Annotated in this window: 56 protein-coding genes (2 of these 56 cut by a window edge); 39 read left to right on the top strand and 17 right to left on the bottom strand. The window is 59.1% G+C overall.

Annotation, left to right across the window (positions count from 1 at the left end):
• On the bottom strand, positions 1-1,129 hold the 5' portion of the coding sequence (locus KXD86_RS15435; protein ID WP_218637049.1) for an HDOD domain-containing protein. It extends 854 nt beyond the left edge of the window; the window shows 1,129 of its 1,983 coding nt (coding positions 1-1,129); it begins with the start codon at positions 1,127-1,129; the stop codon falls past the left edge of the window.
• Positions 1,130-1,352: 223 nt separating this feature from the next.
• On the opposite strand from KXD86_RS15435, the gene KXD86_RS15440 reads away from it, so the two are divergent.
• The 5 genes from KXD86_RS15440 to KXD86_RS15460 all read left to right on the top strand — a co-directional run bounded on the left by KXD86_RS15440 (position 1,353) and on the right by KXD86_RS15460 (position 8,794).
• The gene (locus tag KXD86_RS15440; protein ID WP_218637050.1) at positions 1,353-2,651 is read left to right on the top strand and encodes an AAA family ATPase; all 1,299 of its coding nucleotides are present in this window, start codon (positions 1,353-1,355) and stop codon (positions 2,649-2,651) included.
• A 239-nt stretch (positions 2,652-2,890) separates the two neighbouring features.
• Positions 2,891-4,429, top strand: coding sequence for a fatty acyl-CoA reductase (locus tag KXD86_RS15445; RefSeq protein ID WP_218637051.1), 1,539 nt, complete (start codon positions 2,891-2,893; stop codon positions 4,427-4,429).
• 366 nt (positions 4,430-4,795) lie between these two features.
• On the top strand, positions 4,796-6,745 hold the full coding sequence (acs, locus tag KXD86_RS15450) for an acetate--CoA ligase (protein ID WP_218637052.1): 1,950 nt from the start codon (positions 4,796-4,798) through the stop codon (positions 6,743-6,745).
• Between the two features lie 40 nt (positions 6,746-6,785).
• Entirely contained in the window at positions 6,786-7,451 is a 666-nt protein-coding gene (locus KXD86_RS15455; protein ID WP_218637053.1) for a LuxR C-terminal-related transcriptional regulator, read from the top strand.
• A 257-nt stretch (positions 7,452-7,708) separates the two neighbouring features.
• Positions 7,709-8,794, top strand: a complete 1,086-nt coding sequence (locus KXD86_RS15460; RefSeq protein ID WP_218637054.1) for a fatty acid desaturase family protein — start codon at positions 7,709-7,711, stop codon at positions 8,792-8,794.
• Between the two features lie 57 nt (positions 8,795-8,851).
• Here the strand turns inward: KXD86_RS15460 and KXD86_RS15465 are convergent, their stop codons facing one another.
• Positions 8,852-9,835: a D-2-hydroxyacid dehydrogenase gene (locus tag KXD86_RS15465; RefSeq protein ID WP_218637055.1), complete on the bottom strand. Its 984-nt coding sequence runs from the start codon at positions 9,833-9,835 to the stop codon at positions 8,852-8,854.
• Between the two features lie 227 nt (positions 9,836-10,062).
• Between KXD86_RS15465 and KXD86_RS15470 the strand changes: the two genes are divergently transcribed.
• From KXD86_RS15470 to KXD86_RS15480, 3 genes are all read left to right on the top strand, one after another.
• On the top strand, positions 10,063-11,289 hold the full coding sequence (locus KXD86_RS15470; protein WP_218637056.1) for a pyridoxal phosphate-dependent aminotransferase: 1,227 nt from the start codon (positions 10,063-10,065) through the stop codon (positions 11,287-11,289).
• A gap of 9 nt (positions 11,290-11,298) precedes the next feature.
• Entirely contained in the window at positions 11,299-11,490 is a 192-nt protein-coding gene (locus KXD86_RS15475) for a CPXCG motif-containing cysteine-rich protein (RefSeq protein ID WP_218637057.1), read from the top strand.
• Between the two features lie 97 nt (positions 11,491-11,587).
• Complete coding sequence (locus KXD86_RS15480) at positions 11,588-12,160, top strand: YceB family lipoprotein (protein WP_218637058.1); 573 nt, start codon at positions 11,588-11,590, stop codon at positions 12,158-12,160.
• A 74-nt stretch (positions 12,161-12,234) separates the two neighbouring features.
• Here the strand turns inward: KXD86_RS15480 and KXD86_RS15485 are convergent, their stop codons facing one another.
• Complete coding sequence (locus tag KXD86_RS15485; RefSeq protein WP_218637059.1) at positions 12,235-13,389, bottom strand: isocitrate/isopropylmalate dehydrogenase family protein; 1,155 nt, start codon at positions 13,387-13,389, stop codon at positions 12,235-12,237.
• Positions 13,390-13,585: 196 nt separating this feature from the next.
• Here KXD86_RS15485 and KXD86_RS15490 point away from each other — a divergent pair, with 196 nt between their 5' ends.
• Positions 13,586-14,350 (top strand): EAL domain-containing protein, encoded by a 765-nt coding sequence (locus tag KXD86_RS15490; protein ID WP_218637060.1) that lies wholly within the window; start codon positions 13,586-13,588, stop codon positions 14,348-14,350.
• A gap of 28 nt (positions 14,351-14,378) precedes the next feature.
• Positions 14,379-14,735, top strand: coding sequence for a hypothetical protein (locus KXD86_RS15495; RefSeq protein ID WP_218637061.1), 357 nt, complete (start codon positions 14,379-14,381; stop codon positions 14,733-14,735).
• A gap of 8 nt (positions 14,736-14,743) precedes the next feature.
• Here KXD86_RS15495 and KXD86_RS15500 read toward each other — a convergent pair whose 3' ends face one another.
• Positions 14,744-15,637 (bottom strand): LysR family transcriptional regulator, encoded by an 894-nt coding sequence (locus KXD86_RS15500; protein WP_218637062.1) that lies wholly within the window; start codon positions 15,635-15,637, stop codon positions 14,744-14,746.
• A gap of 123 nt (positions 15,638-15,760) precedes the next feature.
• Here KXD86_RS15500 and KXD86_RS15505 point away from each other — a divergent pair, with 123 nt between their 5' ends.
• From KXD86_RS15505 to KXD86_RS15525, 5 genes are all read left to right on the top strand, one after another.
• Positions 15,761-16,981 carry an acyl-CoA dehydrogenase family protein gene (locus KXD86_RS15505; RefSeq protein ID WP_218637063.1) on the top strand — a complete coding sequence of 407 codons (1,221 nt, stop codon included), beginning with the start codon at positions 15,761-15,763 and terminating at the stop codon, positions 16,979-16,981.
• A 74-nt stretch (positions 16,982-17,055) separates the two neighbouring features.
• Entirely contained in the window at positions 17,056-17,871 is an 816-nt protein-coding gene (locus tag KXD86_RS15510) for an SDR family oxidoreductase (RefSeq protein WP_218637064.1), read from the top strand.
• Positions 17,872-17,907: 36 nt separating this feature from the next.
• Complete coding sequence (locus KXD86_RS15515; RefSeq protein WP_218637065.1) at positions 17,908-18,972, top strand: phosphotransferase family protein; 1,065 nt, start codon at positions 17,908-17,910, stop codon at positions 18,970-18,972.
• Positions 18,972-19,661 carry a histidine phosphatase family protein gene (locus tag KXD86_RS15520; protein ID WP_218637066.1) on the top strand — a complete coding sequence of 230 codons (690 nt, stop codon included), beginning with the start codon at positions 18,972-18,974 and terminating at the stop codon, positions 19,659-19,661. Before KXD86_RS15515 ends, KXD86_RS15520 begins: the two co-directional genes overlap by 1 nt.
• Positions 19,662-19,677: 16 nt before the next feature.
• A complete protein-coding gene (locus tag KXD86_RS15525) occupies positions 19,678-20,448 on the top strand; it encodes an SDR family oxidoreductase (protein ID WP_218637067.1) in 771 nt (256 codons plus the stop codon).
• On the opposite strand, the gene KXD86_RS15530 is transcribed toward KXD86_RS15525, so the two are convergent.
• Complete coding sequence (locus tag KXD86_RS15530) at positions 20,445-21,350, bottom strand: DUF6279 family lipoprotein (protein WP_218637068.1); 906 nt, start codon at positions 21,348-21,350, stop codon at positions 20,445-20,447. The genes KXD86_RS15525 and KXD86_RS15530 overlap by 4 nt on opposite strands.
• 142 nt (positions 21,351-21,492) lie before the next feature.
• Here KXD86_RS15530 and KXD86_RS15535 point away from each other — a divergent pair, with 142 nt between their 5' ends.
• Positions 21,493-21,735, top strand: a complete 243-nt coding sequence (locus KXD86_RS15535; RefSeq protein WP_218637069.1) for a DUF2798 domain-containing protein — start codon at positions 21,493-21,495, stop codon at positions 21,733-21,735.
• A gap of 157 nt (positions 21,736-21,892) precedes the next feature.
• Positions 21,893-23,293 (top strand): DUF4397 domain-containing protein, encoded by a 1,401-nt coding sequence (locus KXD86_RS15540; protein ID WP_218637070.1) that lies wholly within the window; start codon positions 21,893-21,895, stop codon positions 23,291-23,293.
• 49 nt (positions 23,294-23,342) lie between these two features.
• Here the strand turns inward: KXD86_RS15540 and dacB are convergent, their stop codons facing one another.
• Positions 23,343-24,902 (bottom strand): D-alanyl-D-alanine carboxypeptidase/D-alanyl-D-alanine endopeptidase, encoded by a 1,560-nt coding sequence (gene dacB / locus KXD86_RS15545; RefSeq protein ID WP_218637071.1) that lies wholly within the window; start codon positions 24,900-24,902, stop codon positions 23,343-23,345.
• A 328-nt stretch (positions 24,903-25,230) separates the two neighbouring features.
• On the opposite strand from dacB, the gene KXD86_RS15550 reads away from it, so the two are divergent.
• The 4 genes from KXD86_RS15550 (at position 25,231) to KXD86_RS15565 (ending at position 28,219) form a co-directional block, all read left to right on the top strand.
• Positions 25,231-25,704, top strand: coding sequence for a hypothetical protein (locus KXD86_RS15550; protein WP_218637072.1), 474 nt, complete (start codon positions 25,231-25,233; stop codon positions 25,702-25,704).
• Positions 25,705-25,736: 32 nt separating this feature from the next.
• On the top strand, positions 25,737-26,507 hold the full coding sequence (locus tag KXD86_RS15555) for a glutathione S-transferase N-terminal domain-containing protein (protein WP_218637073.1): 771 nt from the start codon (positions 25,737-25,739) through the stop codon (positions 26,505-26,507).
• A gap of 72 nt (positions 26,508-26,579) precedes the next feature.
• A complete protein-coding gene (locus KXD86_RS15560) occupies positions 26,580-27,509 on the top strand; it encodes an aldo/keto reductase (RefSeq protein WP_228739629.1) in 930 nt (309 codons plus the stop codon).
• Positions 27,506-28,219 carry a DUF6064 family protein gene (locus KXD86_RS15565; RefSeq protein ID WP_218637075.1) on the top strand — a complete coding sequence of 238 codons (714 nt, stop codon included), beginning with the start codon at positions 27,506-27,508 and terminating at the stop codon, positions 28,217-28,219. The genes KXD86_RS15560 and KXD86_RS15565 overlap by 4 nt, the downstream gene beginning before the upstream one ends.
• Here the strand turns inward: KXD86_RS15565 and dkgB are convergent.
• A complete protein-coding gene (gene dkgB / locus KXD86_RS15570) occupies positions 28,155-28,964 on the bottom strand; it encodes a 2,5-didehydrogluconate reductase DkgB (RefSeq protein WP_218637076.1) in 810 nt (269 codons plus the stop codon). The two genes, KXD86_RS15565 and dkgB, sit on opposite strands and share 65 nt — an antisense overlap.
• Before the next feature lie 121 nt (positions 28,965-29,085).
• Between dkgB and KXD86_RS15575 the strand changes: the two genes are divergently transcribed.
• The gene (locus KXD86_RS15575) at positions 29,086-29,499 is read left to right on the top strand and encodes a GFA family protein (protein ID WP_218637077.1); all 414 of its coding nucleotides are present in this window, start codon (positions 29,086-29,088) and stop codon (positions 29,497-29,499) included.
• Here the strand turns inward: KXD86_RS15575 and KXD86_RS15580 are convergent.
• The gene (locus tag KXD86_RS15580; RefSeq protein WP_218637175.1) at positions 29,493-30,614 is read right to left on the bottom strand and encodes a PQQ-dependent sugar dehydrogenase; all 1,122 of its coding nucleotides are present in this window, start codon (positions 30,612-30,614) and stop codon (positions 29,493-29,495) included. The two genes, KXD86_RS15575 and KXD86_RS15580, sit on opposite strands and share 7 nt — an antisense overlap.
• A 211-nt stretch (positions 30,615-30,825) precedes the next feature.
• Here KXD86_RS15580 and KXD86_RS15585 point away from each other — a divergent pair, with 211 nt between their 5' ends.
• Positions 30,826-33,003: a TonB-dependent siderophore receptor gene (locus tag KXD86_RS15585; RefSeq protein ID WP_218637078.1), complete on the top strand. Its 2,178-nt coding sequence runs from the start codon at positions 30,826-30,828 to the stop codon at positions 33,001-33,003.
• 129 nt (positions 33,004-33,132) lie between these two features.
• Here KXD86_RS15585 and KXD86_RS15590 read toward each other — a convergent pair whose 3' ends face one another.
• The 6 genes from KXD86_RS15590 to KXD86_RS15615 all read right to left on the bottom strand — a co-directional run bounded on the left by KXD86_RS15590 (position 33,133) and on the right by KXD86_RS15615 (position 40,076).
• Complete coding sequence (locus KXD86_RS15590) at positions 33,133-33,945, bottom strand: (2Fe-2S)-binding protein (protein WP_218637079.1); 813 nt, start codon at positions 33,943-33,945, stop codon at positions 33,133-33,135.
• Positions 33,932-35,959, bottom strand: coding sequence for a Fe(3+)-hydroxamate ABC transporter permease FhuB (gene fhuB, locus KXD86_RS15595; protein WP_218637080.1), 2,028 nt, complete (start codon positions 35,957-35,959; stop codon positions 33,932-33,934). The genes KXD86_RS15590 and fhuB overlap by 14 nt, the downstream gene beginning before the upstream one ends.
• Complete coding sequence (locus KXD86_RS15600; protein WP_218637081.1) at positions 35,949-36,878, bottom strand: ABC transporter substrate-binding protein; 930 nt, start codon at positions 36,876-36,878, stop codon at positions 35,949-35,951. Before KXD86_RS15600 ends, fhuB begins: the two co-directional genes overlap by 11 nt.
• Positions 36,868-37,641, bottom strand: a complete 774-nt coding sequence (locus KXD86_RS15605) for an ABC transporter ATP-binding protein (protein ID WP_218637082.1) — start codon at positions 37,639-37,641, stop codon at positions 36,868-36,870. Before KXD86_RS15605 ends, KXD86_RS15600 begins: the two co-directional genes overlap by 11 nt.
• Before the next feature lie 82 nt (positions 37,642-37,723).
• Positions 37,724-39,514: an ABC transporter ATP-binding protein gene (locus KXD86_RS15610; RefSeq protein ID WP_218637083.1), complete on the bottom strand. Its 1,791-nt coding sequence runs from the start codon at positions 39,512-39,514 to the stop codon at positions 37,724-37,726.
• A gap of 109 nt (positions 39,515-39,623) precedes the next feature.
• Positions 39,624-40,076, bottom strand: coding sequence for a YaiI/YqxD family protein (locus tag KXD86_RS15615; protein WP_218637084.1), 453 nt, complete (start codon positions 40,074-40,076; stop codon positions 39,624-39,626).
• A 121-nt stretch (positions 40,077-40,197) separates the two neighbouring features.
• Between KXD86_RS15615 and KXD86_RS15620 the strand changes: the two genes are divergently transcribed.
• From KXD86_RS15620 to KXD86_RS15655, 8 genes are all read left to right on the top strand, one after another.
• Positions 40,198-40,770, top strand: a complete 573-nt coding sequence (locus tag KXD86_RS15620) for a histidine phosphatase family protein (protein ID WP_218637085.1) — start codon at positions 40,198-40,200, stop codon at positions 40,768-40,770.
• A 69-nt stretch (positions 40,771-40,839) separates the two neighbouring features.
• On the top strand, positions 40,840-41,178 hold the full coding sequence (locus tag KXD86_RS15625) for a zinc ribbon domain-containing protein YjdM (RefSeq protein WP_218637086.1): 339 nt from the start codon (positions 40,840-40,842) through the stop codon (positions 41,176-41,178).
• Between the two features lie 138 nt (positions 41,179-41,316).
• Positions 41,317-43,590 carry a putative bifunctional diguanylate cyclase/phosphodiesterase gene (locus KXD86_RS15630; protein WP_218637087.1) on the top strand — a complete coding sequence of 758 codons (2,274 nt, stop codon included), beginning with the start codon at positions 41,317-41,319 and terminating at the stop codon, positions 43,588-43,590.
• Positions 43,591-43,685: 95 nt separating this feature from the next.
• The gene (locus tag KXD86_RS15635) at positions 43,686-44,180 is read left to right on the top strand and encodes a copper chaperone PCu(A)C (protein ID WP_312846313.1); all 495 of its coding nucleotides are present in this window, start codon (positions 43,686-43,688) and stop codon (positions 44,178-44,180) included.
• A 190-nt stretch (positions 44,181-44,370) separates the two neighbouring features.
• The gene (locus KXD86_RS15640) at positions 44,371-44,769 is read left to right on the top strand and encodes a GFA family protein (protein WP_218637088.1); all 399 of its coding nucleotides are present in this window, start codon (positions 44,371-44,373) and stop codon (positions 44,767-44,769) included.
• Between the two features lie 163 nt (positions 44,770-44,932).
• Entirely contained in the window at positions 44,933-45,217 is a 285-nt protein-coding gene (locus KXD86_RS15645) for a DUF2834 domain-containing protein (RefSeq protein WP_218637177.1), read from the top strand.
• Positions 45,218-45,254: 37 nt separating this feature from the next.
• Complete coding sequence (locus KXD86_RS15650; RefSeq protein WP_218637089.1) at positions 45,255-45,752, top strand: DUF3291 domain-containing protein; 498 nt, start codon at positions 45,255-45,257, stop codon at positions 45,750-45,752.
• A gap of 115 nt (positions 45,753-45,867) precedes the next feature.
• On the top strand, positions 45,868-46,245 hold the full coding sequence (locus tag KXD86_RS15655) for a nuclear transport factor 2 family protein (RefSeq protein WP_218637090.1): 378 nt from the start codon (positions 45,868-45,870) through the stop codon (positions 46,243-46,245).
• Here KXD86_RS15655 and KXD86_RS15660 read toward each other — a convergent pair.
• Entirely contained in the window at positions 46,234-48,117 is a 1,884-nt protein-coding gene (locus KXD86_RS15660; protein WP_218637091.1) for a sensor domain-containing diguanylate cyclase, read from the bottom strand. The two genes, KXD86_RS15655 and KXD86_RS15660, sit on opposite strands and share 12 nt — an antisense overlap.
• Before the next feature lie 415 nt (positions 48,118-48,532).
• On the opposite strand from KXD86_RS15660, the gene KXD86_RS15665 reads away from it, so the two are divergent.
• The 3 genes from KXD86_RS15665 to KXD86_RS15675 all read left to right on the top strand — a co-directional run bounded on the left by KXD86_RS15665 (position 48,533) and on the right by KXD86_RS15675 (position 49,852).
• Positions 48,533-48,901, top strand: coding sequence for a SpoIIAA family protein (locus KXD86_RS15665; RefSeq protein ID WP_218637092.1), 369 nt, complete (start codon positions 48,533-48,535; stop codon positions 48,899-48,901).
• A 212-nt stretch (positions 48,902-49,113) separates the two neighbouring features.
• On the top strand, positions 49,114-49,416 hold the full coding sequence (locus tag KXD86_RS15670; RefSeq protein WP_218637093.1) for a hypothetical protein: 303 nt from the start codon (positions 49,114-49,116) through the stop codon (positions 49,414-49,416).
• A 43-nt stretch (positions 49,417-49,459) separates the two neighbouring features.
• Positions 49,460-49,852 carry a DUF2784 domain-containing protein gene (locus KXD86_RS15675; protein ID WP_218637094.1) on the top strand — a complete coding sequence of 131 codons (393 nt, stop codon included), beginning with the start codon at positions 49,460-49,462 and terminating at the stop codon, positions 49,850-49,852.
• A gap of 12 nt (positions 49,853-49,864) precedes the next feature.
• Here the strand turns inward: KXD86_RS15675 and KXD86_RS15680 are convergent, their stop codons facing one another.
• Positions 49,865-51,625 (bottom strand): diguanylate cyclase, encoded by a 1,761-nt coding sequence (locus tag KXD86_RS15680; protein ID WP_218637095.1) that lies wholly within the window; start codon positions 51,623-51,625, stop codon positions 49,865-49,867.
• Between the two features lie 52 nt (positions 51,626-51,677).
• Positions 51,678-52,517 carry a M90 family metallopeptidase gene (locus KXD86_RS15685; protein ID WP_218637096.1) on the bottom strand — a complete coding sequence of 280 codons (840 nt, stop codon included), beginning with the start codon at positions 52,515-52,517 and terminating at the stop codon, positions 51,678-51,680.
• Positions 52,518-52,582: 65 nt separating this feature from the next.
• Here KXD86_RS15685 and KXD86_RS15690 point away from each other — a divergent pair, with 65 nt between their 5' ends.
• The 5 genes from KXD86_RS15690 to KXD86_RS15710 all read left to right on the top strand — a co-directional run.
• Positions 52,583-53,254, top strand: a complete 672-nt coding sequence (locus KXD86_RS15690) for an SDR family oxidoreductase (RefSeq protein WP_218637097.1) — start codon at positions 52,583-52,585, stop codon at positions 53,252-53,254.
• Between the two features lie 99 nt (positions 53,255-53,353).
• On the top strand, positions 53,354-53,809 hold the full coding sequence (locus KXD86_RS15695) for a CopD family protein (RefSeq protein ID WP_218637098.1): 456 nt from the start codon (positions 53,354-53,356) through the stop codon (positions 53,807-53,809).
• Positions 53,810-53,844: 35 nt separating this feature from the next.
• Positions 53,845-54,297 (top strand): MaoC family dehydratase, encoded by a 453-nt coding sequence (locus tag KXD86_RS15700; protein WP_218637099.1) that lies wholly within the window; start codon positions 53,845-53,847, stop codon positions 54,295-54,297.
• A gap of 21 nt (positions 54,298-54,318) precedes the next feature.
• Positions 54,319-54,993 carry a spermine/spermidine synthase domain-containing protein gene (locus tag KXD86_RS15705; RefSeq protein WP_218637100.1) on the top strand — a complete coding sequence of 225 codons (675 nt, stop codon included), beginning with the start codon at positions 54,319-54,321 and terminating at the stop codon, positions 54,991-54,993.
• A gap of 124 nt (positions 54,994-55,117) precedes the next feature.
• Positions 55,118-55,283, top strand: the start of a protein-coding gene (locus tag KXD86_RS15710) for a DUF6544 family protein (RefSeq protein WP_218637101.1). Its footprint extends 674 nt past the window's final position; 166 of the gene's 840 nt are visible here — the first part of the coding sequence; the start codon lies at positions 55,118-55,120; the stop codon falls past the right edge of the window.

Below are 55,283 nucleotides of genomic sequence, written 5' to 3' on the forward strand. Positions count from 1 at the left end.
CCGGCACCGCAAGCATTGACGGGGTGCGGAGCAGATTCAGGAGTTGGCGATCGAGGACCGTGGGCGAACGGTCGGCCAGACAGACCGGCTTGCCGGAGCTGAACGCATCGGTCAGCACGCTGCCCCCGGGCTTGGCCGAAACGGCGAGCTCGGGAACTGTGCCGGTGGTGCCGGACAGGAGTACGAGGTTGTCTTCGCTGTGGGCGAAGCACAGTGCCGGCAGCCCCGTCACCAGCGTCAGACTGTTTACGGTTTCGGAGAGAATGTCATCGATCGGGCCGTTGAGATTGGCGAGGCCGAGCGCCTGGTTTGCCATTGCCTGTCGCAGGATGGTTTGTTTCAGCTTCCGGGTGGCGACTTCACCGTGGTATTCATCGTCCAGCGGAATACCGAGGGATGCGGCCATGCCAGATACTTCGTGGGAAATCCGGCGATTTATCTCCCTGGTCAGTTCTTCGCTCAGACCAAAGACGGTGGCCGCCGCCGCAATACCGGCTGCATCGGACAGCGCCAGTCGTGTGGCCAGGCTGATCAGCTTGACCAGGTGACCGGCATCGCGGAGTTCGTTTGGCAGTGCCTGCTGGTAGCGCATCGCGTCAGCAGCCATGGGCCCAAGCCCCCAGGCCGTGACCAGCTCAGCGGCTATGTCCGACTGGTGGTTGAAAAAGTACTGCTTCGCGTCAGTCGCCGTCGTCTTGATCGCAATCAGTTCGCCGATGTTGTGAAGCATGCCCAGCATGAAGGCTTCATCGGGCTCCCGGTAACGGGTCAGCGTGGCAAGCGCGCGAGCGGTCAGGGCCGTGGTCAGTGAATGTCGCCAGAAATCCCTGAGGTGTTGCCACTCGTCGCCCCCCAGTTCAAACAGCAACTGGCGCAGGGCCGCAGTCAAGACCAGGGTATGGAAACGACGGGTGCCGAGCCTCAAGAGGGCCTGATCCACGGAGGTAATGCGTGTTGCCGGACGGTAGAGTGCGGAATTGGCGAGGGCGAGGATTCGGGCGACGAGGGCTGTGTCTACCGACACGATCTCGCTGATGGTCCGGTAGCTCTCGTCCTGATGACAGGCCTCAAGTGCCCGTAGGGTAACCTCCGGGAGACTTGGTAACTGTAGATCAGGAGCTAAATCCATAGAGCTTACCTGTCGCGCCTAATTCGGTGTCATGTCGTTGTAGGGTCGGGCATGACCGAGTGTTTGTTGTTGTTGTTACAGTCGAGCTTAGACAATAATCCGTCGTTATTAAATACTTATTGGTGTATTTTTAAGCAGTATATTATCTGTCTTGTGATATGTGTAGAATTTTTACAGGTTAGTGTAACTGAATCCTTACAATCAGGGACCTGGAACTCCGGTCATGACCGTCAAAGCGTCTGACAATCACAAGTTGAACCAGCCTCGAACGATCGCCATTACCGGCGGTAAAGGGGGGGTGGGCAAAACGTCGGTCGCCCTTAACCTGGCGCTTACGTTGTCGCGCCAGGATAACCGGGTTCTGTTGCTGGACGGAGACACCGATCTTGCCAATGTCAGCATCATGGTTGGTCTCTATCCCGAGAAAACCCTGGCCAATGTGATTGCCGGTCACTGCCGGTTGCAGGACACCCTGCTCAAGACCGACTACGGCCTGCATATTGTGCCTGGCGCTTCTGGCGTTCAGGAGTGCATGGACATGAGTCCCTCTGACAGCCTGCGAATTCTGCGCGCACTCTCCCAACTGGAAAGCCAGTACGACTACGTCATCATCGACACCGCTGCCGGGCTGCAGGCGCCGAGCCTTCATATGATCGCGGCGGCGGAACTGGCCTGTATCGTCGTGACTCCGGACCCGGCGTCGCTGACCGATGCATTCTCACTCATCAAGGTCATCCGTCGTCGGGGCTACAAGCGGGTTCCCAGTGTTCTGGTCAACATGGCCCAGGGGGCCAGTCAGGCCCGGTCCGTGTTCCAGCGCCTGGATTCGGCCGCCCGACGTCATCTCGACCTGACCCTCCATTACATGGGCGGTATCTGGAGAGACGAAACCCTGCGTCAGTCGGTGCTCAACCAGAAGCCGGTGGCGCTACTGCCGGTTGGCGACCCGTCCTGCCGTCAGTTTCACACCCTGGCGGACATGCTCAATGTTCGCCTCTCCCAGCTGCCATCGAGAAAGGCGGGAATCGCGGCGTACTGGCACCGGGTCTCGCGCCAACAACCAGAAACCAAACCGACGCCGGCGCCTGCGGCCGGGCCGGCGAATCCGCGTGAGCGATGCCTGAATGCGGTTCAGGATCTGGAGATCACGCTGGCGCAAACCCCGGACAATGGCATGCTGCGTTATGAGGCATTTACCCGGCTTTTTGCACTTCTGGGGAGCACGCCAGACGGTGACACCATTGAGATTATTCAAACCGGGCTTGGCTCACTCGAGTGGGAAAAACTGAGCGGCGAGGAGAGGCGTCATCTGGCCACGCATCTCAGGCATCTGGCTGACCAGATTGCCCCGGAGCTTGGCCCGGAAACATCGCCGGTCTCGACGGCCGGGCCTTCAGAGCCTGTCTACGATCGCGTCAGCTTTGGCGAGCAGGACCGCCTGGTGAGGGCGTTAAGGGAGCAGCCCGCAGAAATCTCGCTGGACCAATTGCTCCGCTCCCTGGCCGGCAACGACCGTAAGTGACCCCGAATTTCCCCTGATAACCTGACCTCTTTTCCGTCATTTCATTAGCACTTTTTGTGGCGTAACTTTGCTGTGTGTCACCGCTCTGTCACGAATAGTGTGCAAATATTAATCATGACGGTCGGTGATGGCCCGTATAATGCACTGGCTTTTCTGTGAATGATTCACAAGCCCGTTTTTCCCCGCCGGCAAGGTGTTCGACCGGCTATAGAATTGAATGTTGAGAAGGAGTTCCACCCATGGCAGCACAGCAGTTGAAATCCGGAGAGTCGTCGTCGAAAGTTCTCGAACAGCTCCGAGGCAAGCACGTCCTGATTACCGGCACGACCGGGTTTCTGGGCAAAGTTGTTCTTGAAAAACTGATCCGGGCCGTTCCGGACATTGGCGGCATTCACCTGTTGATCCGGGGTAATAAACGACACCCGGACGCCCGTGGCCGCTTTCTCGATGAAATCGCGACGTCTTCGGTCTTCGAGCGTTTGCGTCATGATGACAATGAAGCCTTCGAAACCTTCGTGGAGGAACGGGTTCACTGTGTCACCGGCGAAGTGACCGAGCCCATGTTTGGCCTGTCCCCCAGTCAGTTCCGCCAGTTAGCCAACGGTATCGACGCCATTATCAACTCCGCTGCCAGCGTGAATTTCCGCGAGGAACTGGACAAGGCCCTGGCCATCAACACCCGCTGCCTCGACAACGTGGCCGAGCTGGCTCGCCAGAACAGCAATCTCTCGGTCCTTCAGGTATCCACCTGTTACGTCAACGGGATGAACGCCGGGCAGGTTACCGAATCGGTCATCAAACCCGCCGGAGAGCCTCTTCCCAGGAATCCTGAGGGCTACTACGAGATTGACGAGCTGGTGCGCCTGCTCGAAGACAAGATTGCCGATGTCCGCTCCCGTTACTCCGGCAAGATGCTGGAGAAAAAACTGGTGGATCTGGGCATCCGGGAAGCCAACCGCTACGGCTGGAGCGACACCTACACCTTTACCAAGTGGCTCGGCGAACAGTTGCTGATGAAGGCCCTGTCAGGCCGCTCCCTGACGATTGTACGCCCCTCGATTATTGAGAGTGCGCTGGAAGAGCCGGCGCCGGGCTGGATTGAAGGCGTGAAGGTCGCGGATGCCATCATCCTCGCCTACGCCCGTGAGAAAGTGACGCTGTTTCCGGGCAAACGCTCCGGCGTCATTGATGTCATTCCGGTGGATCTGGTGGCCAATGCCATCATCCTGTCCCTGGCCGAGGCACTTTCCGAGCCGGCAGGGCAGCGCATTTACCAGTGTTGCAGTGGCAGTTCCAATCCGATCTCCCTTGGCGAATTCATCGATCATCTGATGGTGGAGGCCAAAACCAGTTACGCCGAATACGATCAGCTGTTTTACCGTCAGCCCTCCAAACCCTTTGTTGCGGTCAACCGGAAACTGTTCGATGCGGTGGTCGGTGGTGTCCGTGTTCCGCTCAGCATTACCGGCCGGGTCCTGAAAATGCTGGGGCACAGTCGTGAACTGAAGGCCCTCAAGAACCTGGATACGACCCGATCGTTGGCCACCATCTTTGGTTTCTACACGGCACCAAACTACATCTTCCGGAACGACGAGCTGTTGTCCCTGTCTTCCCGTATGGGCGATGTCGACCGTGTCCTGTTTCCGGTGGATGCCCGCCAGATCGACTGGAGCGTGTACCTGCGCAAGATTCACCTGGCTGGCCTGAACCGCTACGCCCTCAAGGAACGCAAGCTCTACAGCCTGCGCTCGGTGAAGGCTCGCAAGAAAGCGGCGTAAGCCGCCATAATCGCCAGACCTGCAAGGCCCGGTCCAGTCGGATCGGGCCCCTTTTATGGTTCCTGCCCCGACGTTGCCCGACCTGAGGCGCCGTTCCCCGTTTTCCGAACGGCCAGTTGCGAACAGGCCCTTTACGGCTATCCTTAAAAAAGCTTCTCGTTAGACGCAATTAGTGATTGATTGTTGGCAGATTGCCGAATGTTTTCGGCTAAAAGTTCAGCCACATTAGGACGTTAGTCTAATTCATTGTTCAGTCGCTCACATGTTGAACTACGGCTATCCGTCTTATAAGGCCGGCACAGGCCTCTTCGTTCTGTATTCCAATAACCGACAATGACAACAGACTCTGACTAAAGGGGGAGCACAATGACCGATAAACAGGTTTATCCGGTAAGCCCGGACGTGGCCAAACGGGCCTTGCTGAATCGGGAACAATACGAAGACATGTATCGTCAGTCCGTCGAGGACCCGGATGCGTTCTGGGGGGAGCACGGCAAGCGCCTGGAATGGATCAAGCCCTACAGCAAGGTAAAAAACACCACCTACGACTACGACAACCTCTCCATCAAGTGGTTTGAAGACGGTGAGTTGAATGCGTCTGCCAACTGCCTTGATCGGCACCTGGCCGACAAGGGCGATCAGACCGCCATTATTTTCGAAGGCGACGATCCGGCCGATTCCCGCCATGTGACCTATCGGGAGCTGCACGAGGAAACCAGCAAGTTCGCCAACGTGCTGAAGGGGTTGGGTGTCAAGAAAGGCGATGTGGTTACCATCTACATGCCGATGATCGTGGAGACCGCCGTCGCCATGCTGGCCTGCGCCCGCATTGGTGCCATTCACTCGGTGGTATTTGGCGGTTTCTCTCCAGAGGCTCTGGGTGCGCGGATCGTCAATGGTAAGTCCCGGTTTGTGATCACCGCCGATGAAGGCGTTCGTGGCGGCCGCAAGATCCCGCTCAAGAAAAACGTGGATGCGGCGCTGAAAAACGAAGACGCTGCCGGCGTTTCGAAAGTGGTTGTGGTCACCCGGACCGGTAACAAGGATGTGCCCTGGAACGATGCCCGGGACGAGCGCTACGAAGATCTGATGAAGTCAGCCTCCGCGGATTGCCCGCCGGAACCGATGAACGCCGAAGATCCCCTGTTCATGCTGTACACGTCAGGCTCGACCGGCGCCCCGAAAGGCGTGCTGCACACCACCGGGGGGTACATGGTGTACGCCTCCATGACCCACGAGTACGTGTTCGATTACCACGATGGCGATGTGTACTGGTGCACGGCTGACTTCGGCTGGGTGACCGGGCACAGCTACATCCTTTACGGACCGCTGTGCAACGGCGCGATTACTGTGTTGTTCGAGGGCGTGCCCAACTACCCGGACAGCTCCCGCATGGGGCAGGTGGTCGACAAGCATAAGGTCAATATTCTCTACACCGCCCCGACCGCGATCCGCGCCCTGATGGCGGAAGGTGCCTCTTGCATGGATGGCACTACCCGAGACAGCCTGAGGCTGCTCGGTTCGGTGGGCGAGCCCATCAACCCGGAGGCCTGGGAGTGGTATCACCGGGTCATCGGTAACAGCAAGTGTCCAATCGTGGACACCTGGTGGCAGACCGAAACCGGCGGCATCCTGATTTCCCCGTTGCCGGGTGCGATTGATCTCAAGCCGGGCTCCGCCACGGTGCCGTTCTTCGGTGTCAAACCGGCGCTGGTTGATAACGATGGCAACATCCTGGAAGGCAAAACCGAGGGTAACCTCGTTATCCTGGACAGCTGGCCCGGTCAGATGCGCACCATCTATGGCGATCACGAGCGCTTCAAACAGACCTACTTCAGTACCTACAAGGGGCGTTACTTCACGGGTGACGGCGCCCGCCGTGATGAAGACGGGTACTACTGGATTACCGGTCGTGTCGATGACGTTCTGAACGTCTCCGGTCACCGCCTTGGCACCGCCGAGGTCGAGAGCGCGCTGGTTGCCCACGACAAGGTTGCCGAAGCGGCGGTTGTCGGTTATCCCCACGACATCAAGGGCCAGGGCATTTATGTTTACGTGACCCTGGTGCAGGGTGAAGAGCCGTCTGACGACCTGAAGAAAGAGCTGGTACAGTGGGTGCGCAAGGAGATCGGACCGATTGCCTCGCCGGATGTGATCCAGTGGGCACCGGGACTGCCAAAAACGCGTTCGGGCAAGATTATGCGCCGGATTTTGCGTAAGATTGCGGCCAACGAACACGATCAGCTGGGCGATACGTCCACGCTTGCAGATCCGGGTGTGGTTGATGAGCTGATCAGCAGTCGTGAATTCAAGTAAGATCTCAGTACCCAACGTCAACCTGTGAGGAAACTGTTGAATGGCACAAACAATTATCGTCGCCGATGATCACCCGCTGTTTCGTGCAGCATTGAAGCAGGCGGTCAGTCAGGCGGTGCCCGATGCCGAGACGGTCGAAGTCGACAGCATCAAGGCGCTGCAGGCGGCGGTAGAGTCGCACCCGGACGCGGATCTGGTCCTTCTGGACCTGAACATGCCGGGTGCCCACGGCTTCTCCGGGCTCGTGTTCATGCGCGGGCAGTATCCGGGGCTTCCCGTGGTGGTTGTGTCTGGCTCGGAAGAATTGCAGGTCATGCGTCGTTCAATCGACTACGGGGCGTCCGGCTTCATCCCGAAGTCTGCGCCGCTGCCCACCATCACCGAGGCGATCCAGGCGGTCCTGGAAGGGGATGTCTGGTTGCCCGATGGTGTGGCCGACAAGATTGAGCGAATGCATTCGGACGCCACCGATTTCTCGGAAAAGCTGGCCTCATTGACGCCGCAGCAGTTCCGGGTGCTGGGTATGTTGGCCGAAGGTCTCCTGAACAAGCAGATCGCCTACGATCTGGACGTGTCGGAGGCCACCATCAAGGCGCATATCACGGCCGTGTTCCGAAAGCTTGGCGTTAGAAATCGCACCCAGGCGGTCATTGCGATTCAGCAGATGGAGATTGATCCGTCGGATCAGTCCCTGTCAGGAAGCTGATCGCCAGACCTGCAGGGTCAATGAAAAACGGGAGCCTTCGGGCTCCCGTTTTTTTTGCGCTCCCGATCTCTCCGTCGTGCACTTGTGTCAGTTATTATTCGGTACATGTGTACGCTTAGGTTTGTTCTGTCATCGAAAAATCATAGAAATGCCATTGTCTTTAGGTTTTTAATTGGGTAAATTCGGCTAACACATGTACTCTCAAAAGTAGATTGCGACATGGGCGAGCTTATTTCCCAGGAAAGCGAAGGTGACAAATGAACGCAGCCGTGAAACCCGACACCGTGGGTGACGCCGTGTTTGGAAGGCCCGATGAGCGGGAGCTCAGGGACAGGATGAAGAAGGAATTGCCACCGGATACCTTCAAGCCGCAGACCTGGCGGGTGATCTGGTTCCTGCCGTTACAGATCCTCATCTGGGGCGGCCTTGCCACCATTCTGCTGGCGGGTCTGCCCTGGTATGGAAACCTGGCGCTGGGGCTGTTGGTAGGCCATAGCATTGGTTGTCAGGCGCTGCTGGCGCACGAGGTGTTGCACGGTGCGCTGGGCATGAGCCGGCGCTGGCAGAATGTCTTTGGCTGGCTCGGGTTTGGTCCGTTTGTGGTGCCGCCGGAGTTCTGGCGCAAGTGGCACAACGTGGTTCACCACGGCAATACCAATGCCGGCGATGCCGACCCGGACAGTTTTGGCGCAATGCGCCGGTACCGGACAGACCCGAAGCAGAAGAAGTTCACCCGCCTGGCGCCGGGATCGGGCACCTGGTACAGCTACCTGTTCCTGACCTACTCATTCACCTTCCACGCCCAGTTGGTGTTGTGGTTTCAGGCCAGAAAGCGAAAACAGTTTCGGGGGTTCGATCGCCGCAAGGCCATCCGGCAATCCTTGTTCTGTGTGGCGGCCTGGCTGGTGCTCGGGGTAGTGTCCGGCCCACTGGCGGTCTTTACCGTTCTGGTACCGTTCATGGTGGCGAATGCGCTGGGACAGGGCTACATCCTGACCAATCATTTCCTTCGGCCCCAGACGGCGACCAACAATCCGCTGGATAATTCCATGAGCCTGCGCAGCCACCCGATACTGGATCGGCTGCACTTCCGGTTCAGTCACCACGTGGAGCATCACTTCTTCCCGAAGATGTCGTCCAACAAGGCGCCCCGGGTACGGGCATGGCTGGAGCAGCACCATGGTGAGCGTTACATGGCAATGCCGCATTCCACGGCCCTGAAGTTGCTATATAGCACGCCGCGGGTTTATCGCTCCCCCACGGAGCTGGTCGACCCGAACAATCCCGAGCGGGTGTTCGATCTGCTGCCGTTGCAGCAACAGTACGCGGCGAGCAACCGGTAGATCGGCAGCTTAGAAAAAAGAGGCGGGCTCCTGGCCCGCCTTTTTTTCGGCCCGGTGTTACTTGCTGCCGGCGTAGCCGAGTTCCTTGTCCACGAAGTTGAACAGGTCGTCGCCCTTGTGCCAGCGATCAAAGTTCTCGAGAAACTGGTCGGTGAGGGCGCGTTTCCACCCAATGAAGTCACCCGCCATGTGGGCGGTCATGGTGACATTTTCCATATCCCAGAGCGGGTGGTTTTCCGGCAGGGGCTCTTCCTCGAAGACATCAAGGCCGGCGCCGGCAATGTCGCCATTCCGGAGCGCGGCGACGAGATCGTCGGTTTTCACAATCGGGCCGCGGCCGATGTTGATCAGGCGTGCCGTTGTCTTCATGGCCTTGAACGCCTTCTCATCAAACAGGCCTTCGGTTTGCGGTGTCAGCGGTGCAGCAATGACGACAAAGTCGGCGTGCCCCAACTGCTCGAACAGCTCGTCGTTGCCGTGGACTTTCACGAAGTCCGGGTCATCATGACGGGGCGTACGCGCAACGCCATGGGGTTTCAGGCCGGCGGCGGCAACCAGCCGGCCGATCTGGCGACCGATGGAGCCAGCGCCGACCACCAGCACCTGCTTGCCTTCGGCCCTTTCGGTGTCCCGGTGTTTCCACTGATGTTTCAACTGGAGCCGGATCGACCCCGGGAAATCCTTGGCGAACATCAGGATGGTGCACAGCACATACTCGGCAATCGTGCGGTCAAAAATGCCGCGTGCGTTGGTTACCACCACATCGCTCTTGATCAGTGCGGGGAACATCAGGGCATCGACGCCGGCGCTGGTGGCGTGAATCCATTGCAATTTGTCCGCCGATGGCCAGGCGGCTTCCAGAGCTTCGGTCCGAAAGTCGGTCACCATCATGATGTCGGTGCCGGGCAGGGTGTCCCTCAGTGTCTGTTCGTCACACGCGAACCGTACTTCCGCGCGTGTCCTGAGAGCATCCATTCCCGGCGGCTCTGCCTCCCCCGGAGCAGTGAGAATGGTTACAACGGGCTTGCTTGGCTGTGTCATTGAACCTCCGCCTGTAGATCTGACTGACGATCGTCTGTGTGGGCCTCACGACAGTCTGGTATGCCGGTGCAATGCGGTCAACTTGCCGTTCCCTGTGAGGTTTCGGGACGGTGGTATTGGTGGGGGTTTTTCGTACTGAATCTTTCTCGGTTTTTGCCTTGTGTGGCCCGGTGTTACTGGCTAACCTGCAGGGGTAGGTTTTTTTGCCCCGTTTGCAGGAGGTGTTTATGGCAGAAGCCGCCAATCACGAAACCGGCCAGTCCAGACCGCGTAAAGTGAAGTACCGGAAAAACAAGGCCAGTTGGAACCCTGCCATGCAGGCGATTCCGGTGCCGGGCATTCGTCGCATGGTGAATATGGCGGCCACCATGAAAGATGTCATTCATCTTTCCATCGGTCAGCCGGACCTGCCGACGCCCAAGCACGTTATTGATGCCTATATCGACGCACTGAATGCCGGGCAAACCGGGTACACCATGGATGCCGGGCTTCCCGAGTTGCTGGTAGCGCTCAGGGATTATTACGGCAAGCGCTACAACCGGAAGCTGACGCGGGACAACATCCTGATCACCAGTGGCGCAACCGAGGCCATGTACCTGGCCATTTCGGCAACGTCGGCGCCCGGGCGTCAGTTCATCGTGACTGACCCATCGTTCCTGCTCTACGCCCCGCTGATCCGGATGAATGGCGGCGAGGTCAAGTTCGTGCCAACCCGGGCAGAAAACGACCACCAGCTTGATCCAGACGAAGTCATCCGGGCTATGGGCCCACGCACCTTTGCGCTGATTCTCAACAACCCCAATAACCCGACCGGGGCGGTCTACCCACGCAGTACCGTGGAAACCATTCTGGAGGAGTGCGCCTATCGAGGCATCCAGGTTTACGCGGACGAGGTCTATGATCACCTGATTTTCGATGACGATGATTTTGCCAGTGTCCTCAACTGCTCGATGGATCTGGACAACATCATGTGCATCAGCAGTTTCTCGAAGACCTACAGCATGGCTGGCCTGAGGGTTGGCTGGGTGATTTCGAGCCAGGCGGCAATCAAGTCCCTGCGGCGCTACCACATGTTCACCACGTCCGTGGCGAACACGCCGTCCCAGTTCGCTGGCGTGGCCGCACTTACCGGTGATCAGCAGTGTGTCCAGGACATGGTGAATATCTACCGCGAGCGTCGCGACAAAACGGTGGAATTGATCGAGCAGACGCCGCACATGACTGGCTACAAGCCCGGCGGTGCCTTCTTCGCCTTTCCGGCTCTGCCGCCTCATGTGGACGGTTCGGACCTGGCATTGCGAATGCTCAAGGAAACCGGGGTTTGTGTGGTGCCGGGCGACGCCTTCGGTGAGGAATCCACCAACGCCGTTCGAATCAGTTTCTCGACTACCTGCGAGAAACTCGAGCAAGCGTTCGACCGCATCATTCCCTGGATGGCGAAGCAGCAGTTCTGAGGTGAGGTCATGTCAGCTCTGGAATCGGTCCTCATACAATGCCCCTACTGCTGGGAGACGCTGGATGTCAGCGTCGACCCGTCGGTGCCGGAGCAGGAGTACGTTGAGGACTGCCAGGTCTGCTGTCGACCCATTCTGATCCACGTGACCTTTGACGACGACCTCACCCCGCACGTGGATGCCCGGGCCGAGAACGAATAGGCGGCCCGGCGCTATCCTGACCAATCCTTAATCTGCCCATCTTGCCCCGGATGCGACCCTGCCGCAGGATATAAGCCGACTTCACGGAGATAAGCCAATGCTTAGATTACCCAAGACCGGCCTGTGGGCGCTGGTTTTCATGATCGTTGGAGTAACCAGTGGCTGCGCCAGTTTCTCGCCGTACTCCATTTCCGAGGGTGAGTTGGAACGCCACCTTCAGGATGTGGTGAGTGATTTTGATCGCCAGCAATTGCAGAGTGGTTCACCGCTCAGCCTGAGCCTTAATGACGCGAATATTACCCTGGGGCCCGACGGCCGGGATGTTGCCGTCATCGACGTCAAAGGCCAGATAGCGGTCAATGCCCTGCTGGCCAGGTTGCCGGTCGATATCGCCCTGAAAGTGGAGGGGTCGCCGATCTACGACAGCACGGAAAAGGCCATCTTCATCCGGCGGCTGCGGTTACTTGACAGCAGTATTGAGTCTCCCTATTTCAAGGGCGACCTGAAGCCCGTCACGGATACCGTGATGCGGGCGGTGGCCCAAATGCTGGAAACCATGCCGGTGTACCGTCTGGATGAAACCGATTTTGCCCAGCGCATGTTCGGCGCGATGCCGGTGGATGTGCGCGTGGCGCCGGGCCGACTCGAATTCGTCATGGCGGACGAGTAAGTCCTCAATCACCGCAGGTTCCCGGAGGCAGTGGCGCGCACTGTTACCAGGCGCGCGCCACTGGGTGGGCTGCGTCAGGCAGTCAATCGCTTGCAGATGGCCGTTCCAATCTCGTGAGTGCCGCGCTGGGTTCCGGCATTTTCGGCCAGATCCGCCGCAACTGCATCGAACAACTCCTTGCCGGCGGCCGCGAGCGTCGGGTCTTTACGTCCCAGCCAGTCCAGCATGCGTGCGGTTGTAAAGAGCATGGCAGTCGGATCGGCGAGGCCCTGGCCGGCAATGTCCGGTGCGCTGCCGTGGGTCGGTTCGAACATCGATGGCATGTGCGGGTCGGTCGGGTTCAGGTTGCAGGACGGGGCAACCCCCATGCCTCCGGACAGCACCGCGGCCAGATCGGTCAGGATGTCGCCCTGCAGGTTGCTGGCCACCACGACATCGAAGGCCCAGGGGCTTTGCACGAACTTCATGCAGGCCGCGTCCACCAGTTCGTGGTGGGTGGCCACGTCCGAATACTCCTGACTGATTTCCTCAAACGCTTCGGTGTACATATCACCCCAATAGCGAAGCGCATTGCGTTTGGTCACCAGGCAAACCTGGCTCTCACAGGTCCGGCCGTTCAGGGTACGGAAGCTTCGTGTCCGGCCCTCTTTTACCCGCTCAGCGGCGCGCAGGCGAGCCTGTTCAAAGCCGTAGCGGATGATTCGGTCGGTTGCCTTGCGGGTGAACACTTCCATTTGGGTGGCGACTTCGTCGGCGGTGCCTTTTCGCAGGCGTCCGCCCTGACTCACGTACTCTCCCTCGGAATTTTCGCGAATCACCAGCATGTCGATGTCCTTGGCCCGCTCATCGGCAAGGTACTGGCGTGCGCCCGGCAGCAGGCGGGCAGGGCGTTCGCACACCCACTGGTCAAAACCTTTGCGCATATCCAGCAGGGGCGCGAGGGAGATGCTGTCGGGTAGCAGGTACCGGTCCGGGTCGTCGATCGGCCCCGGGTCTCCCAGGGCACCCAGAAGAATCGCATCGTAAGCCTGTAACTGCGTCAGGGCGTCTTCCGGCATGGAGACACCGTGTTCCTCATGCCAGGCGTGGGACGGCCAGGGAAATCGGGTCCACTCCACGGCCAGGCCGTGCTTGGCGCGAAGGGTTTCCAGGCAGCGTACGGCTTCGCCAACCACTTCCGGTCCAATGCCGTCGCCGGGGGTGACTGCGATGCGGGTAGTTTGGGCCATTCGGGAGACTCCTTTATTGAATTGGCTCGTAGGTGCACCAGTCCCCAAGTTTAGCCGTCTCCCGGGGGGATGCCACCGCGAATCAAGGGAATAGCGTCCGATCGTTGTGTCACTAAGGGGGCTAAAGCTATAGTGACGAGAGTCTCGATCCTGATTCGGGGTAGTGAGTAGTCCAACGTGATGTTCAGGAGCAGCAGTGAACCAGCCAGCCGTACTTTTCGATGAGTCACATTGTGATCAATGTGCGTGCGGCGAGGGGCTTGATTTCTCCCTCACGTTCGCCTTTCAGCCAATTGTCGATGTCGTCAGCCGAACGGTATTTGCCTACGAAGCCCTGGTGCGGGGCCGCAATGGTGAGGGGGCAGGGAGTGTCCTTTCGAAGGTGAATGAAAAGAATCAATACTCCTTTGATCAGGTGTGCCGGGTAAAAGCGGTAAAACTTGCGTCGCGGTTGGGCATGGACGCAATGCTGAGTATCAATTTCCTGCCCAACGCGGTTTATCGGGCGGAGTACTGCATCCGTACCACCCTGGCGGCCGCCAAAACCTACGGTTTCGACACCAGGAAGATCATTTTTGAACTGACGGAGAATGAAAAGCTGACGTCGGTTGAACACTTGGCCTCCATCATCGCGGCGTACCAGGAAATGGGGTTCAGTACCGCCATAGACGATTTCGGCGCAGGCTATTCACGGTATGACATTATGATGGCGAGCCCGCCGGACCTGCTGAAACTGGACATGGGGCTGGTAAGGAATATTCACCGTGAGCCCAACAAGCAGGCCGTGGTCTCTGGCATCATCATCATGATGAAGCAATTGGGAGGGCGAATCGTAGCGGAAGGTGTGGAGACCGTGGACGAGTATTCCTGGCTGCACTCGCAGGGAATTCATTTGTTTCAGGGTTTTCTTTTTGCCAAACCCGGGTTTGAATGTCTGCCGGAGCCCGTCTTCCCGGCATGAGGCTGCCATCAATTAACAGGATACTCCTTTGCTCTATCGAATAATTACGTTTGTTGGCGGGCTGATTTTTGTCGCCGCCCTGTTTGCGCTGTTGTGGTTCTTCTGCAAGAAGTTTCTTGAGCACCATGGCGTCAAGGACCAGGTGTCTGATCGTGCCATGGTCCTGGCAACCTGGACGTTTGCAGGCATCAGCATCGGCCTTATTTTCGCGGTGGTGGGCGCGTTCGTGCTCGGGCCGTGGGCTTTCTATCGCACGCTGCGCGGGCATGACGTCAATGTGTCCGATGGGGCTGCCATCTGGTGGGGCTTTGGTATTGTGGTGGCTGCCCTTGGTATCACGGCCATCGGTTTCTTTGGATTCCTGATGGCGGTAGGCGCCTATTAGACCTGACTTCAGCTGATAGCCCGCAACTGCTCCCGGAACCAGATCAGTGCCGGTTCCCGTTCATAGGCCTTGTGCCAGTACAGATGGACGTCGATCGACGGCAGGTCCGCCGGCGGATCCATGATCGTAATGTCCGCTCGCTGGGCAATGATGCGGGCATAGGCCTCTGGCATGGTCACCAGCAAATCGGTTTTTTCCACAACGCGGCAAGCCGCGTAGTAGTGCTGGCAACGAAGCCGGATGCTGCGCTGAACTCCGAGCCGGGAGAGTTCGAAATCCTCAATGCCCGGTCCCTCCGTCCGTGACGACACCAGAACGTGTCGGGCACTCAGATAATCCTCCATCGACAGGCCACCCTCCGCCAATGGGTGCCCGCTTCTCGCCAGCACGACCAGTCGATCCCGCCGGAGCAATTCGTGGGACGTCTGGTTGCTGATCGGTAACAGTACGTCCACGGCAAAATCCAGCTTGCCCGCCGCCAGTTGGGTTTCCATGTCCCGTCGAGCAATGCGCTGGCTGAAAATCTCGAGATTGGGGTAGGGATCCAGCCGCTTCATCAGTTGGGGCAGAAAGGTGGATTCGAGGATATCCCGCAACCCCAGTGAGTAGGTCTTTCTCTGATTGGCCGGATCAAAAGCGTGGAACTGGTTGACGGCACTCTGGATCTGGGTAAGCCCGGGGCGCATGGATTCCAGGAAACGCCGGGCCAGCGGCGTCGGCACCATCTGGTTGCCCTGGCGGGTGAACAGGGGATCGTCAAAATGATCGCGAAGCCGGGACAGGGAATGGCTGACCGCCGGCTGAGTCAGATGCAGGGCTCGCGCCGCACGGGTCAGGCTGCCCTCCCGGTATATGGTGTCGAAAACGTGCAGGAGATTCAGATCCAGGCGATTCAGGGCCATGTTGAAGGTCCGGGTCAGTGAATAAGTTCGGCTAATGATAAACGATAAGAATAATTCAGTCGCGTAATAGTTGGGCCGCCCCTAGACTGGCATCATTGTGATCAATTCAGCGAGGATACGGCGATGGATTTTAGTATTTCCGAGAGGGGGCAGGATTACCTCAAGCGGGTGAAGGCGTTCATGGCAGAGGAAATCTTTCCCATTGAGGCGCAGTACCATAAAGAGCTGGCGTCGCAGGAGAATCGCTGGGTGGTGTTGCCCATCATCAAAGAGCTGAAGGAGAAGGCCAAAGCGCAGGGTCTGTGGAACATGTTCTTCCCGGATGAGAAACATGGCTGTGGTCTGCTGAATTCCGACTATGCCCTGATTGCCGAGGAAACCGGGCGCAGCTTCATTGCTCCGGAGATCTTCAACTGCAATGCGCCGGACACCGGCAACATGGAAGTCCTCATCCACTACGGCTCCGAAGCGCAGAAAGCGGAATGGTTGCCGCGGTTGATGAGTGGCGAGATCCGCTCGGCCTTCTGCATGACCGAGCCGGGCGTGGCGTCCTCCGATGCCACCAACATGGAAGCAACCGCGGTCGTCGACGGCGACGAAGTGGTCCTGAATGGCCGCAAGTGGTGGAGCACCGGCATCGGGCACCCGGATTGCAAGGTCGCCATTTTCATGGGGCTGACCGATCCGGAGGCGCAGAAGCACCGCCGTCATTCCATGGTGTTGGTGCCGCTGGATACCCCGGGTGTTCGAATCGAGCGAATGCTCCCGGTGTTCGGTGAGTACGACGAACCCTACGGTCACGGCGAGGTGGTGTTCGAAAACGTACGCCTTCCCAAGACCGCGTTTATTGCGGGGCCGGGGCGCGGGTTTGAAATTGCCCAGGGTCGTTTGGGGCCGGGCCGAGTACACCATTGCATGCGTGCCATCGGCGCAGCGGAACGTACCCTGGAACTGCTGATCAAGCGGGCGACGACGCGTGAGGCTTTTGGTCGTCCCATTGCGAAGCTTGGCGGCAACCCGGACATCATCGCCAACGCCCGTATGGCCATTGAACAGGCCCGCCTACTGACCCTGAAATGTGCCTGGGCGCTGGATACCAAGGGCATCGGTGGCGCCTTGCAAGAGGTTTCCATGATCAAGGCGGTCATTCCGTCCATGCTCCAGACCATTGTTGATCAGGCCATTCAGATTCATGGCGGGGCCGGTGTCAGCGATGATGACTTCCCGCTGACCCAGTTGTTTGCCTATGCTCGGGTATTGCGGCTGGCGGATGGTCCGGACGAGGTGCATCGGGCGATGGTGGCTCGGCTTGAGTTGGCCAAGTATAAGAATCGGTCTGCCTGAGTTTGCGGAGTGGGAGCCGGCTGCATTCTTCGGTGCTGGCTTCGGTTGTTTATGACACGTGACGGAAAACTATTATGACTCAAAGAGTATTCATCACCGGCGGCGCGAGTGGACTCGGCCGTGCGATTGCACTGCGTTACGCCAAAGAGGGCGCAAAAGTCTGTATAGGTGACATCAACCCGGAGCAGGGCGCCAGCGTCGAGCAGGAGATCAACAGCGCCGGCGGCGAGGGCTACTTCGTGGAGTGCGATGTTCGCCGGCTGACCGATCTGGAGAAAATCTGCGACGATCTGACCGCCAAATGGGGTGGAGTGGACGTGGTGGTGAACAACGCTGGCGTGGCGTCGGCGGGCTCCATTGAAGACACCACCATGGCGGACTGGGAGTGGATTCTCGATATCAACGTGTTGGGTGTTGTGCGTGGCTGCAAGGCGTTCACGCCGCAGTTCAAGAAGCAGGGCTCCGGCGCGTTCGTGAATGTGGCCTCCATGGCCGGTCTGATGCTGGCACCGCTGATGGATAGCTACAATGTCTCCAAGGCGGGCGTGATTGCGTTGTCCGAGACCCTGAGTCAGGAGCTGCGGGATGCCGGCATTCACGTGAGCTGCGTGTGCCCGGCGTTTTTCCAGACCAACCTGGCCAGCAGCATGCGGTCGGATCTGCCAGGCATTCAGCAGAATGTGAACAAGCTGATGAAGCGGTCCAATATCACCGCCGAAGATGTGGCCGAGGACATCGTCCGATCGGTGAAGGAAAAGAGCTTCTGGGTGCTGCCCCACGCCCGTGAACGCCGTATGTGGATGCTCAAACGACACGCGCCCAAGGCGTTTGACTGGTTGATGCACCAGGAGAGCAAACGTTGGATGAGCAAGATGGGCGGCAAGGCCTGAGCCTTCCGGTTGGACACAAGAAGAGGAGAGCCCTGAATGACCCAGATTGATCAGGCAATGGATGTTCGCGAAGGCGAGGAGCTGGATGTTGCGGCCGTGGACCGGTTCATGAAGCAGGCCATGCCCGAGCTGGATGGTGCCCCGGAGATCCGCCAGTACCCGGGCGGTGCCTCCAACCTGACCTATCAGGTGGACTATGGCGATCGCTCGTTTGTGCTCCGCCGTCCCCCCTTCGGCAAGATCGCCAAGTCGGCTCACGATATGCTCCGTGAAGCCAAGGTAATGCGGGCATTGAAACCCGTCTATCCCTATGTTCCGAACATCATCGCCATTTGCGATGACCACGAGGTTCTGGGGTGCGATTTCTACGTGATGGAACGCCTGAAGGGCATCATCCTGCGCGAGGATTTCCCGAAAGACTTCGACCTGAGCGAAGCCGACACGCGGAAGCTGTGCCTGAACGTGGTCGACAAGCTGGTGGACCTGCACCGGGTGGATGCCAGGGCCGCAGGCCTCGACAAGCTCGGCAAGGGCGAGGGGTACGTGCAGCGCCAGATCGGTGGTTGGAGTGATCGCTTCCGCAAGGCCCGCACCGAGGATGTCGGTGATTTCGAGGCGGTCATGTCGTGGCTCAACGAGAAGATGCCTGACGATATAGCCCAGGTGGTCATCCATAACGATTTTCGCTTCGACAATGTGGTGCTGAATCCGGACAACCCGTTTGAAGTGATCGGCGTGCTGGACTGGGAAATGGCGACCATCGGCGACCCCCTGATGGACCTCGGCAACAGCCTGGCCTACTGGATCGAGGCCGATGACGAAGGGCCTTTCCAGATGCTGCGCCGCCAGCCAACGCACCGGCCGGGCATGCTGAGCCGTCAGGAAGTGGTGGAGTACTACATGGAGAAGTCGGGCTTCCGGGTTGATAACTTCGACTTCTATGAAATCTATGGACTGTTCCGGTTGGCGGTCATCATTCAGCAGATCTATTACCGTTTCTACCACGGCCAGACCAAGGACAAACGGTTTGCCGCCTTTGGCCACGCCGCCAACTACCTGGAGAAACGCTGCCAGCGGCTGATCGCCGAGAGTTCACTGTAATGGCCACCGTTTACCTGATCCGTCATGGACAGGCCAGCTTCGGCAAGGCCAACTACGACCAGCTGTCGAAGACCGGCTGGGAGCAGGGGCGCGCCCTGGGGCGCTGGTTGGCCGGCAAGGTGGCGCCCGATGCCATATTCGGTGGCGACCTCGAGCGGCACCGTGAGACCGTCGAGGCCATCGCAACCGGTTTTGGCAGCGCGCTGCCGGATATGCAGGTGGTTCCCGGGTTTAACGAGTTTGACCACAACGAGGTGGTCACGCGTTTCCGTCCGGCGTGGAGCGATCGCGCGGTGATGGCCAGGGATCTTCAGGCCTTCCCGAAACCGGCCCGGGCGTTCCAGGAGGCCTTTGTTCAGGCTGTGCGCCGCTGGGCCTCGGGGGAACACGATCATGAGTACGACGAGACCTGGCCGGCCTTCAAGGCCAGGGTGCTGCAAGCTTTTGATGACATGATCGAGTTCGCCGATGGCGGTGACGTTCTGGTGGCCACCTCGGGCGGCCCGATCTCGGTGATCTGTCAGCACCTGCTGGGACTCGACGACCCGCGAGCCCTGGCGCTCAACGAGGTCATCGCCAACACCAGTGTCAGCCGTGTGCTCTACTCAGGGCCCCGCCGCAGCCTGTCCGTGTTTAACAACTACAGTCACCTGGAAGCGGAAGATCCCGCCCTGGTGACCTTCCGATAACGTTTGAGGTGAGTGAATGAGTAATACAGACCTGTTTGATCTGACCGGCAAGGTTGCCCTGATCACCGGCGCCAGCCGGGGCATCGGCGAGAGCATTGCCCGCACGCTGGCGAATTACGGCGCTCACGTGATTGTCAGCAGCCGTAAAATCGACGGCTGCGAGGCGGTCGCCAGCAGCATTCGTGAAGCCGGCGGCAGCGCGGAAGCGCACGCCTGTCACATTGGCGACATGGATCAGATTGACGGAATCTGGGCACACATCGAGAAGGCGCACGGGAAACTCGACATCCTGGTGAACAATGCGGCCTCGAATCCCTACTTCGGGCCGGTTGAAGAGACGGATCTTGGCGCCTTCAACAAGACGGTGGATGTGAACATTCGGGGCTATTTCTTTATGTGCGCCCGTGGCGCCCAGATGATGAAGAAGGCCGGAGGCGGTGCCATCGTGAACGTTGCCTCGGTGAACGGCGTTAATCCTGGCCACTTCCAGGGCATCTATTCCATCACCAAGGCGGCGGTTATCTCCATGACCAAATCCTTTGCCATGGAGCTGGGCCAGCAGAACATTCGCGTAAACGCGCTGTTGCCGGGCCTCACCGACACCAAGTTTGCCAGCGCGCTGACCACCAACGAGGCAATCAAGAAGCAGGCTATGGCGCACATTCCCATGAAGCGAGTGGCCGATCCCGATGAAATGGCCGGTACGGTGCTGTACCTGGTGTCCGGAGCCTCCAGCTACACCACCGGTGCCTGCATCAACGCCGACGGTGGTTACCTCACGGTTTAATCCGCAACGCCACTCGCGACGTCGGTGCCGGGTGCACAGGTCAGGGCCTCGAAGTCGCCGCTCAGCTCAACCGCCTGCCCGCGAAGATGGGCCAGGTGGGTTGGGCTGCCAGCGTCGATCAAATCGTGTATCAGGGTCTTCATGGCGGCCCGACTGTCCACCATCATGGCCTGGTACTCTTCGCCCCGGATGTCCTCGGAGTCGGTGATCAGTCGCCCGACCTCCGTCGCAAAACCGGGTTGATCACGCCGCTCAAGTGCCTCGAGCAAGGCCTGTTGCCATCTCCGCCGACCTTCAAGCCAGATTTCCGTCTGCCGTCCCCGCTGTTCCGACCAGGCGGCGACAATGCTCTTCTGCTGCCCGTTCAGGTCACCAAGCCATCGCTCAACGCGCTCCTCAGTGCGTTCGGCCCGGGCCAGAGCGGTCTCTTTCTGGCTGTCAGCGAGATACTCTTCTTCCCGTTCGCGCTGACTTTCCGCCATGTTTGCGGCCAACTCCCGAACCTGCGCGTCGCTCAGGCTGGCCAGCAGATCGGTGGCGATGGGCGTGGCCTGTTCCAGAAGCGGCGGGAAGAAGCCGAAGAGCTGTTCCTGATGGTAGGCAATGGTGTCCGGGTCCAGGTTTCGCTGCCGAACGTCGGCTTCCAGAGAGTCGAGCCAGCGTCCGTATCGGGGGAGTTCCTGTGAGCAATGCCACTGCCGTAGCTGATCGATACCGAGATTGAGTTGTGCTGACTGGGCATCGGTCAGAGTGACGTAATCCTCAACCCACCAGACAATCCCCCAGTCCGCATAGCGGTAGGCCGTGCGAGTGGAACTGCAGCCTGAAACGATCACGAGGCTGGCACAGGCTATGGCGAGCCAGCGAAGGCTGCCGGATGAAAACACGTTTGGGCAGTTCATAGTCTTCCCACTGCGACAAATGGGGCATCGCAAAAAGATCGCAAGCTTACTAATATGCGTATCTTTCATCACATCAGTGTACGACATTTCGTCGTGATCGGATGGGGCGTACGAAATCCGCAAGATCCCCGCAGGAGGTGGTATGAGCAGGATAAAGCCAGCGCGTGTAAGGCAACTGGTGTTTGGAGCCTACATGTCTGGAATTATGTCTTTCCTGATGTCTGGCGTGATCACGTTGATCAATACCGGCATTGACGCCGGCTTCCCGAACCGTTGGGCCGCTGCCGGGCTGGTTGCCTGGGGAGTTGCCTTCCCTCTGGTTACGTTTATTGCGCCGCTGGCGGGCCGGTTGACCGACGTCACATTGCGCCGTTTTGAGTCCTGATTAAGCCGGTACACCCGTTCGCTCAAATGTAAAATGGTGTTAATCCGTTTTTTGGGGTCCCTCGTAGTTTGCTGGTAGCACGATTCACGGAATGAATGCGTGCAGGTTCGAACCACTTAACCTTGGTAACCAACCTCAGCAATCGAGGAACAGGACAATGAATACAAGACTTGCCTTGCCGTTGGTGGTAGCCGGGAGCGTTCTGCTCACCGGTTGTTTTGATGACGACGACGACCCGACAAACACCAGTGTTCGAGTGGTGCACGCTTCGTCCGACGCACCCGCCGTTAACGTACGGCTGAATGACGATACGGTGGTAGCTGGCGCTGATTTCAAACAGGCGGCGGTTCTGACCCCGAGGGCCGGTAATGCCTCGATCGCGGTCGACGGTGTTCTTCCCGGAGGAGACACCGCAACGGTCATTGAGGCGGACGCCGCCCTTCGTTTTGATACCAGCTACGATGTTATCGCGGTCGGAAAAGTGGGCGATCAGACCATTGAGCCACTCATCCTGGAAGATGATGGCAACCGGGAGTCTGCCGACTCGGTAAGACTTCGCGTGGCCCACTTGTCGCCCGATGCCCAAGCGGCAGCGGCTGGTCCCGTGGATGTCTACGTGACGGCGGCGGGGGCCGACCTGCCTGCCGAAGCCACCTTTACGTTCGCCTTCAAAGAGAGTGTGGGACCACTTGAGGTGCCAGCGGGTGATTATCAGATTCGGGTGACCCCGTCGGGGGCTGACACGGTGGTCTATGACAGCGGCACCGTGCCACTGCCCGCGGGCGCAGACTTGCTTATCGGTGCGGTGGATAATACCGGTGCAAACGGTGATGCCGGCCCGATCAGTCTTATTGTGCTGAACGGCGGTGATGTTTCCGAAATTTACTCTCAAGACCAGAATGCTGGTGTACGTGTGGTTCACGCCTCATCCAATGCGCCGAATGTCGATGTGTTCGTTGATGGACAGGCGACGGCGTTAGCTGACATACCGTTTGGCAGTGTTGCTCCAGAAGCCGTTCTGGATGGTTACGCTGCATTGCCGGCCGGGGAGCGTCGCATACAGGTTGCGGCCGCCGGAACGGGTCTTGATGGTGGTCTTGTCGTAATCGATGAGAGTCCAACACTTGTTAATGGCCAAGGTTACACAGCGCTGGCGGTAGGGCAGTTGGAAAACATTGAAGCGCTGGTCGTGGAGGACCAGGTGCGCAGCATTGCTACCCAGGCATCCCTGCGTCTCATTCATGCGTCGACCGCTGCCGGCAATGTCGATATCTACCTGGTACCCGGCACTCAGGACGGCATTGGTAACTCAGCACCGGCTCTGTCAGACGTACCGTTTAAGGCAGTGACAGATTATCTTGCGGTCGCAGAGGGCACCTATAATGTATACATTGCGCCGACGGGCACGGGCACAGCCGCAATCACCGCCGAAGGGGTTGAGTTAAGCGCGGGTGAAGTCTACACCGCAGTTGCGCGAGATGCGGATCCAACTAATGGGGAGCCTGCGCTGACCGAACTCGGATTGATTTTGTTCGACGATTTTGTCGGGGAAATATAGTAGAAAAGTGTAATGTGAAGGGAAAAGCCCCGGAATATCCGGGGCTTTTTTATTGAATCGTAGTTTTTGATGAAGAACCGGAATCGGCCCGCGAAATGGCGGTGCCCGTCGGCGGCCGGTAGTGCAGGGAATAGAGAACGCGATCCAGGACAGCCTGGCCATTCCAGGCAGGATCGTTGTTGACCATTCCGACAACGGCCCAGGTCGTGTTGTGCTCATCCCGGGTGAAGCCGGCGATGGAGCGGACGTTCTCCAGGTAACCGGTCTTGATGCGGCCGCTGCCGTCCATGCCGGTGTTACGAAGCCGGCGGGCCATGGTACCGTCCATGGCGATGATCGGCATGGAGGCCATCAGGTCGGCGGCAAACGGGCTGTTCCAGGCGTGTTGCAGCAGTTCCGCGCCCTGGCGTGCTGTGATCCGGCCATGGCGGCTGAGGCCGGCGCCATTGTCGATCACCATGCCGGTGGTATTGATGCCTTTCTTCTCAAGCCAGTCGTAAATCACACGAATGCCCGCAACGCGGTCATCCTCTTCGTCATCCAGTCTGTTTTCAGCGCCGATCGTCAGCAACATCTGGCGAGCCATCACGTTGCTGCTCCACTTATTGATGTCGCGGACCATGGTGACCAGGTCCGGCGAGGTGGTTTTCAGCACCAGACGGGCGTCTTCCGGGGTGGTTCCCACGGTGTCGTTGCCCGTTATCGTCACCCCGGTCTCGTTGAGCAGGGAACGAATCAGGCCGGCGCTGTATTGTTCATGGGGCAACAGGGACAGGTAACTTGTGGTGCGACATCCCTGGGGTAGCTCTCCGGTTACCCGGACGGTGACTTTGTTGTCATCGTGGAAAATCGGCTCCCACTCAAAGTTGCGACGGCGGGGGCAGGGGCCTTCAGCCGTGGCCGTTACGCGGTTATCGATCACCACCTGGTCCAGGGATGGCGTGCTCCACGCCTGGGTGCCGCGCTCATCCGCGCGAACCTGGAAGTGCAGCAGGTTGAGATTGGTCAGGTAGGCAGAGGGCTCAACCAGGAACGGTGCATGGGGGTTGTCACCATTGTCCTCGAACGCAGGGAAGCCGCCGTCCACCTCGAAATAGGTCCCGTCCAGCACCAGGTTGCCATCGATGCTGGTGATGCCCATGCTGCGGAGTTCGCGCAGCGTGCCCCAGAGCCGCTCGATGGTCAGCTTGGGATCGCCACCGAAGCGGACGTACAGGTTGCCTTTCAGGGTGTCGCCGATCAGTTCGCCATCGGTCAGGAAATCGGTATCCCAGTGATGGGTTGGTCCGAGGATTTCCAGCGCCGCATAAGTAGTGACCAGTTTCATGATGGAACCGGGACTCATGACCTCGTCGGCATTGATGTATTGGTCAATACCGGGGCCGTTGAGCGGAATCGCGGCCACGCTCAGGGCTTGTTCGTCGTTGAGCGATTTGACGGCGTAATCCCGGACCTGGCTGCTCCAGATGCGAGAGGAGGAGAAGCCGGACTCTTCATTGTCGAGCGCCAGAAGGGACGGACTGGTAGCCACAGCGAGCGCCGTGCTCGTAGCCACGACCATCCGTTTGAAAATTGATCCAATATTGCCTGTCGTGTGCGCGCGTCGCATACCCGGAATCACCCTGCCAGCCATCCGTGAGTTCTTATCCTTCAACAATAGCCCATCTTTGCAGCGTGTACTATGCAGAGAAGTTCTACATGACGTTAAAAAATGGCAGTAGAGTCGTTGTTTGTATTGGTTTTTGTGATTTCGTGTAAGTCCCTCTATGTGAATCATAGGGTTAGCAGTCCGGAGGTTTACATTTTTCATGTCAATGGCTTTGTAATTCTTTTTATCGGGGATTCTTCCGGCATTTCGGTCATGGAATCTGACCGCAAAAGAGCGTTTGCTATCGGGTGTGCATCACAGGTTTCAACAACAAGAAAAGGAGACCATTATGATCGGCATCCCATTAGGTCTGGTGACGGCTAACGCCGTTGAGTGGGTGTTCCACAAGCATGTGCTTCACAACATGGGGCGCAACCGGGACAGTTTCTGGGCGTTTCATTGGCACGATCACCACCGACAGGTGCGGAAAAACGGGTTTCTGGACGAGGATTACCGGAAGCCTCCCTGGCGCTGGAATGCCCAGGCGAAGGAGGTGGTTGCCCTGGTGGCGGGCGCGGCTGCGGTTACGCCGCTGATGCCGGTGGCCCCCTTCTATGTGGGAACCTTGTATTACTGCGCCTGGAATTACTACCGAGTGCACCGGAAGTCGCATCTTGATCCGGACTGGGCCCGGGAACACCTGCCCTGGCATTATGATCACCACATGGGACCGAATCCCAACGCCAACTGGTGTGTGACGAAACCCTGGTTTGATCACGTCATGGGCACCCGTGAGCCAATGGAAAACCGGGCGATTGCGTGATAATGGGGGAAATTCGAAACAAGGGCCTTACTATGTCCAGCGGTTTAGCACATAACGTCAATTTACTCGGTTCCGTGACGACGTCATCACTGACGGCCTGGCGCGGCTGCATGGTCGTGAAGAAAAGCGTTCAGCCGGAACTCGCCATCATTCTGTACGACATGGAGGCTTGCCCGTTCTGCCGCCGCGTGCGTGAGGCGCTGACCGCCTTGCACCTGGATGTGGAAATTCGGCCGTGCCCGAAAGGCGGCAAGGTCTTCCGGGACGAAGCCGTCGCCCTGGGCGGCAAGCAGCAGTTCCCGTTGCTGGTGGACAAAAACACGGACACGGTCATGTACGAATCGAACGGTATCGTGGCCTATCTGTTCCGGGAGTATGCTGGCCGGCCGGTTCCGAAACTCTACCGGGGCAAGGCCTGGCAGCCAGCGCTGGGATCGGTCGCCTCGGCAGCCAGTGGCTTGCGGGGCTTGCGGGCAAAAGCCGGAAAGCGGCCAGAACAGCCTCTGCATCTCTGGAGTTTCGAGGGCAGTCCGTTTTCCCGACTGGTGCGTGAAAAACTGTGTGAACTGGAAATTCCCTACACGCTCCATAACCTGGGGAAGGAGCACTGGTCCGAGGTCGGCCCGGCAAGGCAGCGCCTGAAGCCGGGGCCGTATACGCCGATTCCGGGTGGCAAGCGTGATGCCTTTTTTCAAGTGCACAAGCGGGTTCAGGTACCCTATCTGGAGGATCCCAATACCGGCGAGGGCCTGTTCGAATCGGCGAGGATCCTGAACTACCTGGACAGCCAATACGCTGCCTGACCGGGGTCCACGGCTGGTTTGGCTTCGTACCATACGCACTGGCATCATGACCGTGAGAGGGTGGGTATGGCAATGCATGTGACTCGCAGACAATTCCTTCTGGCGGCCGGCCTTGCGGGCCTGGCCGTGCAGGCACCCGGTGTATTCGCAAACCCCAGGGGTGCCTCGACTCCGGTACCCGTCAGTCGGGCGATTCCATCCACCGGCGAACGCCTGCCTGCCGTCGGGATGGGCACCTGGATTACCTTCAATGTCGGTAACGACCCCTACCTGATCGAACAGCGCACCAACGTTCTCAAGACGTTTTTTGATCTCGGAGGGAGCGTGGTGGACTGTTCGCCCATGTACGGCTCCTCCGCGGAGGTCCTGGGGCAGGCGCTTGACGCACTGAAGGCCCGCGACCGCGTTTTCGCCGCCACCAAGATCTGGACCGGGGATGAATCGGCGACCCGGTCGGAGGCGGATTCCTCCCGCCGAAGGTGGGGGGTGGAACGCTTTGACCTGCTGCAGGTGCACAATCTACTGGGCTGGCGGGGGCATCTGGAAACCCTGAAGGCCATGAAGGCGGCGGGCGAGGTGCGTTACGTGGGCATCACCACGTCCCATGGGCGGCGCCATAGCGAGTTCGAGCAGATCATGGAAACCCAGCCCCTCGATTTTGTTCAGCTGACCTACAACGTGCTGGATCGTGAGGCCGAGGCGCGTTTGTTGCCCCTGGCACAGGAGCGGGGTATCGCGGTCATGGTCAACCGGCCATTCCAGGGCGGTGCGCTGTTCCGGCGTTTTCAGTCCGAGCCCTTGCCGGCCTGGGCCGGAGACGTGGGCGTGAGTACCTGGGCGGAGTACTTTCTGAAGTTCATTATTTCTCATCCTGCGGTCACCTGTGCCATACCGGCGACCACACGCGTTGAGCATATGCAGGAGAACATGGCGGCCATGGTCGGCGAGCTACCGGATGAACGGCAGCGGCAGCGGATGGTGGACTACGTGAGGTCGCTGTGAGTGGTTCCGCCTGGCTGAGCTATTCCCTGCAGGATTTCCTGATGTTCGGGCCGGAGGTGTTTCTGCGCCTGTTCGTGCGGATCAATCAGGACGTCTGGCCGTGGCAGCTGTTCGCGGTGTTTGTGAGCGCAGCGGTGCCCTGGATGCTGTGCCGGCCTGAGTCCGCCTGGCACCGGCTGGCACTGGTGATTGTTGCAGCCGCCTGGATGGGCAGCGGAGCCGGGTTCCTGGTGCATTATTTTGGTGAGATCAACTGGCCGGCGGCATGGCTAGGGTGGGCCTTCGTAATACAGGGCGGGCTGGTGATGGTCCTGAGTCTCACGAACAGCGGCTTTCAACTGTCGAAGGCCAGGGCGGGGTGGTTTGCCCTGTGCTGGCTGGCCGCGCTGGCGTTGCTGCCCTGGCTTCCCGTTATTCAGTCCGGGCAACTGAAGGCGCTCGCGCTGTTTGGGCTGGCCCCCGGCGTAACCGTTGCAGCGAGCGCACTGTTGATGGGCGTCTACGGCCGAGCGGTGTTCTGGTGGTTGTTGCCCGTGCCGATCATCGGGGTGCTATTCAGCGCAGCCACCTACTGGACCCTGCAGACTCCGTGGCTGCTACCCACGCCCCTGACCACCTTGGCGTTCATGGGCGTGGGCGTCTGGCTCAGTCCCAGGCCGGCGCAAAACTCGGGTCGGCAATCCGCTCGCCCCGATCCAGTTCGTCGATAAGGCGAATCTCATCCTCGCTCAGCTGGATCTTCAAGGCGTCCAGGTTGGCTTTCTGATGCGTCGGCCGCGTGGATGACGGGATCGGTATCACACCACGGGAGGCGACCCAGGCAAGGGCCACCTGTGCTGGCGAGGCATTGTGCGCCTGGGCGATACGCTGGAGCGTATCATCGTCCATCACCTTGCCAACGGCCAGGGGCATGTAACCGGTGACCGTGATGCCGAGCTTCCGGGCGTGCTCGACGACCTTGCGGTTGGCCAAAAACGGATGCACCTCCACCTGGTTGGTGAGGATGGCGCCATCGCCAAGGATTGCCACGGCCTTGTCCATCTGGGCGCAGGTGAAATTGGAAACGCCGATGTGATTGGTCAGGCCTTCCCGCTGGGCATCGCGCAGGGCACCGAGGTATTCCTCCATGGGCACCTCGTCATCTGGCGAAGGCCAGTGAATCAGGGTGAGATCCACGTGGTCCGTTTTCAGGCGAGACAGGCTGTCGTGCAGACTGTTGATCAGGTCGCTCGCGTGCAGCTGGTCGTGCCAGATTTTCGTGGTCAGGAAGATTTCACGACGTGGAATGCCGCTGGACGTGATGCCATCCCCAACTTCCGCCTCGTTCTCGTACATCTGGGCGGTATCAATGTGCCGATAACCCAGGGATAGGGCACTTTTCACCGCGTCCCGTGCGTCATTGCCCTTCAACCGGAAAGTCCCCATGCCGATCTTCGGAAGTGTGCTGAATGCCATACGTTCCTCCTGTTCGAGCTGTGTGTTCCTAAGATGGTGTCGTCGCTCTGGTTCTTCAAGTAGCCGGCGGGTATCATCAGCCCTGAATTGACGCGCTCCCGCCCGATTGAGAGACAAAGCTATGTATACCGGCCAATGCCTGTGCGGCGACATCACCTATGAATACGACGGTCCCCTGGGTCCGGTTGCCCTGTGTCATTGCAGCCAATGCCGCCGGGCCCACGGCAGTGCGTTTTCTGCCAGTGCACCCGTGCAGAAGATCCGGTTTCGATTCGTGAGCGGCGAAGCGTTGGTCACCGAGTTCGAATCCCGCCCTGGTAAATACCGGGCTTTCTGCAGCCGCTGCGGTAGCCAGCTTTACAGCCGGGTGGACGCCATTCCGGGCATCCTGCGCCTGCGGGTAGGTGCCATCAATGAGCCTCTGGGCAAGGGCCCGGCACAGCATGTGTATACAGGCTCAAAATCGGACTGGTTTGAGATAACCGACGATATCCCCCAGTTCGAGAAAACCGAAAGAACCAACGACCCTCACTGAGCGGGCAGCAACCGGTAAACCTTACCGGCGGAATCGTCGGTCAGAAGCCAGAGGGCTCCATCGGGGCCCATCCGAACGTCCCGTATCCGCTCTCCCAGATCCGTCAGCAGGTCTTCTTCTTCAAGCACGGCCTCATCTTTGATGCGCAGGCGGACGAGTTTCTGAAGCTTGAGCGCCCCCAGAAACAGATCGCCTTGCCATTCTGACATCCCCGAGCCGGTGTAGAAGGCCATGCCTGACGGTGCGATGGATGGGTCCCAGTAGTGCAGGGGCTGCGCCATTCCTTCTTTTTCGGTGTCCAGGGTAATCGGAATGCCGGAATAGCCGATGCCGTAGGTGATTTCCGGCCAGCCATAGTTGGTCCCGGCCCGCAGGATGTTGATTTCATCCCCACCCCGGGGCCCGTGTTCGTGGGTCCAGATGGCCCCGGTGGACGGATGTATCGTCATCCCCTGAATGTTCCGGTTGCCCCAGGTGAAGAACGTATCGTTGATTTGCGGGTTATCCAGGCCGGGGTTTCCCGGGGCCGGCTCGCCGTTCACGGTAATGCGGTGCACGCCCCCGGCGTCGTCGGACGTATCCTGGGCCCGGTCCATTTCGCCACGGTCGCCGACTGCCACGTACAGGTAGCCGTTGCTGTCGAATTCCATGCGCCCGGCGAAATGCCGGGACTTGCTGGAGCGGGGCAGGGCCTCAAAAATCACCTCTACATCCTCAAGACGGTCCTGCTCGAATCTCGCCTTCGCCACTCTCGTGGTCATGCCACCGTCCGACCGGTGTGCGTAGCTGAGGAACAGCGTGCGATTCTCCCCGAAGTCCGGATGCAATAGCACATCCAGCAGCCCGCCCTGACCGGATACAACGAGCTCGGGGACGCCGGGGATGGCATCGGGATCGAGCACGCCATTGCGGAGAATGCGAAGGCGTCCCGCTCTCTCGGTCACCAGCAGGGATCCGTCCGGAAGAAAGGCGAGGCTCCAGGGATGCTCAAGGCCCGTGGCGACGGTTTCGAGCCGGAATTGCCCGGCGTCTGAGGAAAAGGTCTGGCCGGATACCATGGGCAGCCCCGCCAGGAAGAGGCTGGCTGCGATCGCGAGTTGTCTGAGGGGACGCATCGGCACCTCCCGGTCTGTTGTCGTCAGTGGCATACGAATTACCTGCCGGCGGAGTTCTCAGAATAGCACCTGCTGCGCCACGCCGCCGGTCCAGAAGGGGGGGGAGCGGGGGCATTTCCAGGGCAATTTCAAATTAATTATTTTAAATCAGAATGATTCGCATTAAGATGTGCGTCTCAAGTTTGATTGACCCCAAGAAACGGAGAAGAAGATGTCCCGAATTCCTGATGCTGCCTTCCGCCGCAAGGCCCTGATCTCAGCCATGATGGCTGCCACCCTGCCGGGCATGGCTTGGGCGCAGGACGATTCACCGATGGTCCTGGATGCGCTGGAGGTCTCCGCCGACCGCGGTCCGGCCTCGTCGGAAGAAACCCGTAGCTACGTCGCGGAATCCACCACCACAACCATGAAAATGGGGCTGACCCACCGTGAGACGCCCCAGTCAGTCACGGTTATCACCCGTGAACAGATGGATGATTTTGCCCAGAACGACATTAACGATGTTCTTGAGGGCACTACGGGTGTCACCGTGGAATCGGTGGAAACCGACAGGACCTACTACACGGCTCGCGGATTCGACATCAATAATTTCCAATACGACGGTGTCGGCCTCCCGGCGGTCTATGACAACGTCCAGGGTGAGCTGGATACGGCATTTTTTGACCGTATCGAAGTGGTTCGTGGAGCCAACGGTCTGATGACCGGTTCCGGCAATCCGGCGGCAACGGTGAACTTCATCCGAAAACGCCCGACAGCAGAAACCAACGGTTCCATCGCCGTAACGGGCGGCTCCTGGGATCAGAAACGCATCGTGGGCGATGTGTCCGGTGCCGTGTCTGAATCCGGTGCCGTTCGTGGCCGGGTTGTGGCCGGCTACGAGGACAAGGACTCCTACCTTGATCGCTACAGCAACGAGAAGCAGATGTTCTACGGGGTGATCGAAGCGGATCTGACCGACACCACGCTGCTGACGCTCGGGCACTCGTTCCAGACCTCCGATACAGACAGCCCGCTCTGGGGCGCCCTGCCGCTGTTCTACACCGACGGCACCGCGACGGACTACGCCCGTTCAACCAGCACGGCGTCCGACTGGTCCTACTGGGACAACACCCAGAACAACAGCTTCATTGAACTGCAGCAGGAGCTTGCCGGTGGCTGGCGTGCCCAGGGCACGGTCTTCCGTCTGGAGAACGACAGCACCTCGGAGCTGTTCTACCAGTACGGCACGCCCGACCCGCAAACCGAGCTGGGCCTCTTCGCGTACCCCAGTCAGTACGACCTGAATGTCGAGCAATGGGTGGTTGATACCTATGCCACAGGCCCGTTTGACCTCGCCAACCGGACCCACGAACTGGTGGTGGGCGCGAGCTGGTCTCGTTCTGAAACCGAGGATCTGTCCCGTTACGACAGCAGCACTGGCACCGCCATGCCGCCGCTGGATCAGTTTGACGGTTCGTTTCCTCGCCCCACCTATGACAACGGCACCCAGGGTTCAGACTGGACCGATAAGGAAGTTGCCACCTACGCGGCCGCGCGCTGGAGCCTGACGGATCGGCTCACCGCCATCACTGGCCTGCGTCTGACCTGGCTGGATAGCGAAGGTGAAAGTTACGGCAGTACCAAGAACACCAGCTACAACGCGGTAGAGACGCCGTACGCGGGGCTGATCTATGACGTCAACGAGAACCACTCTGTTTACGCCAGCTATACCGAAATTTTCGCGCCGCAGACGGAGCTGGACATCAACCGCGACCGACTGGACCCGATTGATGGCGTCAATTACGAGCTCGGCCTGAAAAGTGAGTTTGTCGATGACCGCGTGAACACCACCGTGGCCCTGTTCCAGACCGAGCAGAAGAACGTGGCGGAAGCCGCTGGCACCTACCCGGACTCGCCGGACGTTTACTACCGTGGCATCGACGGCCTTGAGAGTCAGGGTGTGGAACTGGAACTCGTTGGCGATCTGACCGACCGGATCCAGGTCTTTGCCGGGTACACATACGTGGACATTGAAGACGCCGATGGCAACGCCGCGAAGTCCTTTGTTCCGGAGCATCTGGCACAACTGCGCGGCACCTGGAAAGTTCCCGGCATCGACGGCCTGAAAGTCGGCAGTCAGGTTCGCTGGCAGTCCGAAATCAGCCAGGAGCAGGGCGTGGCGACGACAGGTCCGAACGCCGGCAGCACCATCGTTACCGAACAGGACAGCTACGCCGTTCTGGATCTGATGGCCAGCTATGACTTCGCCCGTCACTGGAATGCCACCCTGAACGTGAACAACGTAACCGATGAGAAGTACATCGAGAGCCTGAAGAAATTCGGCGCCTCGGCCCAGGGCTTCTACGGCGAGCCGGCGAACGCCAGCCTGACCGTTTCCTGGGTTTACTGAAACCGGTTCCGGAGCGGGTGATCCCCGCTCCGGAAATTTTTGCACCGCAATGGATGCTGGGAGCGTGCCTCATGACACCGGAACAGGAAATGATCGAAGGACTGAAACTGGCCGCAGGTGCCGGATTGCTTATTGCGCTGGCAGCCACTGGCCTGGCGCTTGGCTCCGGGATTGGGGGCTAGCCTCAGCCATACGCGCTTTACGATAGACTCCACACGTGCCGCAGTACCCACCTTCCGGCAGCAGATACTTCAGGCAGCATCCTTTTCGCTGGGGAATGGCGCACAGGTGGCCACTGAATTCTGCCGGTATCCAGTCCATGAATCGATGGGCATCACAGGTGAATGCCGCCAGCCAGGCTTGAGCCAGGCTGCATACCCCCTTCGCATCCGCAAGGTTCCACACCGCCGAGAAAGGCGCGCCCAGACCCAGGGCGATACTGCTCCAGTAGGCCCCCGGGCTGACTCCAAGACCCTGCCGGAAAGCCGGATACCAGGCTGTTACGAGCGCGCTCAATTGCGGAACGAACTCCGCCACACTCAATGCAGGCTGTGATGGCGCGTGAAACCATCGCGGCGTTGCCGCCCCGTCGCGAGCGGAGGCAAGGAAAATCCGGTTTGCGTCCGGCAGGGTCGCTGCGCCATCGCGAAACAGTTTCAGCGTCAGCGGTGCAATCACCGAGAGCGCCAGATCCTGCTGGATGAAAGAGGCATACGCCCGCAGGGCGCGGGCATCGGTGGTGTCGGGATAGTCCTGGGCAAGTTGCTGTTGCAGTCGTTCTGGCTGTTCAAGGCACTGGGCCAGCGAGAGCAGTGCGGGATGCTCCAGATCGGGAGGCTGCAACGCCTGGCCTATGACGGATTCAGCGTCCAGGCCGGCGGACGCCAGCAGTTGCCGATATCGCCCTGGCCAATCGGTAATCGCAGAGTCAGCTGCGGCCATGGCGGCTCAGCCCCCACAGGAAATACAGGCCACCGACCAGGGCCGCCAGAAGCCCGGCGGGTAACTGCGCGGGGTAGACGACAATCCGGGACAGATAATCGGCAACTGCCAGCAACAGGCCGCCGGCAAGGGCGGCCACAATCATCTGCCGGCCCACCGTCTGCTGTCCGAGTACGCGGGCCAGATGCGGTGCGATCAGACCGACGAAACTCAATGGCCCGATGACCACGGTAGCCGCGGCTGTCAGCAGTGCGGCGATCAGGAGCAGGGCCAGGCGGGCCCGGCCGACGGGCAGTCCCAGGGATGACGCCGTAGTGTCACCCAGGGGCAGGATGGTCAGTGGGCGGATGACGGTAAACAGACACAGGCTGACAAACAGGATCAGGCTCAGCAGCGCCAGCGCCTCGGGTTCGGAAATCAGCCAGGTGGAACCGTACATCCAGTTCAGCAACTTGGACGCCACGGTCCCTCCGGAGGCCATCACCAGCCGTAGCCCGGAATCCATGAAGACGTAAAGTGCGAGCCCGCCCAGCAGCAATTGATTGCCGGCAAAGCGGTGTCGCCGCGCCAACAGGATCAACAGGCCAAGGGCACCGGCTGCGCCCGCCGTGGCCGCAGTCAACTGCCCGGCGCGGCCGACGTCAACGCCGCTCAGGACGATCAGCACCATGACCAGGGCGGCACCGCCACTGATGCCAAGCATTTCCGGGCTCGCCATCACGTTGCCGGTCATGCGCTGTATCAGGGTGCCAGCAAGACCCAGAGCGATCCCGGCAAGAATGGCCGCGAGCATTCGGGGGCCGCGCCAGACCCAGGCATCGTCCCACTGGCTCAGGGGTGTCCAGCTCCATTCCTGGAGTCCCGGCGACCAGCCCATGGAAACAACAAACGTGGCGAACAGCAGCGTGAACAAGACAGAGCCAATCACAACGGCGGGGCGTCGCACTGGAATAAAGCCGGTTGGGTTGGAACCCTGGCCGGGCATGTGGTGCGTGTTCCTGAAACTTTGCAGGGCCAGCAGGATGATGGGCCCGCCAATCAGCGCCGTCGTTGTGCCGGTGGGCACCAGGGAACCATCGCCCCAGGTGGACGCCCAGTGCGCCAGGGTATCGGCCAGGAGCAGCAGGCCACCGCCAAACAGCGTGCTCCATAACAGGCGTTCAACAAGGGTCCGGGCACCGAGCAAGCGCGCCAGTACCGGCGCGGCCAGGCCGACAAAGGCAACCACCCCCACCCGGCTGACGACCGTGGCGCTCATCAGCACCACGAGGAACAGCGCCAGCATCCGGATCAGCCCCACCCGGGCACCCAGCGAGCTGGCGGAGGCCTGGCCCAGCTGCAACAGCTGCAACGGTCGCATCAGCAGGACCAGCGCGAGCGCCAGGACCAGGACCCGTGGCCACAGGTCCATAAACGGAGCCCAGTTGTTCTGAACCAGAGAACCAGCGCCCCAGATAAACAGGTTGCCCAGCCATTCGCCCCTGAGCAGAAGGAAGGCCATGTTCAGCGCGCCCATGAAAAAGGTGATGACCAGGCCGGCGAGAATGACCGTAACCGGCGAAAAGCCCAGGCGCCAGGTCAGCGCGATCACCAGCCCAATGGCCAACAACCCTCCGGCCACGGCCGCAAGGTCCGGACTGAACGCCAGTACCGCCGGGGCGTACAGGGTGGCAACCGTCACGCCGAACTGCCCGCCGGCTTCCACACCGAGCGTGGTTGGCGAAGCCAGAGGGTTACCCAGTACCTGCTGAGTGACGGCACCGGCCAGCCCCAGGCCGCAGCCGATCAGAATGGCGATGGAAACCCGCGGCGCCCAGCTGAAATGGGCCAACACAGAGGTGTAATCGTCCCCGTTGTAGGTCCAGAATGCGGAAATCAGGGCGGTGGGATTCAACTCGGCTAGCCAGGGCGACGCACTGGCGGCCAGTGCCCCAAGCCAAAGCAGGACCGCCGCCAATGGGAGTTTGCCGGGAAGTCTGGGTGCGCGCGTGGTGAGCCGGGTTTCAGCGTACATTGTCAGTACCTCCCTGGAGGAGCGCGTCCGTCAGGTCCATCGCCAGGCGCTTGACCGGGAACACCCCGCCAAATGGCCAGACCGCGTCTATCTGATAAACCTCGTCGCGCCGCACCGCGGGCAGGTAGGTCCAGAACGGGCTGTGCGCCAGATGGTCGGAAAGCTCTGGTCGGGTTGGCTCAATGACCACAACGCGGCTGTCCGGGTAGGCGGCGATGGCTTCAAGGCCAACCACGGAAAAGCCCCAGTAGTTGCCGTTGTGTGGCCAGGCATTGGTCAACCCCAGCTCGTTAAGCGTGGTTTGATACAGACCATTGGGGGCATAAATTCGAACGTGCCGGTCGTCGAGGAAATTCACCAGGGCAACCGGCTGATCGGTAACGCCATGCTGCCTGAGGCGCTCACGCTGTGCGGCAAGGGTGTTGTCGATATCCGTCAGGATGGCGTGGGCGCGTTCCTCCACGTCGAGAATGTCACCCAGGGTCAGCAACATCTCCCGCGCTTTCTCGAACGGCCTGGACCCCTGGGTGTACACGCTGATCACGTAGGTTGGGGCGATGCGCTCCAACAGATCGGTGGCTGGTGCCATTTCGGAACTGGTGACAATGAGATCCGGCTTCAGCTCGGCAATGGCCTCGAGGCTGGGGGCGACTCGGGCGCCGATATCGGGGACCGACTCCGGTAATTCAGGCTCCTGGACCCAGACGGAATAGCCGGCCTTGTCCGCCACGCCGACCGGCGTTACGCCCAAAAGAAGCAGGGTTTCGGTCGCGGCCCAGTTCAGGGCGACAACGCGTTTGGGAGCTTCGCTCAGGGTGAGGGTGCCCTGTTCGTGCTGCCAGGTTTTTGCGGCCGTCACGGTGGCGGAAAAACACAGCCATAGGACGATGATGATTCGGGTCAGGCGATCAATGGACATAGGACACCCACTGGCCGGGCGCGCGTTCCATCACCCCCATTGGCACCCCGTAAATGGTTTCCAGTATGCCGCTGGTCATGACGTCCTGCGGTGTCCCGTCGGCGATCAACTGGCCGCCGCGCAAAGCGACGAGGCGGTCGCAGAACCGGGCGGCCAGATCGACATCGTGCAGCACCACAATCACGGTCAGGTCTCTTTCCTCGGCGAGGCGATGTACCAGCCGCAGGGTTTCCACCTGATGCTTCACGTCCAGCGCCGAAATGGGCTCGTCGAGTAACAGGCAGCGGGTTTTCTGGGCCAGCAGCATGGCGATCCAGGCACGTTGACGCTCGCCGCCGGACAGGGTGTCCACTGAGCGGTGCCGGAAACGGTTCAGGCCGGTGTCCTCAATGGCCCGGTCAATCAATTGGTCGTCTTCGGCGGTGTAACGCCCCAGTGGCCCGCGCCAGGGGTAACGGCCCAATGCGACCAGTTCACGGACGGTCAGGCCATCGGTTCCAGGCGGATGCTGGGGCAGGTAGCCGACGGTACGGGCAAACTCCCGGGCGCCGGTATCGCGGAACGAATGCCCTAACAGGCTGGCCTCGCCCGTGGACGGCGTCAGCTGCCGGGCCAGGATTTTCAGCAGGGTGGATTTGCCGGAGCCGTTATGGCCGAGGAGGGCAGTGACTTCTCCCTCCTGAAAGCCAATGTTGAGGTTATTGACGATGGTGGTGTCGCCGATGCGGACACCCAGGTTGGTTACTACGAAAAAGGCAGACATGCAGGCTCCCGGCTATCTGAAGGCCTGCAGGATAATCTAAATGCGAATTACTATCAATAATGATTGTGGCCGGCCCAGGCGCTCAGGCCTGGCCGGTCTGCACCCGCCACTGGGCGTTGTAGGCACCCTGTTGGTCGAGGAGTTGCTGGTGGGTTCCGGCTTCCACCACCTTGCCTGCCTCCACAACGGCAATGGTATCGGCGTCGACAATGGTGGAGAGGCGGTGGGCAATCATGATCACCGTTCGGTTGTGGCCAATGCGCTTGAGGGAACGCTGTATCGCCGCTTCCGTTTCATTATCCACGGCGCTGGTGGCCTCATCGAGGACCAGAATCGGCGGGTCTTTCAGCAATGCACGAGCCAGGGAAAGGCGCTGGCGTTGCCCCCCGGAAAGGCGGACACCGCGCTCGCCTACCGGCGTTGCCAGCCCCTCGGGCAGGGCCTCAATGAAGGACCAGGCCTCGGCGGTTTTCGCGGCTTCGATGATGTCTTCTTCGGAAGCGTCTGGCTTGCCATAGGCGAGGTTGTCCCGAATGCTGCCTTCAAACAGGTAGGCGTCCTGGCTTACCAGGCCGATGGCCTCGCGCAGGGACTTCAGGCTGACAGACTGGATGGGCTGGTTGTCGATCAGGATGCGGCCATGGCTGGGGTCGTAAAACCTCAGCAAGAGCTTGATCAGGGTCGACTTGCCAGAACCGGTCGCGCCAACCAGCGCCAGGGTATGACCGGCCGGTACGTTGAGATCGATACCGCGGATACCGGCACCACTGGACGGATAGTGAAAGCTTACTTTCTCAAACCGGACCTCACCCCTGACCGGGGTCTGCAGCGATTCGCCGGCCTGGTCGTGCACGTAGACCGGTTCAGCCAACAGGTCGAGAATGCGCCGGGTGCTGGCCATGGCCCGTTCAAACAGATCGATCACTTCCGCCAGGCCGGTCAGGGGCCACAACAGACGCTGGGTAAGGAATACCAGTACACCGTAGGCGCCAACATTCAGCGAACCTTCCAGGGCCATCATCCCGCCGACGGTGAAAGTGGCCAGGAAGCCCGCGAGGATGGCCATGCGAATCACGGGGATGAAGGCGGAACTGATCCGGATGGCCCGGCGATTGGCCTCCACGTAGGCCTCACTGCTTTCCTTCAGGCGTGCCGCTTCCCGCTGTTCTGCGGTAAAGCTCTTGATGGTGGCGATACCGCCCAGGTTGTTGGCCAGCCGGCTGGACAGATCGCCGACTTTCTCCCGCACATCGGCGTACAGCGGGCCCGCTTTACGCTGGAAGTAGAAGGCGCCCCAGATAATCAGCGGAATCGGGGTAAAGGCCAGCAGGGCGATGAGGGGCGACAGGACAAAGAAAACGGCGCCGACGGCCACCACCGTCACCAGCACCTGGATCATGGCGTTGGCACCGCCGTCGAGGAAACGCTCAAGCTGGTTCACGTCGTCGTTCATAGTGGCCACTAACTGACCGGAACTACGTGCCTCGAAAAAACTCATGTCCAGGCGCTGGGCATGCTCGTAGGCATCCTGTCGCAAATCCGACTGCAGGCGCTGGGCCAGATTGCGCCAGAGAATCTGGAACAGGTATTCGAAGAGGGATTCGCCGGCCCAGATGAAGAACGTCAGAATCGCCAGGATGGTGATCTGCTCCCGTGCCGTTTCAAAACCCAACCCGGCGACGAAACTCTGTTCCTGATTGACCACCACGTCGATGGCGACGCCGATCAGGATCTCCGGCGCGATGTCGAACAGCTTGTTAATGATGGAGCAGGTGGCAGCGGCAATGATCTGTCTCCGATAACCCCTTGCGTAGCGAAAAAGGCGGGCGAGGGCCGCAAAACTGCTGGTGGTGTGGCTGGCATGGCCGGGCATGAAAACACTCCGCGAAGGCTGGAAAAGCGCAAAGGGTAGCGGGAACCTCTCAGAAATAAAAGAGAATCATTACCAACAAGTGCGGGGCGAAGGCGTGAAGACGGCGCTGCTAGCCCTTGCGGTTGCGCTGCAGCCAGCGATCGAGCTTGTCAGCGAATTCCTTGCGGTCCGTCTGGCTGAATGGGGCAGGGCCGCCTGTTACCTGGCCGGCGCTGCGCATCTCTTCCATAAAATTGCGCATGGCCAGGCGCTGGCGGATGTTCTCTTTGGTGAAAGCCTGCCCCCTGGGGTTGAACACGTCCGCACCTTTTTCGATGGCTTCAGCGGCCAGGGGAATGTCCTGGGTAATCACCAGATCGCCAGGACTCATCTGGTCCATAATCTCGTTATCCGCCACATCGAAACCCTGGGGAACCTGGCGACGCTGGATGTAGGGGCTCGGCGGGAGATTGATACTGTGGTTGGCAATGAAGGTGGTCTGAATCTGCCAGCGGGTGGCGGCCCGGCAGAGGATTTCCCGGATGGGGACAGGGCAGGCGTCGGCATCGACCCAGATCGGCATGGAGGGTTCCTTGATTGGTTGGCTCTGGCGGCAAGTTTACCGTCTGTTGGTGTGAGCCTGGTAGGGTGTTTGGACGTATCAAACCTTAAAGTGGACATTTTCAGGCACGGGAGGCACTGACATGACCCTGAAAGCTTTGGCTCTCGGCGTGGTGGCGTTGATGATGTCATTTCAGTTGGCCGCCAGCGACAACCACGCCGATGCATGGCAAGCCCTTCGCGACGGTAATGCGGTGTTGATGATGCGTCACGCCCTCGCTCCGGGAACCGGCGACCCGGCAAACTTCAAGCTCGGAGACTGCAGTACCCAGAGGAATCTTAACGAGGCGGGCAGGGCGCAGGCTCGGTCCTGGAAGCCGTTTCTGGCGGAACACGGTATTACCGAGGCACGGGTGTATTCCAGCCAATGGTGCCGGTGCATGGATACCGCGACTGAAATGAATGTGGGCGAGGTTACCGGCTGGCCGCCACTGAACTCGTTCTTCCAGAACCGGAGCAGTGAGCCCCGCCAGACCCGGGAAACCATTGACGGCGTGAACGCCATGGCCGATGGCCAGCCCATTATCCTGGTGTCCCATCAGGTCAATACCACGGCACTGACGGGCATCTATCCGGCCTCAAACGAGGGCGTTATCCTCGCGCTTCCTCTGTCAGACTCGCCAGAGATACTGGCTCGGGTGGCGCCCGGAAAGTGAGCGTTGGCGGACCTTGGCACAGCGAATTCTGGTATCCTGTGCTTACTTTACGCTCCCAGGAAACCACTCATGGCCCAGCTCCCTCCCTGCCCGCAGTGCAGCTCTGAATATACCTACGAAGACGGCGTTCAACTCGTCTGCCCCGAATGCGGTCACGAGTGGTCAGAGGCCGAAGCTGCGGCGGCCGAAGCCGGCGCAGTGGTGCGTGATGCCAACGGCAATGAACTGCAGGACGGCGATACGGTCTCCGTGATCAAGGATCTGAAGGTGAAAGGCTCCAGTTTGGTGGTGAAAGTAGGCACCAAGGTCAAGAACATCCGCCTTGTTGACGGCGATCACGACATTGACTGCAAGATCGATGGCATCGGCGCGATGAAACTGAAGTCGGAGTTTGTGAAAAAGGCCTGACTTCGAGCCACATGCAGACGCTTGGCTAAACTGTAACCCAGCAGAAAACCTCAGGGCATACGAAGGGCGAGAGTCAGCCTATACTCTGTTCATTGGCTGGATGCCCTCGACATCTCGCGGGACTACCCGGGAGGTCACTTGACCTTACTGAAGCGCAACATCTGGACGCTTTTCTGGCTGGTTTATGGCGGCGGCCTCTTGCTGCTCATCGTTCTCGTGTCGTCCTCGTGGAATACCACCGTTGACCGATATGAACGCCACCACGAATCCCGGGTGGAGTTCTTTGCCCAGTCGGTCGCCAGCATCCTCGGCACGCAGGAACTGGTTCTGGATGTAATCGGCCGGGAGTTGTTGCGCTGGAAACGGTTCCCGATGGAGCCGCAGGCATTGCCTTTGCTGGACAGCGCGATGGAATCCAGTCCCTCGCTGGCCGGCCTGGGTCTGGCCCGGCCCAATGGCCAGCTGATTGCGCTCAGTTCCAACATCAACATGGCGCGGCTGCCCAATCTGCTGGAATCGGAACAGACACGCCCGAGTTTCGAGTTAGCCCTGACCGAGCACAAGATGGTCCTCGGGCGCACCTACCGTTTCGAGCCGCTTGACGAGTGGATTATTCCCGTTCGCAAAGCCCTGCGTGATGATGACGGCGAGGTGCTGGCGGTCATGACGGCAGGCATACGGATTGATGGTGAGCACGGTATTTTCAGCAGTGATCGGACGGATGATGACGACGAGACACTGATGCTGTTTCGGGAGCGGGACGGTTACCTCCAGTTCCTCTCCCGGAATGGTGTTGGACCCGAAGTCTACTCCACGGTTCGCCGCCCGGACGAGCAGATCAGGGCGGATACCGAACGCCTGGAACGGGAGTCCGGCAAGAGCATTGAAGCCATCAAGCGCGACGCAGACACCGTGGTCTATTACTCGGAACGGGACAGCGGCAATTACCTGGGCGCGGCGGTCTACGATGCCCGCTTCGAACTCTGGATTGTGTCCGAATCGGGCATGTCGGGTGTGCTCCGGGAGTTCCTGAAACAGCTGGCGATATACCTCGGGTTGTTCGCGGTCGTATCGGCACTCCTCTACTATCTGTTCAGCCTGATTGATCGCGTCGAAAAGAAACGCCGGGACCAGCTGTTTCATCAATCCAGGCACGATGACCTGACGGGCCTGATGAACCGGGTCGGGTTGATCGATGAGATCCACGCGCGGATCGATGCCCGACGACCGTTCTGCATCGCACTTGTGGATATCGATAACTTCCGCGGCATCAACGATCGTTTCGGGCAGGATTTTGGTGACCAGGTACTGGCCGACTGGTCCCGTTGCCTGCGACAGGCGGCCGGCGAAGACGCCGTGGTGGCCAGTCTCGGGGGCGACGAGTTTGCGGTGGTGACGGGGTTGTCGGACGAGCAACAGATATACGAATATTGCCAGAGCCTGTTGAGTGAGACGAGCAACTGCGTGCTCAGCGGCTCCCTCAATATGCAGATTGGCGCCAGCATCGGTGCCGCGATTTTCCCAGCCAATGGCGACTCGTTCAGCAGCATCGTACGCAGCGCCCACCTGGCACTCCACAAGGCCAAGAGAAACCGCAACGACGTGTGCCTGTTCCAGAGCGACATCGAAACCCGATACCTGCGTCGGGTTCACATTGAGCAACGCCTCAGAGGAGCGCTTGAACCGCACCTGATCACCATGGCCTATCAGGCCCAGGTTGATGCCCAGGGCCGCGTCGTGGGCATGGAAGCGCTGGCACGCTGGTACGACGATGAACTGGGCTACGTTCCGCCGAACGAGTTTGTCTCCGTTGCGGAGGCCTCAGGCCTGATGGTCCAGCTTGGCAACTACGTGCTGGATCGCAGCCTCGAGGATTTCAGCACCTTGCCCCGGCAAAAGGCGTTTCCCTTGGAGTTGTCGGTGAACATATCGGTACTGCAGTTCATGCAACCGGGGTTTGCCGAGTCTGTGCTCGAGAAACTGTACCAGAATCATATGACGCCGAACGAGCTGACCCTCGAAATCACCGAAACCATGTTCATGTCGCGCCAAAGCAAAATCCTTCCGGTGTTGAATCAGTTGCGGGATTCGGGCATCCGGCTGTCCATGGATGACTTCGGAACGGGCTATTCGTCCCTGAGCCTGTTGCGTTCACTGCCCATCGACGAGCTGAAGGTCGATAAAACGTTTGTGGACAGCATCAACGAAGACAAACAGGCGCGGAAAATGGTGGAAAGCATCGTCGCCATTGCGCGGAACCATGAGTTGGACCTGGTCGCCGAAGGCGTTGAAAACAAGGAGCAGGCGGATACCCTGGTCACCATCGGGTGCCAGCGCTTCCAGGGGTTCTATTTCGCCCGCCCCGTCCCGATCGAGGAGGTGCGAGAACTGCTCACTGCGTCCGTTGAATGACCCGCTGCGACGATTCGCCGCACAAAAATACTTGTTCCTTCAGTGCCCTGGGTTAAGCTCAGCGAAAGAATTCATTGCCCCAAGGACTCCTGACCGTGAATGTGAAAATCCTCATTGTTTCTCTGCTGATGGCCGTGATGCCGGTGCTGGCCGTTGCCCATGACTACACCCAGAGCGACCTGAAAATCGACCATCCCTGGAGCCGCCCAACGCCGCCTGGCGGCCCCATGGGCGTGGGCTACCTCACCATCACCAACACCGGTGATTCCGAGGTCACCCTGACGGGTGCACAAACGCCGAGGGCAGGGAACGTCTCAATTCATGAGTCCAGCATGAATAATGGCATGATGAGTATGAAGCCCATGAAACAGGGGCTAACCATACCGGCCGGCAAAACCGTGGAACTCAAGCCCCACAGTTACCACCTGATGCTCGAGAAACTGCGGGAACCTTTGGCGGAAGGCGAGCGCATCCCTCTCGCACTGGAATTTAACGATGGCCAGACGGTGCAGGTTGAACTAACGGTGGAGCCTCTGGGTTACGGCGGGATGAAGAAGGAGATGGAGCAGTCCGGGCACCAGATGGAGTGACATGCTCGCCAGAGTGCAGAATTGAGCAAATTGTATAAAAATGAGTAACAAGCGGCTGCACAGCGACCGGTTCTCCGCACCTTGTCGATTTGGAAATACCTTGCGAACGCATCTTCCAACAGGTCACGACATATGGCGTCCCGGTTGGGCCGCAGGCATACTCATCAATATCACACAAGGAGGTGCATGAATGAAACAAACGGGTAGTTGTCTCTGCGGTGGCGTTCAGTACGAGATCGACGGGCCACTGACCGAAGTACTGAACTGCCATTGCTCAATGTGCCGGAAGCTTCACGCTTCAGCCTTCAGAACCCGCGCCAAGGTCCAATCATCGGATTGGCACACTGTGAAAGGCGAGGAGCTCATAACGTTCTACCAATCCTCTCCGGGTGAGCATAAGGGGTTCTGCTCTAATTGCGGTTCCAGTCTTTATACCAAGTTCGATGCAAGACCTGACATTTATGGCTTTCCACTTGGAACGCTCGATACCGATCCAGGCGTGAGGCCAGAGCGCCATGTATTTGTGGGCAGTAAAGCGCCCTGGTTCGAGATTTCAGATGATCTGCCGCAGCATCAAGAGTACGACTGAGCCGGTGATGTCCGGCAGCGTAAGACGGACTCCCTGACAGACCGCGTCGCTCGACAATTTCAAGACACCTGTGGAAAGCCAATTCAGACGCTAATTTCTCAAACTTCAATCAAGGACGACTGTGAACATCTCAAAATTTCCCCTGATCATTCTCTGTCTTTTCATGGGCTATACCTTCTGGGTAATGGCAGGTGCTGAGCAATCGCTTCTGGCGTTTGGTGCTCAGCTCTTATCGAGCCCGGATACCGCCCAGGTCGTCATAGACCTGTACCTCCTCGCCGCCATGGCCTGCATCTGGATGTACCAGGATGCGAAACGTCGCGGCAAGGGGTTGGGGTACATCATCCCATTTTTTGTTGTAACGGCGGTGTTTGTCTCCGCAGGTCCCCTGCTATATTTGGTGCTGCGCGGCGAACGCGAGTCTGAAGCTGCAACCAGCCAGGTATAACAGCATCCAGGGCATTAACGGATTCAGGAGGAAAACGGTGAGTCAGTACCATATTGCCCAACTCAACATTGCCAAACTGAAGGCGCCGATCGATTCGCCACAGCTTGCGGATTTCGTCGCGAACCTGGACCGGATCAATGCCCTGGCTGACGACGCAGCGGGCTTCGTCTGGCGGTTACAAACCGAAGATGGCGATGCCACCGGCATCGATTATTTCGGCTCTGACCAGATCGTGAACCTGTCGCTCTGGGAATCGGTCGAGGCCTTGCACGACTATGTTTATCGCTCTGTCCACGTTGAGATCATGCGCCGCAAGAAGGAGTGGTTTCACAAGATGGCTGACTCCCATATGGTGCTCTGGTGGGTGCCTGCGGGACACCTTCCGTCCATTGAGGAGGCATCCGCCCAGTTAGAGTTGCTGAGAGAGCTGGGGCCCACTCAGGAAGCGTTTACATTCAAAAAAGCCTTCCCCGCGCCCAATGAATCCGCTAGTGCGCCGTCCGACAGCTGGGGTTCCGAGTGTCCGGCCGTTTGATCGATGGCCCCGTCGAGGCTCGTTTTTGGTATAAAGGGGAGTAGGCGCGCAGTTTAAGGCAGCGACGCGCTTGCAGGAATCCGGAACGTCCACGTCTTAGAAATGGAGTCGATCCATGCAACCCAAAGACATCGTGGCGCAGTTTATCGCGGACATCCATGCCCAACGGTTGGATGAGGCTAAGGCCTTGCTGGCTGCCGAGGATTTCGAGTATGTGGGCCCGAACATGCGTTTCCTGAGCCGGGATGACATGTTGGCCTATCAGTTCGGTATGGTCGCGATCCAGAAGGATCTCGTCCTTCGCCAGTTGAGTGCCGATGGCGAGCACGTGTTTGCGATTCTGGATTACCGGACCCACTTTGAACCGATCGGGGATGTTCGGCTTGCCGTGTGGTTTCGCGTTCGGGACGGCAAGATCCACACCGTGGAAGCGTTCTACAACGCGGCGGTGGTCGAAAACATGCTGGGCGGTAATCTCCCTTCAGCGGACTGACGGGCGGGCAGACTCCTCGGAGGAGGTCCTGATCCGGTTGCGGCCCGCTTTCTTTGCGGCATAAAGCGCATCATCGGCCTGCTTCACGAGGCCTTTCATGTCCTGATCCGGCTGGGGAATGATGGACGCCACGCCGATGCTGGCCGTCAGATAAATGGTCTGGCCTTCCCAGTGCAGCGGCGTCGATTCTACTTTGTGCCGCACGCGCTCTGCCACCACGCAGGCCCCCTCGAGATCGGTATGGCAGAGTAGTATGGCAAATTCCTCGCCGCCGTAACGCGCGACGAAATCGCCTGGGCGGTTCAGGCTGTCCCTTAACAGTTGGGCCAGGTGTTTCAGGCAGGCATCGCCGCCGAGGTGGCCGTAGGTGTCGTTGATGTTCTTGAAATGGTCGGCGTCCAGCAAAAGCAGCGACAAGTTGTGTCGGGCCCGGGCATTTCTTCGCCACTCCACCGCCAGATGGTGGTCGAAAAAGGCACGGTTTTTCACTTGTGTCAGCCCGTCGACGGCGGTCATTTCCTCCAGGCGACGGTTAGCGCTTTCCAGTTCCTGAGTACGCTCTTTTACCCGTGCTTCCAAGTGTTCATTTGCTTCCCGCTGCACCTCCAATGCCCGTTCCTGGGCCGACCGTGCCCGCCGTTCGGAGGCGAGGGCATCGCTCTGGGCCTGGAAGCGCTGTTGGCGTTCCAGGTTGATACGGTAGGCCAGTGCGAAGGAGAACAGCAGTACTTCCAGGGCTGCACCGAATTGCGGCGCGTACTCAAAGAGAACGTTGCGAGGCAGAATCCCCATCTTGTTAAGCACCAACATGGCATGGCCCAGCAGGAGCACGCTCCAGGCAAGGGTGTAGACGCGCGCGAGTACATCGCCGCGGGCCCAGAGGTAAATGCCGATCGCCAGTGCCGAGGGCGCCGCGATAGCAATCATCAGAACCGCCAGGCGCATCGCCGTACCGTAGCTGACCATCAGAGAGGTCGCGCAGAGCAGGAATGCCAAGCCGGCACCACTGAGGGTAAACCAGCGCAGGAATCGTCCCCGGAGGCGCAGGTTGAGAAAGCTGTAGGTGAACAGAAGCACGAAGGCCACGTTCAGCGTAATGGTAGTGGCGAGGACCAGGTTGTTAAGGCGGGGTGCCTGGGGCCAGAGGAACTGGAAGGTCACGCCATGCAGCGCCAATTGCACGATGGTGATCGTCACGACGTTCAGCACGTACCAGACGTAACTGACTTCTCGAACGACCAACAGCACGAACAGGTTGTAGACCGCTAACGCCAGCATGATGCCGGCGAACAGGATCTGCACCGCGAGGCTGTACTGGTCTTTCTCATAGAAGCGTTGGGTTTGCCAAAGGTCCACCGGTAGTTGCACGGCACCCTCGCCGCTCGCCCTGAAATAGACTGTGCGCGCTTCACCTGCCGGAATCTGAAGTGGCAACAACACGTTCCGGTGCTTGATCGGGCGCTGGGACAGTGGGCGCTGATCGCCCGTGAACACTTCATGTGTGACCCGCTCGCCTGCCACCACATAGAGGTTGAGATAATCGAGTACCGGATTGGCCACTTCGATCAGATGGTTTCCGGGGGAGGGGGTATCGTTGATGATTGTGACTCGGAACCAATAGGCGCTTTGGCTGAAACCGAAGTTCGGCACCGCAGCCTCGCTCTGTTGCCAGGCCATATCCCGTTGGCCCGTCAGATTCTGAAGCGTCAATTGATGACTGGGGTCCTCGAGATAGGCGAGCTTCTTACCCAGAGAAACCTGACCATCGATCAATTCAGACAAACGGACGGTAGGCGTTGTCGCGATGGCGCTGCTCGCTATCGCCGCAAGCAGAAACAGAACCAGCAGTTTAGTGATATGAGTCTGTATCAAGGCTTAACCGCTTTCTTGTTTTGAGACGCTTCGCGGAGCAGAGTTTAACGGAAGCTGGCACCGGTTCACTCTGGCTGTGCAAAGAAAACACAAGTTTTTACGATTTCGGCGGAGGGCACTATGCCGAGCCAGTCAGACCAATCCCGCCTTTTTCATCATTTATTTTGCAGTTTCTCGGCACCTTGGCATAAAGAGAATCCGGGTAATATGTTGCCGGTGGCGACGTAATCAGTGAAGACTCAACACGGCCCTTCCATCAACTTACCCTAACGATGGCAACGGCTCCTCACTAACCTATACTTGGTGAATCGTTCGCGCATCCTCGACTGTGGGGGCGACAGTGAATCGTACCGAAGGGAGCCTGTCCGCTTGGGGCATGGCGTCGGATGCGCGTCAGCCAACGGAGGGTCAAGGCATGATCGAACACACGCTGGATACCGCCCACTCCATTCTCTATGTTCGGCCTACCTCCTCGCTGGAAAAAGAGGATTTCGCAAAGCTTGCGGAAACGGCGGATCCCTTCATCGAAAAAACGGGATCGCTGGAAGGGCTCATCATCAGCAGTCAGAGTTTTCCGGGCTGGAAAAGTATCGGTGCGATGGTCACGCATTTTCGATTCGTGAAAGATCATCACAAATTCATCAGGAAAGTGGCCCTGGTGACTGACTCCGCCTTTGGCGACATCGGTGAGCGTCTGGCGTCCCATTTTTTATCGGCCGACATCAAGCACTTTCCCATGGGCGAGCTCAAGGCCGCTGAGCGGTGGGTAGTGGGCGAGGGCTAGGAAGCACTATGCTGGATTGTTCGAAATTTTAAGTCGTCGGACAACGACATTGAGTCTACGCTGGATAGGGTTTGTGGTACTTAGACAACAGCGTAGATGCGCTTTATCTTTTACATGTAGTCATTGCGCATATCGGGAGGCATCTGGTGATGGTGGTTTTCGGGGGCTGCCCGGGAGCATCGTCTAACTGGACACTAAAAAGGAGCTTTAAAATGTCTGCATCAGCAATCTATTCCGCAAAAGTCGGGGCGGGTGAAGGTTTCTCATCGCCAGCCCCTCTGGCTGGCCTGGCCGGCTGGACGGTTTTCAAACAGCAGCAAACTGAAATCTATGAGATTACGCACAATCTGAACCTGAGCAATCCTGAGAGTGACATGCAGGTAGTTGCCACTTCGATGACGCCCGGAGTCAGTGTGGTTGTAGAAGCCGTTAATGCTAACTCGTTCAGGGTATCGGCCTGGACCAGTCAGCTTGCGCCCGCTGAGACGGATTTCATGTTCATTGCGCATTGTTGAGTTCGCCCCAAGCCGGGCGTTGGCATAGTGCCTGGTGAAGCCCATGTTTTCAGGTTCGGTTTACGTTGTTCTGGCAGACTCGCTGCTTGTCCTGCATGTAATATTTGTGGCGTTTGTAGTCCTGGGTCTGCTGGCTATTTATATGGGGCCGTTCCTGAACTGGAACTGGGTGCGGAATATCTGGTTCCGGGTGTGTCACCTGATTGCCATTGGTATTGTCGTCGTCCAATCCTGGCTTGGCGTGATCTGCCCGTTGACCACTTGGGAAATGGCGCTTCGGGACAGGGCGGGAGAGGCCAGCTACGAGGGCTCGTTCGTCCAGCACTGGCTACAATCCATTCTTTACTATAGCGCCCCAGAGTGGGTGTTTGTCCTGAGCTACACGCTGTTTGGTGGGCTGGTCCTGCTCAGCTGGTTTGTCGTCCGCCCCCGGTGATTGCGGAGAGGGTCAGACCGTCACCGCTCCGGCGGCGGCGTCCGACGCATTGCCGGCGCAGACGACATTACGACCCTCCAGCTTGGCCTGATAAAGCGCCTGATCGGCCATCACAATGGTTTTGTCGAGACTGACGTCTTCCGAGTCGCGATTGGCAACGCCCACGCTGATGGTGCAGTGAATGATGTCTGCGCCTTCCTGGATGGTGAGTGCTTCCACGTTCTGGCGGAACCGCTCGGCGACGTGACAGGCCTCGGGGAGGTCGGTTTCCGGCAACAGCAGAATGAATTCTTCGCCACCCCAGCGGGCGAGAAGGTCGCCTTGGCGTCGGGAACTGTCCAGCACTTTGGCGATTTGGCGCAGGATCCGGTCCCCAGTGGCATGGCCGTATTGGTCATTGATCATCTTGAAGTGGTCGATATCAATCATCGCCACGCACATATCCCGGTTGTTGCGTTTTACCAGGCTCCAGAGCGATTCTGCGACGGGCAGGAAGCCCCGCCGATTGTCCAGGCCCGTCAGATGATCCACTTGCGCTTTCCGTTCGGCCGCTATCCGCGCGTGCTGGGTTCGTCGAACCAGGTCCGCCAGTGCCAGCGCCAGCAGCATGGCATCCAGCACCATGCCGATGTCCACGGCGTAAAAGCCAATCTGACTGTACGGTAGAACGCCATAGACCGTGAGTGCGGTAATCGAGGCGCCGATCGCAGAGGCGAGTGTGCCCGCGAGGTAATAGCGAGCGGATGTCATGCCGCTCACCCAGCTGGATATGCCGAGGTACAGCATCAGGGCCGTGAAGATCGGAACCATGGAGAACGCAAGCGTCAGTGCAAACCCTCGTTCTTCCGCGATATAGCAGGCGGCAAACAGCGCGAAGTAGATCAAACAGATCGCCTGAAGGCTTCTGAACAGCTTGCGTCGCCGAAGTTTCACCTGCAGAAAACTGGTCGCAAAGGCTATGCCGGAGAAAGCAAAGCAGAACATCAACAGCGGCGGTGCCCACTGTTGCCAGACTACAGAGGAGGGCCAGACCAGCGCCATGCCTATGCCGCTGTAGGACGCCGTCATGAACACAAAAGTAACCATGTAAATGGAATAGAACAGATACCGCCTTCGCCGGAGTCCGGTAAAGAGCATCAGGTTATAGGCGGCGAGCGCAAACATGACGCCATAGACAAAGCTGTAAAAGGCGGCGTCAAACTGTTCCTGATTGTGTCCGGCCTTAATGCTGGTGAAGTAGAAGGGAACAACGACGGGATCTGAGGTTTCAACCCGCAAAAATAGGCGTGTTATGCCCGAGGGAAATGCGTATTCAGCGGTCGGTACCCGTGTGGAGAAAGAGCGCTTGTGAACCGGTATGGTGTCGCCGCTTTTGAATCGCCTGGGCGGCTCGCCTGTCGGCATCAGGTAGAAATCGACCCGGTCGAGCCAGCCAATCCGGACAGACATCCGTCTTGCGATGGGGGCGCCGGTCGGATTGAGGACATCGGCAACTAGCCAGACAGCACCCGAATCGATGCCATTGGCGATGACACGGTCATCGGTGCGCTGGAGGACGTCGGGTGTTTCCCCAATGAGGAACTGGATGTCGCCTACCGACAATTCTTCACCCTGTTCCTCGATATACGCCATCCGGTGGGCAATGGCGCCGTGATAACCCAATCTGGCATCGAGCCGGGGCACGGTCAGTTCTGCGTTGGCGGATGCGCCGAAAGCGCTGGCCATCAGAGCCAGCAGGGTCAGCAGATTCAGGAGTGTCCAATACCGTCGCACTTGGTTTTACGTCCGTTTAAAACTGTCTTCTTAGACTATATGCAAACCTGGGTTATGTCATGGTTCTGGACAGGTTCAGGTGCATGGGATCCAACCGATAATAATCGCAAAGCACCGCGTACACAGCGGGTTGCGTGTCTTTCAGGTATTGAGGTTGCTGATAGAAGGCTTCTGTCAGTACCGCAAAAAATTCCGCGGGCTGGGTCGCGCCGTAGGGATCCAGCCAGCCTTGGTGGTGATGCTGGAGTGAATGCCTGAGATCTTCGTAGGCTCTGGTCATGGTGTGTTGCCACGCTTCAGCCTGTCTGCCGTACAGCGGCGGTGCGCCGTCGGCGGAGCCATCCAGATAATCGAGTTGGTGTGCGAACTCATGGAGGATCACGTTGTGAGCGCCCTCCGGGTTCATGGCACCTTCCTCGCATTCGGACCAGGCCAGCACCACCTGGCCCAAAGAGGACGCTTCGCCGGCTCGAATCTGTTCGCTTACGCTCACCACCATGCCATCCCGTTCCGGGGCGCGGACTCGGTAGACGTCCGGATACACCAGTATACTACGCACCTCGTCGTATTCGCGGAATGGTCGGGCGAGGATAAGCAGGCAGGCATGCCCGGCAATGGTGATTCTGACACGGTCATCCACGTCGAAGCCGTCACAGCCGTAGAAGGTCTTTTCAGCGAGAAAGAGTTGAACGTGTTGTTCAAGCTGGTGTTTGAGGTCCGCCGACAGGTTGCGGTAAAGCGGTACCGAGTTTTCGAGTTCCCGCCGCCATGCGTCGGGAAACGGCTGCTTCAGTCGCCGTTTCCGGCGCCAGTTCTGGTAGAAAAAAAGGTAGAATACCGCCAACGCGATGAAGGTCACTGCAAACAGCGCAAATACAAGCAGGGCTGACATTCCGTACGATTCCACGCTTATGGTTATGCTGTCATCTTACCCCAAACAATCTTCAGGAGGCTGCCATGTCCGAAAAACAAACCGTCGTTATCACAGGCGCCAACCGCGGTATTGGTCTTGAGCTTGCACGGCATTACGCCGCCCTGGACTGCGACGTCATCGGAGTCTGTCGTGAGGCTTCCGCCGAGTTGGCAGAGATCGCGACCCGGGTCATCGACGGCGTGGACGTGACCACGGATGCCGGCATCCAGACTCTGACCAGCGCACTCGAGGGTCAGCCGATCGACCTGTTGATTAACAACGCTGGCCTGCTGCAGGACGAGAAGCTAGGAAGCATCGATTTCGATTCCATACGCATGCAGATGGAGGTCAATGCCTACGCGCCGCTCCGGGTTGCCGAGGCCCTGGTGTCGCACATGCCGTCCGGAGGCAAGATCGCCAACATCACCAGTCGTATGGGATCCATTGCCGACAATGATTCCGGGGGCCGCTACGGTTACCGGGCGTCGAAAGCGGCGCTCAATGCGTTTGGCAAATCGTTGGCGATGGACCTGAAACAGAAGGGCATTGCCGTGGCCCAGTTGCACCCGGGTTATGTACAGACGCGGATGGTGAATTTTGGCGGGTTGATTACGCCCGAAGAATCGGCCAAGGGCCTGGCGGCACGGATCGAAGGCCTTAACCTCGAAAACACCGGCTCGTTCTGGCATAGCAACGGAGACGAGTTGCCGTGGTAAGGTAGCCCTGAATTTTGTTAGCCGGTTGTCCCGGGCGCCGGCAAAATCGGGGTGTCCCTGGGGCAGTCCGGCACAGGTAGTATCAACAGGAGTTTGCTGATGAGTCTGGCGATTGCCTTGCACGTGTTGTCTGCGGTTGTCTGGGTAGGGGGCATGTTCTTCGCGTATATGGCCATGCGCCCGGCGGTGATTGAGGTGGTTGAAGCAAGTCAGCGTGGCACGCTCTGGTGTCGCACCCTGTCCCGGTTCTTCCGCTGGGTGTGGCTGGCCATCATTTTGTTGCTGGTTACCGGTTATTGGATGGTGTTCAGCGTCTTCGGGGGGATGGCCGGCGCGGGCTGGCATATCCATGCGATGCAGGGGCTGGGGTTGATCATGATGCTGCTGTTCTTTCACGTGTACTTCGCTCCGTTCCGCCGGCTCAAGCAGGCAGTGGCTGATAAAGATCCTCAGGAAGGTGGTCGACGGGTCGGCCAGATCCGCAGGCTGGTCGGCATCAACCTGATTCTGGGGTTGGTGGTCATTGTGGTCGGCGCGGGTGGCCGGTATCTGTAACGTGTGTCTGGAGTCGGGCAACCGGGTAGCTGACCATGTCTTACATTCGAAAAAAGACCATAGAGGGGCTTGAGGCGGGTGATAGCTTCACGCTGACTCGCACCTTCACCGAGGCCGATACCGTTACCTTCGGGGACATCAGCCGGGATCATAATCCCATCCATTACGACGAGCGCTTTGTCAGCTCCAAGAACCTGCAAGGTCGAATCTGTCATGGCCTGCTGGTCGGCGGCATGATTACGGAAGTAGGCGGTCAGATTGGCTGGCTGGCGTCCGGAATGAACTTCCGGTTTCGTCGACCGGTGTATTTTGGCGACACCGTTACCTGTGTTTTCACCATTACCGAGGTGGATGACAGGAACAGGGCCAGAGCAGAAGCGGTGCTTTCAAATCAGCATGGAGAGGTGGTGATTGAGGCGTGGCTGACCGGAGTTTTGCCGGGGTCCGGGGAAAAGCAGATTCTGGCCAGCCTTCTGGCTGGCGATTAAACCACGTCTTTAGAGGTTGGTATGGCCCGTTTCGAACTGTTAGGCACAGCGATCATTCCCGGTAAGGGAACCCAGCTGCGTCTGTTGCAGCGCAATGACGAATTCTCCATCAAGATTGCCGGCAGTACCGGTGAGTTGATGAACAGCCGTTTGCACGGATCCGAGGATGCGCTGGCGACGCTGGCGTGTGAGCGGATTTCCGAGCACCCTGCGCCGCGGGTATTGATCGGTGGTCTGGGCATGGGCTTTACCCTGGCAGCAGCGCTGGCTTCGCTTGGCCAGACGGCGGAGGTGACCGTGGCTGAGCTGGTGCCGGAAGTGAAAGACTGGAACCTCGGGCCTCTGGGCGCCGCCGCCGGGTACCCGCTGAAAGACTCCAGGGCTCGGGTTCATCTGGGGGATGTGGTGCAGTTGATCAAGGAATCCCCGGCCAGTTACGACGCCATTTTGCTGGATATCGACAATGGCCCGGAGGGATTGACCCGAAAGGAGAATGATTGGCTCTACACGAGCGCGGGTATCGCAGCGGCGCAGGCCGCACTGAGGCCGGACGGGGTGTTGGCGTATTGGTCGGCGGGTCAGGATCCGGCCTTTACCGAACGGCTCAAGCGCGCCGGCTTGTCTGTGGAACCGGTAACCGTTCGCGCCCACCGGCCCGGCAAGGGTGCAAGGCACGTTATCTGGCTTGCCTGGTAACGCGCCCCGGTGCCGTGAACGACCTTTCAGGTTTACCGTCTGCTTGCCGGCCGAATTCGTTGACCTGGAACAAGGCCCCTCGCGGGCTGGGCAGGGAGAATGGCGAGTAGAGGGCGTAGGCTACATGAACACAGTTCTTGTCATTCTATCATTTGTGGCCGCCGGCGGGCTGATCGCTCTCTGGCTTTGGCGCAAATGTGATCACCGCGCGGATCTGTTGGCCATGGGGCGTCTGGCGGCGACACAACCGCTGCATCCGCAGCATTTCGAACCGGCTATGGTCGACGGGT

This window comes from Marinobacter arenosus, from assembly GCF_019264345.1.
GTDB lineage: Bacteria > Pseudomonadota > Gammaproteobacteria > Pseudomonadales > Oleiphilaceae > Marinobacter > Marinobacter arenosus.

What these genes read in the sequence shown, in the direction of transcription:
- fhuB (WP_218637080.1), bottom strand. Translation starts at nt 35,959, where the DNA reads ATGTACGCTGAAACCCGGCTCACCACGCGCGCACCCAGACTTCCCGGC.
- KXD86_RS15585 (WP_218637078.1), top strand. Translation starts at nt 30,826, where the DNA reads ATGTCCCGAATTCCTGATGCTGCCTTCCGCCGCAAGGCCCTGATCTCA.
- KXD86_RS15700 (WP_218637099.1), top strand. Translation starts at nt 53,845, where the DNA reads ATGTCTTACATTCGAAAAAAGACCATAGAGGGGCTTGAGGCGGGTGAT.
- KXD86_RS15550 (WP_218637072.1), top strand. Translation starts at nt 25,231, where the DNA reads ATGATCGGCATCCCATTAGGTCTGGTGACGGCTAACGCCGTTGAGTGG.
- KXD86_RS15515 (WP_218637065.1), top strand. Translation starts at nt 17,908, where the DNA reads ATGACCCAGATTGATCAGGCAATGGATGTTCGCGAAGGCGAGGAGCTG.
- KXD86_RS15510 (WP_218637064.1), top strand. Translation starts at nt 17,056, where the DNA reads ATGACTCAAAGAGTATTCATCACCGGCGGCGCGAGTGGACTCGGCCGT.
- KXD86_RS15460 (WP_218637054.1), top strand. Translation starts at nt 7,709, where the DNA reads ATGAACGCAGCCGTGAAACCCGACACCGTGGGTGACGCCGTGTTTGGA.
- KXD86_RS15600 (WP_218637081.1), bottom strand. Translation starts at nt 36,878, where the DNA reads ATGTCCATTGATCGCCTGACCCGAATCATCATCGTCCTATGGCTGTGT.
- KXD86_RS15685 (WP_218637096.1), bottom strand. Translation starts at nt 52,517, where the DNA reads ATGTCAGCCCTGCTTGTATTTGCGCTGTTTGCAGTGACCTTCATCGCG.
- KXD86_RS15610 (WP_218637083.1), bottom strand. Translation starts at nt 39,514, where the DNA reads ATGCCCGGCCATGCCAGCCACACCACCAGCAGTTTTGCGGCCCTCGCC.
- KXD86_RS15665 (WP_218637092.1), top strand. Translation starts at nt 48,533, where the DNA reads ATGATCGAACACACGCTGGATACCGCCCACTCCATTCTCTATGTTCGG.
- KXD86_RS15590 (WP_218637079.1), bottom strand. Translation starts at nt 33,945, where the DNA reads ATGGCCGCAGCTGACTCTGCGATTACCGATTGGCCAGGGCGATATCGG.
- KXD86_RS15505 (WP_218637063.1), top strand. Translation starts at nt 15,761, where the DNA reads ATGGATTTTAGTATTTCCGAGAGGGGGCAGGATTACCTCAAGCGGGTG.
- KXD86_RS15695 (WP_218637098.1), top strand. Translation starts at nt 53,354, where the DNA reads ATGAGTCTGGCGATTGCCTTGCACGTGTTGTCTGCGGTTGTCTGGGTA.
- KXD86_RS15475 (WP_218637057.1), top strand. Translation starts at nt 11,299, where the DNA reads ATGTCAGCTCTGGAATCGGTCCTCATACAATGCCCCTACTGCTGGGAG.
- KXD86_RS15530 (WP_218637068.1), bottom strand. Translation starts at nt 21,350, where the DNA reads ATGAACTGCCCAAACGTGTTTTCATCCGGCAGCCTTCGCTGGCTCGCC.
- KXD86_RS15575 (WP_218637077.1), top strand. Translation starts at nt 29,086, where the DNA reads ATGTATACCGGCCAATGCCTGTGCGGCGACATCACCTATGAATACGAC.
- KXD86_RS15690 (WP_218637097.1), top strand. Translation starts at nt 52,583, where the DNA reads ATGTCCGAAAAACAAACCGTCGTTATCACAGGCGCCAACCGCGGTATT.
- KXD86_RS15520 (WP_218637066.1), top strand. Translation starts at nt 18,972, where the DNA reads ATGGCCACCGTTTACCTGATCCGTCATGGACAGGCCAGCTTCGGCAAG.
- KXD86_RS15560 (WP_228739629.1), top strand. Translation starts at nt 26,580, where the DNA reads ATGCATGTGACTCGCAGACAATTCCTTCTGGCGGCCGGCCTTGCGGGC.
- dacB (WP_218637071.1), bottom strand. Translation starts at nt 24,902, where the DNA reads ATGCGACGCGCGCACACGACAGGCAATATTGGATCAATTTTCAAACGG.
- KXD86_RS15615 (WP_218637084.1), bottom strand. Translation starts at nt 40,076, where the DNA reads ATGCCGATCTGGGTCGATGCCGACGCCTGCCCTGTCCCCATCCGGGAA.
- KXD86_RS15540 (WP_218637070.1), top strand. Translation starts at nt 21,893, where the DNA reads ATGAATACAAGACTTGCCTTGCCGTTGGTGGTAGCCGGGAGCGTTCTG.
- KXD86_RS15480 (WP_218637058.1), top strand. Translation starts at nt 11,588, where the DNA reads ATGCTTAGATTACCCAAGACCGGCCTGTGGGCGCTGGTTTTCATGATC.
- KXD86_RS15440 (WP_218637050.1), top strand. Translation starts at nt 1,353, where the DNA reads ATGACCGTCAAAGCGTCTGACAATCACAAGTTGAACCAGCCTCGAACG.
- acs (WP_218637052.1), top strand. Translation starts at nt 4,796, where the DNA reads ATGACCGATAAACAGGTTTATCCGGTAAGCCCGGACGTGGCCAAACGG.
- KXD86_RS15705 (WP_218637100.1), top strand. Translation starts at nt 54,319, where the DNA reads ATGGCCCGTTTCGAACTGTTAGGCACAGCGATCATTCCCGGTAAGGGA.
- KXD86_RS15670 (WP_218637093.1), top strand. Translation starts at nt 49,114, where the DNA reads ATGTCTGCATCAGCAATCTATTCCGCAAAAGTCGGGGCGGGTGAAGGT.
- KXD86_RS15645 (WP_218637177.1), top strand. Translation starts at nt 44,933, where the DNA reads ATGGGCTATACCTTCTGGGTAATGGCAGGTGCTGAGCAATCGCTTCTG.
- dkgB (WP_218637076.1), bottom strand. Translation starts at nt 28,964, where the DNA reads ATGGCATTCAGCACACTTCCGAAGATCGGCATGGGGACTTTCCGGTTG.
- KXD86_RS15470 (WP_218637056.1), top strand. Translation starts at nt 10,063, where the DNA reads ATGGCAGAAGCCGCCAATCACGAAACCGGCCAGTCCAGACCGCGTAAA.
- KXD86_RS15555 (WP_218637073.1), top strand. Translation starts at nt 25,737, where the DNA reads ATGTCCAGCGGTTTAGCACATAACGTCAATTTACTCGGTTCCGTGACG.
- KXD86_RS15535 (WP_218637069.1), top strand. Translation starts at nt 21,493, where the DNA reads ATGAGCAGGATAAAGCCAGCGCGTGTAAGGCAACTGGTGTTTGGAGCC.
- KXD86_RS15675 (WP_218637094.1), top strand. Translation starts at nt 49,460, where the DNA reads ATGTTTTCAGGTTCGGTTTACGTTGTTCTGGCAGACTCGCTGCTTGTC.
- KXD86_RS15445 (WP_218637051.1), top strand. Translation starts at nt 2,891, where the DNA reads ATGGCAGCACAGCAGTTGAAATCCGGAGAGTCGTCGTCGAAAGTTCTC.
- KXD86_RS15625 (WP_218637086.1), top strand. Translation starts at nt 40,840, where the DNA reads ATGGCCCAGCTCCCTCCCTGCCCGCAGTGCAGCTCTGAATATACCTAC.
- KXD86_RS15640 (WP_218637088.1), top strand. Translation starts at nt 44,371, where the DNA reads ATGAAACAAACGGGTAGTTGTCTCTGCGGTGGCGTTCAGTACGAGATC.
- KXD86_RS15525 (WP_218637067.1), top strand. Translation starts at nt 19,678, where the DNA reads ATGAGTAATACAGACCTGTTTGATCTGACCGGCAAGGTTGCCCTGATC.
- KXD86_RS15455 (WP_218637053.1), top strand. Translation starts at nt 6,786, where the DNA reads ATGGCACAAACAATTATCGTCGCCGATGATCACCCGCTGTTTCGTGCA.
- KXD86_RS15620 (WP_218637085.1), top strand. Translation starts at nt 40,198, where the DNA reads ATGACCCTGAAAGCTTTGGCTCTCGGCGTGGTGGCGTTGATGATGTCA.
- KXD86_RS15465 (WP_218637055.1), bottom strand. Translation starts at nt 9,835, where the DNA reads ATGACACAGCCAAGCAAGCCCGTTGTAACCATTCTCACTGCTCCGGGG.
- KXD86_RS15485 (WP_218637059.1), bottom strand. Translation starts at nt 13,389, where the DNA reads ATGGCCCAAACTACCCGCATCGCAGTCACCCCCGGCGACGGCATTGGA.
- KXD86_RS15580 (WP_218637175.1), bottom strand. Translation starts at nt 30,614, where the DNA reads ATGCGTCCCCTCAGACAACTCGCGATCGCAGCCAGCCTCTTCCTGGCG.
- KXD86_RS15605 (WP_218637082.1), bottom strand. Translation starts at nt 37,641, where the DNA reads ATGTCTGCCTTTTTCGTAGTAACCAACCTGGGTGTCCGCATCGGCGAC.
- KXD86_RS15655 (WP_218637090.1), top strand. Translation starts at nt 45,868, where the DNA reads ATGCAACCCAAAGACATCGTGGCGCAGTTTATCGCGGACATCCATGCC.
- KXD86_RS15500 (WP_218637062.1), bottom strand. Translation starts at nt 15,637, where the DNA reads ATGGCCCTGAATCGCCTGGATCTGAATCTCCTGCACGTTTTCGACACC.